Below are 57,671 nucleotides of genomic sequence, written 5' to 3' on the forward strand. Positions count from 1 at the left end.
TTTAATAATAAAAATAACACTCCCTCCTCTGTCTCACGCAAAGTAAAGATATATAACAAGGCAGGTCTTCTGACTTAGCTTCATTGTAATAATTTATCTTCCCATACAATAATAGTACAGTGATCTTAATAATTATTACTCCACTTCACAGCGGCGGGACCGTTTAGGATTTTCACCTAATTCTCTATTATGTAAATATTTTTGTAATATTTACCACCTCAAAAAATATCCATATTTATAATTTTTTTACAAAATCTATTTTAGATTACCACAATTTTTGAAAAAGTTCAACAATTTTCTACATATTATGATAGTATATAACTAATTTTAATTTTTTCAGTATTTGGTTTTGATAATAGTTCAACATATACTTCATATAAATCCTTAATAATCTCTGGATTCAAAATGAATAAAGTTTGAATTGCTACGCTAAAACTCCTACAATAAATTAAAATTTTTTTTATGCTATTTTAAAAAATAAAAAACCTCCCATTAACAAATGAGAAGTTGATATAAACATATATTATGGTTGTATGCCAAAAAACCTTAATACACCTTATCTATCAACCGTAGAGTTATTAGTGTCCATTACAGGTATGTATTCTGACTCTGGTTCTTCAATCTTATAAACCTTCCCTCTAATAAGAAGTGGCATATCTTATAAAATCTCCCCAATACAGCGGCGGGACCGTACAGGATTTTCACCTGTTTCCATATTAAGCCTAATGAGGCACCTGAAATTTACAATATTAAATATTTACACACCTATTATAAGCATGTAAATTTTATTTGTCAATTTATCTATTATAGTATTCTAATCCACATTGCCAAAAAGTAAATTGATTTTCTACAATATAATTCCATAATACTTTTCTATTTTAAAAATTTATATTACTTCTTCATTCGTATAAACCTATAAGCATGTATATTAAACAAAACACGGGGTCCTTAAATTAGACCTCGTGTTTTCTTATTCTCTGCATGATAAAAGATTTATCTCTCAATAAATTTTATCAATTCCTTATTAAATTTTTCATGTTCTTCCCAGAATAATCCATGACCACTGTTTTCAAATGGCACAAGCTTAGAATTTTTGATTTCTTCCTTTTGTACAATAGCCAATGAAAACATACAAACTTTGTCATGAACACCATGAAGAATTAAAGTAGGAACATGTATTTTTCCGAGATCAGAAAACAAGCTCTCATCTCTAAGGGAAATTGCAAGTTTAGCTGTAGACCATCCTGCCGCCTGCAATCCTAATTGGAAAAACCAATCTGAGAAAGGTCCAGTTATATACTTAAAGAAAAACATATCTCCAAATTCCCGTAACATTTTAGGACGGTCATTATATGTTTCCTCAATTAGTTTAGTTACATCTTCCTTTGGTAATCCATAAGGGAAATTTGGACGTCTAGTAAAGCTTGGAGCTGCCGCAGCAAACAAAGCAAGTTTAGATACCCCATGCCCCTTATGACGAGCCATATATCTAATAGCAATTGCTCCTCCTACAGAATGACCAGCAAGTATAATATCTTGTAACTCAAGTGTTTCAATTACACAATGAACATCGTCAGCTAATCGATTGTAGTCATAGCCTTCCCATGGTTTATCTGAATTACCAAATCCTCTAATATCAATTCCAATGCATCTATATCCCATCTCTGGAAGTTTATTAAACTGATATTCAAACAAGTTATGATTTGCAGGCCAACCATGTATAAAGAGGATTATTTTCTCCCCCATTGGGTTAATATCCTCTACATAAATTCTTACCTCTGATTCTACTCTAATATAATATCCCACAGGAATTCCTCCATTAATAAAATTATCTCAGTAACATTTTATTCCTTTAATTTAAATAGGTGAATTATTTATCCATTTTCACCCAACTATCTTGATAACTAGATGAAAAATATACAAGTTCTAGCATTTTTTTCTAAAATCATATAGCTCCTTGAAAATTCTATTATACTAGAAAAAAATAGTAACACTGTATAGTAAAAATTAGAGATATAAAAATTAATTTTAAAGCCTTTATTATATTATACGAAGATTTAAAGTAGAGATTAATATGTCAAAAAATATAACTAGTATAGACATATAGAGGCAATATTTTCTTTTTTTCTACAAGTTTTACAGGTAATTTTTATGAATTTATCCCTATATTTGAATATTAGGTTATATTTTTATGATATAATTAAATCTTGAATGCATTCATTATTTTACCAGAGGGGAGATGATAAGAAATTCTTTAAAATTTTAAATTAAAATAAAAACTTTTAACAAAGTAACTGAAAAACAGGACAAAATTTGATAAGGCCAACTAATTAATTAGAGAGCCTGACATTTATTAGGGGGGATAAGTTGTGAAAAAGATTATATCTATTGTATTAACTTTTACATTAATGTTTTCAGTAACTCCAGTTGCATATGCTACAAATGATATTAAATCATCTACTAATATCATCAGTGAAGAAATGACTGCTATGAATAACCTTGGTCTAATTCAAGGCGATGAAAAAGGATTAACACCTGAATATGCAGCAAAACAACCTACAAGAATACAAGTTGCAACTATACTTTTAAGGTTAAATGGACTTGAAGATGAAGCTAAAAAATTTGAAGGAACAGAAAACTTTTCAGATTATAAATCAGTAAGTTCCATAGAAGAGAGAAATATACTTGCATATATAAAAGCAAATCCTAAAGCTTGCTTAATACAAGCTGATAAAGATAAATTTAACCCAAACAAATCTGTAAGTGAGGAAGAGTTTTATAAGATTGTTCTTCAGCTGTTAGGATATGAGCAAGGAAGCGATTTTACAAATAAAAATATAATAAAATTTTCAAAATCTATTGGTCTTAATCCTTCAGAAAAAAGTAAATTCACAAATGATGAATTTGCAAAAGCACTTAACGATTGTTTAAAAGCAAAGACAAAAAGTGGTCGTGAATATTTTGAAGTATTATTAGAATTTGGTTTTATGATGGATTTTAATAAAAATAAAGATGTACCAGAAATACTTGTATTTGACGGAAAGCCTCAACCTATATTTAAACATGATGAGGCTATTTATGAAAAAGTTTATGTGGAATCACCACAAGATACAGATCTTGATGGAAAGCGTGATTTACTTGAAGTATGGATAAAACGTCCTATTGAAACTGAAAAAGGAATGAAGGTTCCAGCAATATTTGAGGTAAGCCCTTATCGTCCTGGAACAAATGATGATCTTTATATCACTCATAATGTAGATAAAGATTTAACTGTAAGTCCACAAAGTAACATAACTTATGAAGATATAAAGTATAAACCAGTGGAAAAAACAATTCCTGCTCCAAGAAAAGTTTCAGGTAAAGCAGGAAACGGAAGAGTTGCGCCTTTTGAATTTGGTGGATGGTATAATTATTTCTTGCCTCGCGGATATGCAATAGTATTTTCTGGTGGTATAGGGACTTTAGGTTCTGATGGTGTTACAAGTACTGGTTCAGTAGATGAAACAATATCAACTATTGCTGTAATAGACTGGCTAAATGGAAGAACTAAAGCATTCACAAATAAAACTGACAATATAGAAGTATCTGCTGACTGGTGTACAGGAAGTGTAGGGATGTCAGGTACCTCATACTTAGGTACATTGTCTATAGCTGCAGCAACAACAGGAGTAGAAGGATTAAAAACAGTAGTTCCTGTAGCTGCAATAAGCAACTGGTACGATTATTATAGATCAAATGGTGTAACTTCTCCGGCTTTAGGTTGGCAAGGAGATGATGCTGACTTATTAGCAACATATTGTATGAGTAGAATGTTTGATCCTAAAGATTATTCTACAGTAAAAGAATTATTTGAAAAGAATATAAAGCAAATGCAAATTGATCAAGATCGTGACACAGGAGATTACAATACATTTTGGGACGAGCGTAATTATTTAAATAATGCTGACAAAATAAAGGCAAGTGTATTCTTAGTTCATGGTCTTAGCGACTGGAATGTAAAAACTAAACAATTTGATATGTTATGGAAAGAGCTTGAAAAATATGATGTGCCACGTAAAGTTATATTACATCAAGGGGATCATATGAGCATCAATAATTTAGCGGGAATAGATTACAATGATATAATGGGTAGATGGTTTGCTCATTGGCTTTATGATATAGATAACAATGTAATGAAAGATATTCCTACTGCTACAATACAAAACAATACAGACCTTAAATGGGAAACATTCGATACTTGGCCTGTAAAAGGAGAAAATACTAAATTTTATCTTGATAATGATGGTACAAATGGTAAATTAACATTTAGTCCAGTAAAAAAAGATTTGAAAGAAACTTTCTCTGATGACTTATCATTATCACAATTTGATAGAGAAAATCCTGATTTTACTAAATGGTTAGATACAATAGCTAAAGAACCTGAAGTAAAAAGACCTGATCGTTTATCCTATGTAAGTGAACCTGTTACCGAAGATACAAGAATAAGTGGAACTATAAATGTTTCTATAAAAGCCTCTATAGATAAGCCTACTGCCAATATAAGTGCAATGCTTGTAGATTATGGTCCTGAATATAGACCTACAACAAAAACAGAAGTTGTAGTTCCTAATGGTATAATATACGGTGGTAATGCAGGTTCTGATGATATAATAAACTTTGTTATGGATAGTGAAAAAACAGACTATAAAGTTATTTCTCGTGGTTGGATGGATGCACAAAACCGTGTAGCAAATTATCGTGTAGACACTATACAACCTGGACAAGAATATACATTTAATTTGGACATGCAACCAATGGATTATACTGTTAAAAAAGGTCACAAGATAGGCTTAATAATACTATCTACAGATGCCGAATTTACTGTAAGACCTTTAAAAACAACAAACTTTACATTTAACACAAGTGAAAGTTTTGTAGAAATTCCAATAGTAAATAATACTAAAAAATAGTAAGACACTTATAAAAATTAGTATAATGTAATAAATGCCAGATGTAAAAGGTATTAATAATTTAATTACCTTTACACCTGGCATTTTATATTTGTTAATTATAAATGCTTGTCTATACCTTAAACTTAGAAATACTTTCGTTTAATACTTCAGCTTCTCTATTTAAGAATTCAGACATTGCTTTAAATTCTTCTGATGAAGCCATTTGCTCCTCAGTCACTGCTGCTAAATTCATAGCATTTGTATCTATTGTTTTTGATACTTTATCAATTTCATTCATACTTTCGTTTATATTTCCAATGTTTGATACTATTTCGCTAGCTGAATTTTTAATCTCAACTATTTTGCTTTCTATATCTGCATTAGAATCTTTTATTACTTCAAAAGTATCACTTACATTATCAGTATATTTCTTACCTTCTTTTGTCATATTTACACTGACAGAAACTGCTTGCAGTACATTATTTGTTTGTTCATTCATAAATCCAATTATATCTACTACTTCACTAGCTGCTGCGTTTGATTCCACAGCAAGTTTTCTAACTTCATCTGCTACAACAGCAAAACCTTTTCCATCTTCACCTGCTCTTGCTGCTTCAATTGCTGCATTCAATGCAAGAAGATTGGTTTGATCAGCAATACTTGATATTGTTGTTAATATACCTTGTATTTTATTAATACTTTGTGCTAATTCTGTAATAACCGAATTTACATTATTGATACTACCTTCAATATTATCAATTTGATTCTTGGTATTTTTAATTACTACTGTTCCATTATTAGTATCTTCTAATGTTTTGTACGCAATTTTATTAGTATGATTTATTTGAGTAAAAATATTTTGAATGTCAGAATCTAATTTATCTAAAACATCCTTTATATTTTGTGTTTTCGTAGCTTGCTCAGTTGATATTGAAGAAATCTCATTTGTAGATATAGTCAGTTCCTCAGAAGCACTTGATGAATCTGATGAACTTTCTAGAATTCCTTGGGCTGCTTCTGTAACCTTTTTAGAAGATACTTGAACTTTTTCTATCATATCTCTTAATGAGTCAACAGTCTTACTTAATGCAATGTTAATTTTACCTATTTCATCCTTTCTAGAAGTGTCAATAGGTAAAGTTAAATCTCCTTCTGCAATAGTATTTATTGATTTCACTAGTGCTCCCATCGGTTTAAGCATAATTTTTGAAGCAATATAGTTAATAATTATAGAAATTCCAATTAAAACAATGGTAACTAAGATTATTATTACAGTTAATTGATGTGTCCTTTCTGAAAGGTCTGATCCCCTATAATCATATTCTACTACTCCAACTACTTTATTAGCAGAATTTAATATTGGAACAAAGGCTGATATATAATGATTCTTAAGTGATTCAACATAATACATTTCACTTACCTGTGCTTCACCTGTATCAAAGGCTTTTTTTGCCTCTTTTGAAAAATCAGCTTTTGGTTGCTTATATCCTATTTCTGTATTTGCATCACTTCCATCAATTACATATGTATAATTGTCTGAGTCATTTGATACAAAGGTATATAACATACCTTTCCCGATACTATTATTTAATGCTTGTAGCTTTTTTCTTGTATCAATATAAAATTTATCACTTCCATTTAAAGATTTTGAAAGTTTTTCAAATTCATCTCCATCAATTACTGTAACAGCTGACTTTGCAATATTTAAAGCATCTCCTTGTAGTTGAGTTACAGTGTGAGAATACATATTACTATAAAATATGTAACCCATAGAAAAACTCGACAACACTATTATCAGTGATGTTATTAATATAATTTTAGATTTCATAGATAAAGAAACATTTGATATTTTTTTAAATTTCAAAATACCCACACCCTTTCATAAATATAGCTTTATAACCTTGAAATACTTTAAGATATCTAAAATAAAATAACTATTGGAAGATTGGCTAAATATTTTGTACAGCACATGCCAATAGATTCCACTGATAATGGCAATATCAATAGTCTTTGCGAAGCAACATAGCACAAAACAAATTACCATACTTACAGCTATTTTTTAAGATATCTAAATAAATACTCCTATTACTACCTAAGAAGTTAATGCATAGCTAATATAGCTGCACCCTTGAGTATTTCAATTTATAATGCAAAATTCTTAATTATATTTGAAATTAACTCTTTATGAATTAATTTTTCACTAAGAAATCATATATATAATGCATATTAATATTATCGATAATAATATATAAAACATAAATGGTATTTTTATAATCTGCCTTAAACATAATAAAGACTTTCCTTATCCATATTTTGGATAAGAAAAGTGTTCTTAATACAATATCAAATGTGATGAACTTTATTATTCTATTTCCTCTTTTTATTCATTCTTACAGGATTCTCCACATTATGTATATTTTAATATACTAATTGTCTATTGTCAATCTTTTCTGTCAATTTTTTGTGTTTAATGTATTATAATGTCATCTTATAAATATAAGAAAATATATAAATTATCTAATATATCGAAAATAATTACCTAAATTTAATATAATTTTAAATTTCATAAAAAATATTTTTAAAAAAGGATGCGAGACTCATCTCGCATCCTTTCCTTATTTTTATTCATTTGTGAGAATTCATTTTGTTAAAGTAAAATTTCTCATCATGAAAAAATCTATATTAAGGATTTTTCTTTTTTAAGTTTAACTTGTCTATTTAAATTTTTTTAATGATTAGCATCAAGGTTAAGATAATCCAGTGTTTTCTGTTGCATGTCTCCTAGTCTCCATAATGCAATTTTGTTATATCCTAACTGTTTTGAAATGCTAAACCATTCGTCTAATGTTCTGTTATCTGCATACCAAACAGTATGGTTAATATTATTATCATCAAAATAATTAAAATAAACACTTTCACTTGATTCATCTCGTTTAGGATTATCAACTGCTTTTTCTGATAGTTTAACTGCTTCACTTTCTGTTAAAGCAGTAACTTTCCCATCGTCACTCCAATCAAATCCTCCTGTGGCAAAGGCTATAATTTTATCACCTGGAATTTTTCCCATCTTTAAACCTAAATCACGTATAAAGGATTCATCTGCTTTAGGCCCAGGACCGCTGTGATATCCATAAAGATTATAAGCCATCATCACATAATCAGGTCCTTCTGGCAATGTTAGCTTTTCTATAGGACTTTTGGGTTCTAAAACAATTCTAAGAGATTTATCGATACTGCTAAGCCTTTGGTAGAGTTTGGAGCAAAAATCAATATAATTTTCCCATATATCATCATCTATATTTTCATAATCAATTTCTACTCCACTAAATCCCTTTTGTGTAACCATATTGATAATTTCATCTACATGATTATTCCTACTCTCCTCTGTTGCCATCAACCTTTTTAATAACTCTGGATCCTTCTGAACAGCTTTACCCTCTTCATTAAATCTATCATTTACAATTGTGATATATAAATTAACTAGCCTATTATCATTATTAATTTCTATAATTTCAGGTAGAACCTCATCAAATTCATTTGTAAAATACAAATTATCATGATAATCAAAATATGCTGCAAAGACCTGCAAACTAGACAAACTTTTTCTGACCTCTTTAAAATCCTTAATCCCAGCTTCCCATTGCCAGTCAACAATCCATGCTGATATCTTTTCATGAGGTTCTTTAGGTATATCTTCATTATTGCTTGAAGCAGGTCCTATTCCGCGATATAGGATTAAAATACAAATTATAATGGTGATTATAATTACAAAAAATATCTTTTTATTAGCTTTCTTCCCAAGAAACATCTCTTTATCTCCATTCACATTAGACATCTTCAAGAAATAATAAAACCAAAATGTTGTCCTATTATTTCTTAAAGACACCTTGTCTTTAAAAGGTTTCTATTGCCCAGTCAACTAATGAATTGAAAAAGTCTTGTACATCTTTAGCTATTTTTTGAGATTTGGTGTAGCCATTATAAAACAGAATAGGCATTTCACTATCTTCTTCCTTTATAATCTGTTGAATCTTTAAATCATCAAATACCCCATCGTATATTGTGTCTTTTTTATTGATTTCACTGTATTTGGATTCTAATGCTACCCCACCCTTTACTATGGTACTGTCTATTTCTATATCTTTTGTTACTAAAATGTTATCTACCCAAATTTCTAATTTATTCCCATTCGTAATAATCTCAACATCTCTGCTTCTTTGAATATTAATGGAATATTCCTTTGTTTCTACCATACTATTATTTGGTGTTTCAACTTTAGTAGAGGATTCCTTTATATCTTGAGGCGATATTTCCTCCCCATCCAATTTTATATCTTCAAATTTATAAGAAAATAATTTTTTAAGCTCTTTCATAGGTGCTTTTTCTTCAATAATAATTTGATTATCCTGAAATGCAATGTTTGCAAAAGAGTCCTTTTCTCTATCATAACGAAGAAGTATACTCTGCCTACCTACTACATTTCCTTCAATCCTAGTACTTAACTTAATATTATTATAATCATCACTATCTTTTAAATATAATACCCCACTATCTTCTGCTGGAGATGTAAGAACAATCCTGTTTCCTATAAATTCTGCAGCACCATTAATAAGCTTCCATTGTTTTCCTCGGTTTTCGTCACCCATTACAAAGGCTAGATTCTGTCCTGTGTCCTTATTAATCTTCATCAAAAGATGATTTGTATACCAATATGGGTTAGGTTGTAATCTTTTAAGATTATATAGCTCTTCAGCACCGTTATTGTAACTAACTCCCTCTTGGTTAAAATGAATTTTAAATTTTTGTTGTATATTCTGTGAATTTACATCTTCAACTAATCTATTCATACCATTGTAAAGAGAATTAGCATGCATAATCATATATACTTGAGGCATAAAACCAAGTTTCTGATTATAAACTTCTTCCATCTTCATATAATCTTGATTTATCCGTGCCTCCATCTCAGTTCGGTTTTCTATCGGAATCATATCCTTGTCGCGGATAAAATCCATAAGATAATGGTCATAGTATGTTGCATTTTTTTTATCTTTGAATTCAGTTTCACTTTTCATTCCTATATAATTATTGTATCTATCAAATATATTTATATATGACAATCTGTATCCATTAGTTCCAAGTTCCCAAAACCCATTTTTCATTAATTTTAACAAATCTTTTGATTGAAGAAACTTAGAATCTTTTCCCTCTAACTTGTCAGCATAAGAAAGCATTGTTGCTTTGTAATTATACTTTTCAAGTATTGGTTGTGAAAACAAACTAGAGTCATTTCGTCCATCCTCAAAAGTTAAGAAAAGTGCTTTTTCGGGTAATGGCTTTCCTTCATTGTAAAAATCTAATATATCCTGCTGAGATATAGTTCTATAACCTAAATTATAAAGAGTCTCTAGTTGTTTATCTAATTGACTTTTAGATATTAATTTAGGTGTACCGGAACGTCCCACCCCAAAATATGACAATGCAATAAAGCCATTTTTATTTTCCCACTGTCTTTTATCTGGCTCTTCATATTTTTTAATACCAAATAGTGCTTTAATTAGTAGCACTGAGAAAATCAATAAAATAAGTACTTGTATTACTGTTCTAATCACTTTAATACGGTTTTTCTTACGATAATTCAGTTCATTACTGCGGGTGTTTTTATTCATGTTTATTCATCCCTCACATATTACTTTACAATCTTTCTATAGATAAGACATATTAAAAATAACTGTTCAGTATGCTTACCTATCTTATAGGGATACAATGCGAAAACTTAATATATACTCTGGAAAATAAATTTCCTATAAAAACATATTAACCCCTTAAAAATTAAGGATTAATAATTTAGGATGAAAAATTTAGGATGAAATTCACCCTTAGTGAATTTCTTAAAATAAAATTTATTCTCAAAAAACTTCAAAGGTCTTAACCGTGAAGTTTTAACCATAATTCTTCATCTTTCATTCTTAATTTTTCATTCATAGAAAAAAATTTTTATTATGGAAATTAAAATCATGTATAAGTTAAATTTTCATTAAGGAACCCTATATTCATACTCCTTCATCAGAACTCCACGATAACCTAAACTATCATGAATATCTACTTATTTATCTAACGCAAAATATACTTTTAAAAAAGAAATCTTAAAAGTCTAATGCTTCAATAGTACTTTAGAATTAAATGCTTGTTTTAATTTTATCATTCTTTTTATTATTCTTTTTCCTTGCTTTTTTATTTTTTGCTTTTATATCCTCTGGTGTTTCTCGCGTTCCCCAAGTAGATTTCCAAAATGTTACCCAAGCAACTGGCATCTGCCATAAAAGTACTACTTCATAAAAAAGACAAAATACTATTCCAAAAATCCATAACTTGCTCTTTCGGAATAATAAATGTGCAAAGCTCATAAGTAATGCCATAAGTAAAATTCCTAAAATAAAAGTAGTTGGAAGTACGTTATGAACAATAGGAACATAAATAAAGTTGTACAGCACTACTATTGGCGCAGCAATAGGTACTATAAGACCTATGTAAAAAAACAATGCCATAAAAGGTTCCTTCCTCCATATAAAAGAACCAGCTCTTAAAGATTCACGTAACCATGATCGTTTCCATCGCATCTGTTGTTTCAAGAAAACCTTTGTATCTGAGGGAACAATAGTGGAACATATTGCACTATCTTGATACCCAGTACGATGATTTTTCATAATAAAATTAGTCATACTACGGTCATCTCCAAAAGTAGCAGGTTGTCCAAGAAATTTCTGATTCAGCCAAGCATCCCTATGCTCAACTACCAATTCCTTACGATAACAAGATAGTGGACCGGAAAGGCAAGTTACACTGTCAAAGTATGATTCCGCTGCTTTCATAATACGAAAGGCAATATAATAACGAACGGTCTGCATCTTTGTAACCGAGTTAGTATATTTATTTTCGACATCTGTACGTCCAGTAACACCACCCATTTTAGGATCTTGAAAAGGTTGAACAAGATTTTTTATTGCCTCAGGCTCTAAAAAACTATCAGAATCCACAAAGACAACTAAATCATGTTTTGCCTTTTCAACACCTTTACTCAGTGCTACACGCTTACCTCCATTTTGAGATAATTTTAATACTTTTAAACGTTCCTTGAGTTTATAACGTTCTGCCTCATTATAAAGTTTTTCTGCCATCTCTTCTATTTTTTCCACAGATCTATCTGTGGAACAGTCATCAACAATAATCACTTCTAATTTATCTATAGGATAATCCTGATTAATGCAACTTAAAATAGTTCTTTGAATCCATTGTTCTTCATTGAAACAAGGCACAATTATTGATACTCCTGGAGTGTAGTTAGGATTTATAGGCACATTTCTATATAACGCTCCGAAAAAATATCGGGATAGTAAGAATGCTGCTGCAATGATGCTATAAAAGTATAAGAATATATTGTATTTGAAATATATAACACTTTCAACACGCATAAGCATGATGATTGATACTACTACAAATAGAATAGTACTTGCAGTATATACAGAATAACCCCATCGTTTTTTTTGAAAATAGTCAAAAAGGTTTTTCTCAAATTCAAAAGCCACATGAAGTTTATCCACATCTCCATTTTGCTTAGTAAAATGCCTCACCACCTTGCCATTAGTATTAACTTTAGACTCAAATCCCTCTGGCATAGTGCCCGGTGGAAGATCAAATTTAATCTTGAATTTATCTCCTACATTAAATTCAACATCTGTAGCTTCCAATTCAACTAGAATGCCCGTTGAAGAAATATCAAGAGCTTTAGCTTTTATTTTGCTTCTATTTTTTTCATTATGATTAACTAACATAACATCAAAATTTGCTATATACCTCAGACTTAACATATGTAGTTTTTGTATGTCATCTGCCTCATGCCCTCTATCTTCTAATTCAACATTTTTTAACCCTCTACGATCTTTTAATTTTCGTATATTTTCTGGATCTGGTGCATTTGAAATGATACGTCTGTCTGGTTTTGGAGCAGGCAGCACCTCAATTACGTTTTTTTTCTTTTTATTATTTTTTCTAAACAAGAATATATCTCCAATCTACATTATAAATTTAATTACTTGTACAACATTAAAAATACCTTATATATAGATAAACTACTTTGAAAATTAATCTATAGCTGAATATAGCTACGTTTTTGAGTGTTTCAATCCACAATTCACAATACAAAATTCACAATTAAGGTGGAAATTATTTTTAATTAAAATAATTTATTTAATGGATTTTTTAACTAGCAATACAATGGTTAGTTTTCCCACCTCTGGGGAACAGTAGTGAAGCCCTTTAGGGTTCCCCTGAGGTGCAGCATAATTTGGAACAACATCAATAAATTTAACCAATACTATGGAGAAACTACAGCTACTAGTTTTTATAAGAAATTACCTCGTAACTTCAAAAATAAATCAATTTTAAATTTCTCAGCTTTTGCTGAGAAATATCCACAATTGTGAATTGTGAGCTATGAATTGTGAATTCAATAGTTTCAACTATAATACTAAAAAATATCAATTATTTTCACATATATATTAGTTTTGCAGCTGGTATATATATCAACTTAATCTAATTTTATATCTTATTTATTCATAAGTTCAGATATTGTAGCAAAAGAATATCCCATACTTTTCAAGTTTTCAATTATAACCGGTAATGCTTCCACAGTACTAATCTCATCTTGAAGATGAAGTAAGATGACACTTCCCTTATCTGTGTTTTCAAGAATGAAGTTTACAATATCTTCTGCACTATTCTTTACATCCCAATCATGTGGACTTACATCAAATAGAGAAATTGTTTTATATCCACAATCTGCTATTATTTTAGCTGTTGCCTCATTAATCTCTCCAGTAGGAGGTCTAAAAAACATCTTTGGCTGCTGTTGAATTGCTTCAGTAAGTACTTGATGACACTTTACAACCTCATATTGTAATTTTTCAGGTGTTATATTTGTTATTACTGGATGGCTATAAGTATGATTAGCAACATCATGTCCTGCTTCAGCAATAGCTTTTGCTAAATTCGGGTTCTTCTCAACTCCATTACCTCTTAAGAAAAATGAAGCTTTAATATTATATTTATCTAAAATATCTAATATTTTTGTTATTGTAATATCTCTACCCCAATCATCAAAGGTGAGGGCAATTTCTTTTTTATCTGTATTTACCTTATATACAATGTCGTATTGACTTTCTCCAATCTTTTCATTTATTTTAGCTGCATCATATCCTTTTATAGACTGAAGTGGTTTTCTCTCATAGCTACCTTCAAGTAATTTACTTAAAGGCACTAGTTTATATCCTACATCATCAACGGCTTTTGCAATTAATGGAATTGACTGAATAACCGCCGGATTTTTATCAGCATTTAAAGCTATTATCCCTCCACGAGTAATATATTTTGCTATATAATCACCAATCTCTTTTGCACTTTTCATATCCCAGTCCTTAGGATTAACACTGTAGGTAATAATAGCTTCCAATCCACTCTGTGCAGCAGCTAGACATACATCATCATTGTAGCTTCCAGACTTAGTTCTCAGATACTTTGGACTTACTCCTGTTTCTTTTTTAATTATTTCATTAGTTTTCTGTATTTCCTTATATATATTTTGATAACTCAACCCAGTTAAATCCACTCTATTTAGGGTATTATTTTCAATCTCATGTCCTCTTTTTAATATGTCTTTTGCAATTTCTGGTTCTTCTGCTACTCTCATTCCTGGAAGAAAAAATACTGCCTTTATTTGAAACTTGTCCAGTTCATCAAGAAGTTGCTTCATCATATTTTCATCCCCCATACCACTAAAAGTAAGAGTTAACTCTCTCTTTGTAGTATATACATAAGAAATAGCCTTACTTTTTTCTCCGTCATATTTAGGTATACTTTCATTTGTCTCTATCTTAGGTGGAGAAGTGTCTTTCTCTTTTAAGTCCTTTTTCCATAAACCACTTCTACATCCAGTTATATATACTAAAAATAATATAATTATGGCACTAAGACTGATTAATTTCACTTTGCTTTTTTTACCTTTTATATCTTCCATTATCATCTCACCTTTTATAAAGAGTTTTAGTTAATAGTAATAATTATTACTATATATAAATCTATCCCTTTCATTTAAATTCATTACTTTATATATAATTATTTTTTCTCACTTAAATAATTACATAAAAATGATATGTACTAGAGCAGAACTAGATTTAACGACTATAATTACAGTCAATGTTTCTAATTGGATAAATACTTTTTAATCTTCTATTATTAAACCTAGAAAATTATCTTAAAGAACTTTTACTAAGTTAAACTAAATGTTTATATATGTAATAATCTATTTTGTTAGTCAATTTAATTCACATTATTTACAATTAAAAAAACTCTAACATAATATAGTAACCTTTCATTGAGAATAGCTAAATAATCAATGCAGATAACATATATGCTAAAGCTTTCCAAAACAAATACTACCATAATAATTAACAATTTTAAAGACTTTTTTCCTGTAAATTTCACTATAATTTATATTTTTTTCAAATAAATGGTATAAAACTATTTAAGAACCTTATTATATCAATGGTTCTATAATGTCTTATAGTAAAATAATTAATATTAATAAAGAATTAGAATCTATGATTAAAACTCCACCGTCAAAGCCTCTGGAGTTCTTTAGAATAAATTTTATTTTAAGAAATTCGCACTTAGTGAATTTCATCCTAAATTCTTCACTCTTAATTATTAATCCTTAATTTCTTATGAAAAAGGATATATCTTAAATTAAGATATATCCTTTAAATTGTAAAGATAATTAGTCCTTTTTCTTTTTCATGTATGTGACAATATAATTAATTGTAAATAATTCTCTTAATACAATTAGTTATCTATTTTAGAGCAAAATTGATCAAATTTCCGTTCTGATAAGCTTGTAGAGCTAGTCTTTAGTACTCTTCAAGTTGTTCTTTAAAACAGCTTCTTTATTTTTTACTTCTGTATATGTTAAAAATACTATATGTAAAAAGTATTAGAGTTCATCAAAGCCTATAGTGATATTTAAAATTTTCTTAATGGTTGTCCATTAAGAAAAAGCAAATAACTATCGTTCCCTCTTTTTTTAAATTAGCAAATATAATTTTTAATTTCTAAGTTATCTTCTAATAATTCCTTTATTTTTTGCTTCAGATAACCAACTTGGAAACTCCTTTAACAGGCGATCATACAACTCACTATCTGAAACTTTGTTAAAGTCATCTAGAGCAAAGAAACTAGCATTATCTACAACTCTACCTTTAATTGTATCTAAATGCTTTAATATTCCATACCCAAAACCACTAACTCCAACAAACTGCCAAAATATAGGATATTGTGATGATTCCACCACCAAACTCTCAATTTCTCTTTTAGCTCCTACTCCACCATCAGTAATAAATATAATATAGGCCGGTATAGAACTGTTACGATATTCTTCAATAATTTCTCTCATAACAGCAGGTTCATAATTCCCACCTCCAAGAGATAGCATCAAAGATTTATAATCTACTGGAACTGCATTATAATAGTTGAACATAGTAACGTTGTCCATCCTCTTTGGCTTGGTTCCATAATACCAAAAATCCAATTCTTCATTATCATCAAATTGTATGGCTAAAGGCAATATTTTATTAACAATTGATTGAACCGTTCTATTTTTATATATCCTAGTCATTGATCCAGATATATCAAGTATAAGCGCTACCTTTGCAACTATATCCGGAACTTTATTTTTTTCTAATGCTAATTTTAGTGGTTTAGCTAAATTTACAAGTTGTGGAGCATTTTTCTCTAACTTTTTCTCTAATGAAATTTTTGAAGTTTGGATAACTGGTACTGGTTGCGATACTATAGGCTGTGTAGGCTCATCATCTTCCTTCTCTACTCCACCATATTCTTTTAATAGTTGAGAAAGACCACCATTAAAACCATTTGCTATAGCATTCATTCTCCATTCATTTTTATTGTATATCTCAATAGCAATAATTGCTTTTTGATCTTTAAAATTACTACCTGTCAAATTTAGCTCCAAATCTTCCTGATGAAGTTGTGATAATTTAATGTTAGCTTGATGGATCATCCCCATAGTTCCATCACCATCAATGCTAATTGTAAACACAAGCTTAACAACCTCAGAAGGTAATTTAGCTAAATTTACATTAAATGTAGTTCCATTCATGCAAATTGCATCATCTGGTGACTTTAATTGATTATAAAAAATCATGTACATATCATCATATAGCTGGTCATTTTTATCCACAGCGAAACAACTAATATCATATTCTGATGGTCCAGCAATATTAAAATCAACCTTGATAGGTATGTGAATATCTCCTAATTTTGTACGATAACCTCTTTGTATAAACATTGTAATCAAATCCTTCCACTCTAGTTAGTTTTACTTATGTATCTTTTCTTATTAATAATATTAGTTAATGTATAAGCAATACAGATAGCACCGTCATTTATATGATAAATTCTTTCATCCTCTTGATTCATAACTTCATCATTGGAAAAGTGATTGTATTTTTCATCTAAATTTTTAATAATATCATTAGATTTTTTTTGGGCTTTCTTTAACCACTTTTTAGCTACTCTTTTATCTATATTATCTGTATCTTTAAGAAAATTCACAAAATAATCCATCATTTTTTTATGGCCATCATTATGAATGAATATCCATTTGTTATTTAATTCCTCTTCTTTCAATTTGTCACTTTCTTCTTGATGTATAACCTCTAGCCTTCTACATTGTTCAATTATAAAGTTCTTATTCAAGGTATCACCGTCTTTTCCATTAAATTTACCCTAGCTCTTTGTATTATTAAATAACTGAAGGAAATAATCCATATCATTCTCTAATTCTACTTGCAATTGCTCATAATACATAAAGACATTCTTATCATATTCTTATAAAATAATATAATTATGAACCGTCCTTTATGATATATTTCTATATATCGTTTATATTTCCTTTTAAATTTTGACAAAATAAAGCATCAGATACTAATATATCTAGTGCCTTATTGGATTTATAAATCCATATAATTAAGTGCCCTTTGAAGTCTATTTAATTCTTCTATATATAGAGTATATGTTTCCATCATGGATTCTAAAAAATTCCAAAGAGATTCGTTATTCAATTTTAATTCTCCCTTAGCCCTTTTAGTAAAAAACTGATAATCTCAATCTTCAATCATAAGGCAACTTATTATTGAAGGTTTCAAAACATAAAAGACCATGAAATTCATTTGCTTAAATGATATTCATGGTCTTTTTCTATTTTAATTATACTTTTTACTATAAACAAACTAACTTAGAATTTTATCTAATTCTTCAAAATTAGTATATCCTTGTGAGATTATTCTCCCATTGTCTCCTTCTACTGCAATAACTGTTGGAAAACTTGCTACACCCATTTCGGAAACCATATTAAAGTATTTAAATGTTTCCTCTGCTAAATTTTCTGATAGAAATTCTTTTTCAAATTCCTCTTTAGAAATTCCAAAGCTCTCAGCTATTTCAGTATATGTCTCTAAATTATTAGTATCCTTTCCTTCTATAAAAAGTGCTTCTTGGATTTTTTCAAGGAAATTAAAAGCTATATCTTTTTTTAATCTTTGGATTAAAACCACTGCTTTAGCTCCTGGAAAACTGTCTAAAACTATATTATTATTTTCTAATATATTTTTATTAAACCCTTCTCCAAATTTTCTACCAGTTAATTCTTCTATTCTCCTATTATGACCTTTTATATAATCACCTAAGCTATGATTCATAGTTTTAACATTATCACCTATCCACATACCTCCGGGTAAAATGTTAAAATCATAAACTTCTTTGTACTTTTCATGTATCTTAGTTATAACATCGCTAAAACCATAGCACCATCCACACATAATATCCATAACGTAATATATTTTTATTTTCATATATTTCTCCCTCACAATTAAATTAATATCCTACTGTAAATCTTCTGTGTGAGAACTTAGGTTCTTCAACTTCATCCAGCATAGCAAAAGCAAAGTCCTCAAATGAAATACGACTAACACCTTTTTCATCTACTACTAAGTAATCTTCACTAGTACGATAAGCTCCTGTTCTTTTTCCTGGTTCTATAAATGCAGCAGGACTTAAATTTGTCCAATTAAGATTCTTTTCTTGTTTGTACTGTTCTAATGCCTCACCATGAGCTAATGCAATTGGCTTCCAGTCTGAAGGAAAATCTTTTGTTTCAACCAGCTTAATGCCCCCTTCTACAAGAAGACTTCCAGCGCCACCCATTGATAAAAGACGAGGTACACCTGCTTTCTTTACTGAATTTATTAAACTCTTAGTAGCATCTACTAAACTTTTTTCTTCTCCATGTTTTGGTCCAAAAGCACTAATAACTATATCATTTCCTTCGATAGCCTTTGATAACCTTTCTTCATCAAATATATCTCCTTCAATAAACTTTAAGTTATCCTGTGTACTTTCGACTTTTGATATATTATGGACTATTCCTGTAACTTGATGTCCTCTTAATAATGCTTCTTTTAAAATAACTTTTCCCACATTCCCGTTTGCTCCAATTAATGCTATTTTCATAAATAATCATCCTTTCAATATAATTTTATTATTCTCTAGTTGTAACCAAAACAGTTACAACTAGCATAAAAAAATAGTAGTATATTCGATGTAACTATAGTAGTTACATCGATGTTAAAAATCTTTAGCTGAATTCTACTTAATCTTTTCCAACAATCCTTCAACAATATCTTTCATTGTAACGTTTCTTAATACATCTTCCATTGCCCCTTGAGCTTTAAGTAATATAATTTCTAGCACAAGTTGAATATTAGCACCTATAGGGCATTTTGGATTGGGATTTTCATGTATTTGAAAAAGCTGCCCTTCCTCAACTACCTCTACTGCCTTATATATATCGAGCAAAGTAATGCTTTCTATAGGTCTTAAAAGATATGCTCCTCCGCTACCTGGATTTACGTTAACAATACCAGCTTTTTTTAACATTCCAGTAACTCTTCTAATAATTACTGGATTTGTATTTACACTGCCAGCAATCCATTCTGAGGTACATAAATTATCTTTTTCCATAGATAACATGGATAGTATATGGACTGCTACAGAGAATCTACTACTAATTTTCATGCTTAACTCCTCCTGTTGTAACCATTATAGTTACAACTAAAAGAGTTGTCAATAGAATGTTAAAAACTTTTTTTAAAAATCTGTTTTTAATATTCTATCTCTTATTTAAAACAAATATACAAAATAATATATTTATTTAAGCTCTCAATATCTTATTTTGTAAAAGGTCTAATCTGCTCTTTTTTTCTGTGTCGACAACACACTAATGCAATACTTAATATTTATAATTCCATAGGTGCAACTTAATATAAGAGAAATTATATCTTAATAATATTCTTTATTAATTCCAATTTAGAGTTTACTTTTAAAAATGGTATATCTTCTTTAAAGATTATTCCATACAATTATTAATAAAATAGCTAGTCAAAATTAGTGATTCTAACTTCGACCAGCCATAACTATCATTTATAAAAATTCTTATCAATTATATATCTAAGCTCAATTTCATCAATTAAACTTATATTTATTGTTTTTCTTAGCCTAAAAATTTACTATGCTGGTTAATTTATTCGCTTGCTACTTCATCCATTGGTGTACTTTTCTCAAAATTCCAAGAGTTTTTTATTAAATATCTATTTCCAAAAGGAGTGAATATTGATAGAATCGCAAACACAGCCAATATCATACAATACCATATATAAGGCACTATTTGAACAGGGCTTATCAAGCCATTAGTAAAGCTTGCTGCTATCAATAATTGAGCGCCATAAGGTATTAAGCCTTGCATTATGCACGAAAAAGTATCTAGAAGAGATGCTGTTTTTCTTGGGTCTACTTCATACTCTTTAGATATTTCCTTTGCTAATTGGCCATTAACAATTATAGAAACTGTATTATTGGCTGTAGCTATATCTGTAAGAGCCACTAACGCACTTATACCTAATTGAGCGGATTTTTTGCCCTTTATTTTTCTTTTTACTTTATATAATAACCAATCAAGTCCTCCAGCATTTGATACCATATTAGCTAAGCCACCAGTTAATAAAGATAATAAGAAAATATCAAACATTCCTGTAAAACCTGAGTATATCTCTTGAGATAATCCTAGTAATGTAAAGCTTCCATAATAGATTCCAATTAATCCTGATAGTACAATTCCACCAGTTAGTACTACTAATACATTCATTCCTGTTAAAGCTGTAACCAATACAAATGCATATGGAACTATTTTAATTATGTTGAAAGAGTATTCTTGAATTTCTGGGGTGTTAACTGGTTTTCCAAATATCAACAAAAGCACTATCGTAACTAAAGCTGCTGGTAATGCAAAGCCCATGTTAGCTTTAAATTTATCCTTCATAGATATCCCTTGAGTTTTAGTTGCAGCTATAGTTGTATCAGATATTATAGATAAATTATCCCCAAATATAGCTCCTCCTACTAATGCACCTAATGCTAGAGGTAAACTTAATCCTGCCTTTTCCACTAACTCAACAGCTATAGGAGCTACAGCTACAACAGTACCAACAGAAGTCCCAGTTGAAATGGAAATAAATGCAGATACTATAAATATTCCCACAGTAATAAAATTAGCTGGTATTAAAGTAAGCCCTAGATTTACTGTAGATTCAACACCACCCATGGTGCTAGAAACTGTAGAAAAAGCTCCTGCTAATAAGTATATAATACACATGGTAATTATATTTTCATCACCACATCCTTTAATGAATATGTTAAATTTATCATCTAAAGAGCCTTTTGTTAAAATAAAAGCAAATATTATTCCTATAAGTGCTGCTATTGGAGCTGGAAATTGATAAAATGCCATTTCAACCCCTTGAGCTTGTAATATAATACCCGAAGATAAATATACAAATATAAAAATACCAAAAGGTAATAAAGCTAATCCATTACCTTTTTTTTCATTAAGATTCTTCATTTTAATATCCCCCTTGTTTTTTTAATCTTTCATCAATAAATTCAAATCTATTGGATATTTACCATAGGTTTTAGCTGCTTCCATGAACATTTCAATTTTTTCAATTGGAGTATTCATAGGAATTTGACAGCCTGTACTTAAAATATAACCTTTCTTAGAATCATATCCCTTTTTAATACACTCTTTTACCGATTTAAAAATATCTTCTCTAGTCCCTTTATGAATTACATCAACCGGTGGAACATTTCCTGTGATTATAACTCTATCTCCCATTACTTCCTTAGCCTCTTCTAAATCCTCTATATTATCTATACTGAAATTAGAAATTCCTGTGGAAACAACATCTTCCCAAATTTCCTTACTCTTTCCACATATATGTATACTAGGGGCACTACCAGTCTTCTCCTTTATCTTGTTTACATTTTTTTGAAGATAAGGTAAAGAGAACTCCCTAAATTGTTTTGGACTTATAAGACTATTAGATGAAACTGGATCAGCAAACCCAATGGATAAACCTAATTTAGCTACTTCTTCTATATATCTGTTGTTAGATTCTGATACTATTTCCATTAAAGTATGAACTTTTTCAGGACATCTGATCATCCATTTTAACAGATTTTCTGTTCCTACTACAGAAGCTGCTACACTAAAAGGACCAGACATTGCCGCACCAACATCTACTTCTTTTATAAGTGCATCTCTAGTAAGCCTTAATGCCTCAATTAAAATTGGTAATTTTCCGTCCTTTAGCGGGTTGACAACTTTAAGAGATTCTATTTGGTCTACAGATTTAATAGCTGGTTCCAATAAATATGAAATACCATAATCAGGATAGCCTACCTTAGAACCCATAGCCTCAGCAACTCCTCTAAGACTAGTGGAAATTCCCACACTATCATGACCAAGCCTTCTAAATAAAGCTATTTCTAAATTTGCCATAAGTTCAGCTGAATGATAATACTCTCTAGCTGTGACTCCAATAAAAGGTGCCATAGTAACTCCCATATCAGGAATACAAATTACACGATCTATCTCTTCCCCTTTAGCAAAAGCATCCATCCTTTCCCTAGGAGTCATTTCTTCCTTTCTCAATTAAAGCACTTCCCTTCTAAATATAAAGAATAAACCTGATATTTAGGCATCTGAAACAAAATTATAAACCAAAGATGTTAGTATATTTTACATCAGACAAGGCGTCAGGTCCTGTTCATAGTGGTGCTATGAGTAGGTTCTGACAACGCAGTATGATGAAAAATAGGATAACATACTGGTCTATTATTTTTTGAAGATGCCTTACTAACATATCTAACACTAACTGATTATATACAATTTAATGGAATAAGTATAATAGATTTATTTTATAGACGGCACACCTTTAATTGAATTATTAAATGATTAAACTTCATTGTAAAACATACTACTTAAAAACTTAGCGTGTATCTTCTTTATATTTTTAAGATTAATATAGAAAATATTTTTGTATATAACTTTAATTTTAAATACAAATATATAAACTTACTACATTATTCGTTCTTTTTATGCATATATTTTATTATAATAAGTTGCTAATTGCAAAGATTTTAAATAACATTAAATTTATTTGTATAATAATTGCAATTTTATGTGTGAAACTAATTAGCTATAAAAACCTTATAATTATCTTCACTCTAAGTAGCTTATAATATAAAAGGACTAAATGTAAGTATATATTTCGTTGATTCCTATAGTTGATAGTATCATGATACTAATGAAGTTAATAATTGATTTTTCAACTATAATTTAAGAAGAAGTTATAGCTAAGAAAATATTTTAAATGATAAATCACAAAAATATCTTGAATATGAGACATAGTTATAAGATTTTAATGAAAAACAAGCTAAGTGTACACTTAGCTTGACAGTTTCTCTTTTATAAAATATATGCTCATTAAGTATTATGATTCTCACATTTATTATTCAAAATATAATTTTGTATTAATAGGTAAATATTCACTTATAAAAAAGGCATAAAATATCCCCTATAGAAAATGGCGCTTTTTGCTGCATGCTAATAATCACCTAATATAAATTATATTGCCCAGTTTTTAGCTTTTTCCATTTCATTATACATATTATAATATCTTTTTTTATTTTCCATTAACTGTTTGTGATTCCCTCTTTCCTCTAAAGAACCTTCATTTAAAACTATAATCTGATCAGCATCCTTTATAGTATTTAATCTATGAGCTATTACTATAACTGTTTTATTCATTGTAAGTTTCTTTATGGCTTTTCTTATTTCTAATTCATTATCTGCATCTAAAGATGCTGTAGCTTCATCTAATAATATTATAGGTGCATCCTTTAGTATAGCTCTAGCTATTGATATTCTCTGTTTTTCTCCTCCTGATAGAGTAGATCCACCTTCTCCAACTAAGCTATCATATTTATTATCCAGTTTTTCTATAAACTCATGACAATTTGCAATTTTAGCTGCTCTTATTACATCTTCTTTAGTAGCTTTTGGATTCCCTAATTTTATATTATTGTATATTGTATCATTTAAAAGATAGACCTCTTGAAAAACCATGCTTATATGCTTTAATAATAAATCTGGTTTTATATCTTTTATATCTCTTCCGCCAATTCTTATACTTCCATTATTAACATCCCAAAACCTAGCTATAAGGCTTATAACTGTAGTTTTTCCTGAGCCAGAAGGGCCAATTAAAGCTGTCATAGTCCCTTCCTTCGCTTTAAAACTTAAATTGTCTATAGTATTTTCTCCTTTTTCATATTTAAAGTCTACATTTTCAAATTCAATATCATAATTATCAAAATCTAAATTTTCATATTTATAGCTCATTTCAGGTTGATTATATGTATCTATCAACTTTTGTGATGCTAATTTAAAATATCTAAATACTCCATATTGTGCTCCAAACCCTCGTAATACGTTTGTAAGCGCTATATTTATTATAATAAATGTTAAAAATTCTATTTTTCCAATACTTCCTGCTCCAAATTTTGTTGTTGCCATAAGTAGTAATATTGGAAAGCTTAAATCAACTATGATTTGAAAGATTAGTACAAAAGGTACAATTGCGACCTCTGTTCTTATACTTTCTTTCTTAAAGTCACTAAAAGATTTCTCTAATCTCTGAAATTTTTCTCCTACTAAATTATAGGATTTAAATACTTGTATCCCATTAATATATTCGACTAATCTTGATATAACTTCATTCATTACCTTTTTCTTTTGATTTCCTATAGTTGTAACTTTCTTTCCTCCCACATAAATAATCGGCATAGCAATAAATACTACTATTAATTGAATAAGCCCTAATTGTAAATCGATAAAGAAAGTCATTATAAGAAGATATACACTAAGAAATACTGTTTTTATTAGGTCACTAGTACTGTGGGTTATTACATTCTCAAAGTCTTGTAAATCATTGGTCATTATATTAGATACGCTTCCTATACTATTTTTATTAAAAAATCCTAAATTTATATTTCTAATATGATCCCCCAGTGAAATACGCATATTTTCTATAGCACGAGCTCCTTTAGCTTGTATGCCAGTATATCCTTTTGCATTAACTAAAGCTCTAGTAATAAAAGCAACCACCATCATTATTGAATATTTTTTAATTTTTAAGAAGTTTAAATCCTCTTTGATTAAATCAAGCAATACAAAATATAACATTGAATAAAAAAACATATGAAATAAAGTATCTATAGTCAATAGAATTATAGGCTTTCTAAGTTTTTTACTCTCTTCACCTAATAATTTCTTTATATCAGTAAGCATATCAAGCTCCCCTTTCTGATTCTATAGCTTCATAGTCATACATATCCCAGAGATGCCTGTATAGTCCATTTTTCTTCATAAGAGAACTATGAGTTCCTTGCTCTAAAATTTTCCCCTCTTCTAAAACTATAATTTTATCTGCATTCTTTATTGTATATAATCTATGAGCTATTATTATAGCTGTTTTATCTTTTAATAATGTTCTAAGAGCTTCTTGTATTTTCCCCTCATTCTCTACATCTGAATATGAAGTTACTTCATCAAGAACTACAATAGGGCTATCTTTTAATATTGCCCTAGCAATAGATATTCTTTGTTTTTCGCCTCCGCTAAGCTTAACTCCATCTTCTCCAAGAGACGTATTATATCCTTTAGGTAATGTCATTATAAAATCATGAATTTGTGCCTTTTTAGCAGCTTCAACAACTTCTTCATCACTTTTATTTAGCCCCATCTTAATATTTTCTAATATAGTATCTTGTAACATAAAGACATTTTGAAATACAAAAGATATTTTATCCATCAGCTCTTCCATCTTAACTTCTCTTATGTCTATACCATCAATTGTAATACTCCCTTTTTGTATATCCCAAAATCTTCCTAATAATTGAGCTAATGTAGTCTTTCCTGAACCGGAAGGTCCGACCAGTGCAACTACATTTTTAGATTCTATAGTTAAGGATAAGTTCTTTATAATCTCTTTTTTATCATATTTAAATGTAACATTATTAAATTCTATCTTTCCCTTAGAATTTTTATCTATAATCTTACTTCCTGACATCTGAGGTTCTTGTTCAATAATACTTCTTACCCTTCCTGCTCCCTCTAAAAGCATTGAAAAAGTTCCTCCAAATTCTAGCAACTGCTTAAAAGAAGCAAGAAAGTTTGCACTTAAAATTAAGAATAATATATAGGTAGAAGCATTTATACTTCCATTTAAGAACATAATTCCACCTATAGGTATCATAAATAAGAGTCCTGAATCTATAAGAACTAAAAATATTCCGTAGAGTGGAGCACTTTTCATGGTTACATCAATCCAATAATCTGCATATTCCTCTGTAACATCTTTATAATTTTTAAAAGACTTTGCAGATAGATTAAATGCTTTCATTACATTTATTCCATTTATATATTGTATTATGGTTGAATTGAGTCTTTGAAGTAAATGATGATACTTCACCATTCTTTTCTTCATACCTTTAAACATAGCCATTTGACTTATAAAAGCTAGAATAATTGGAATAAATAAAACCAATGCTAATCTCCAATTTAAATACATAAGATAAGAGATGACTATAATTGGCGTAACAATTGCTGAAGCTAAATCTGGAATTTGATGTGCTATGAAATTTTCTAGCTTCTCTATATCTTCATTTATAATTTTTTTTACTTCTCCAATAGTATGTTCTGTAAAGAATCCCATGTTTAATTTTGATATATGATTTACAGCTTTCATTCTAAGCTCGTAAAGTATTGTAAATGCTGCTACATGAGAAAATACTCCTGATGCTAAAAATATTATCATTCTAACCACTACAACAATTCCCACAACTATAGCTAAATATCTAATTTTTTCATAATTCATTTCTACTTTAAAAAATTCTAGTATTATATTGTACATTAGAATATACGGTGCTATTGCAAGAAGAGAACTTATTACACTAAATATAGCAGATATATATAATTTATTTTTTTCTTTGCCAGATACCTCAAGAAGAAATGCAAAGTTTGATTTCTTTCTCATTTTTTCTCCTCCTAAAATATAATTTTATTTTAAATCTTATTTTAAACTTAGCTAAATAATCCCATATATATCCCTTCTTTCTATAAAGTTTTAAAACATATCCAACATATTTACAATATAATTATAATTGATAATCATTATCAATATCTGCTCCAAAAAAATAAAAAATGCTCCAAAAACAAAAATCAAACATATGATTTTTGTTAAACTTGAAACATTTCTAGTATATTATTTAAGAAAATGCTAGAACTACTTATCTAACTTTTTTATTATAATTTTCTGTATTTCAATGGAGTTATATTATTATAGCGTTTAAATAGATTTGCAAATTTACTTGGATTTTCATATCCTACTTCGTTTGCAATTTCTATAATGGACATATTGGTATTCTTTAATAAATGTTTTGCTTTTTCAATTTTTAATTTTTGTATATATTCATAAACAGTATACCCTGTAGCATTTTTAAATCCTTCTTGCAATTTATATAAGCTTATGTTTAAACTATCAGCTAATTCTTTAACAGATGGTGAATTTTGAAGGTTTTTATTTATTATATCTTTAGCCATAGTTACAATCTCTGTTCTTCGATCTTTTGAATTCTCTAAAACTCTTTTATTAGATTTCTCTTCAAGAACAGTAGCTAAAAACTCTATTGTTTTCAATTTAAGATTCATATAGCTCATTATATCTTTAATTGAAATAAATTCTATTTGTTCTGCTATTTTTTTTATATCATAGCTAGCTTCTTCAATTACTAATATATTTTCTTTAAATATATTATTTATATTCTCTTCCCAATCTATTATTACTTTATCTTCCCATATTGGATTTATAGCACTTTTAATGGTGTTAAAATTCATTTGAATAGATATAATCTTGCACTTATTATGTCTAAACTTAAAATAGTCCACATCATTTAATGCCTTATAAATAAACATATTTCCCGCTTCCAGTGTATACTTTTTATTATCAGGCATTGAAAAAATTTTCATGTTACCATTATAACAATATCCCAATTCTAAAATATCTCCATCAAATTCCCTGTTATTAAAAGCCATCTCCATTTTATAGTCAATGTCAATTTTTGATATTTCCAATCCATCTTCTATTCTCATCCTTGAAAAATTTCCTACACCAAATTGTTTTCCTATAACATATTTCTTTCCTAATAATTCATCTGAAGTTTTACAACAATATTTTGCTTCAACATGTTTGTAATATATGTCTACTATATCTTTTTTAATCTCCAAAATTATCACCTCCTATTCTCCTGAACCTCTTACGACTAAAGTCGTAAGGTTCTTAGGTACTACCCAAACTTCTTTTGGATAGCCGATAATTGCTAAAGCAATATCGGTTGACACCAAATACTGGCTTGGTTTCCCTAAGACTTTATCGGGCAAAGTTTCCGTTGAAACTATTATCACCCTACGGGGTTTATCATATTGGCTCGGTTCAAAACTATATGCCCCAAAGTAGCATGGACTTTTATAGTCCTATGCTACTTATTTGTTTTTTATCTAATTTTCTAATTCTTTCTATTTCTTTATTATGCAGCTTGAAGAAGTTTTCAAAAGTTGCATTTGCTCTATCTATATCTACTTCTTTTAAGTTATCCTTTGTATTCATTATTAGAAATGCAGAATACATATCTCTTTGGATATTTCCTTTCTCAAATTTGTTCCAACGTTTTGATAATGGCTTTTTAACATAAGTTTCTGTAAAGTGTTCAAATTGACTTGCTTTAACTTTGTAAGTATCTATTTTCTTAATTGAAAGACTGTAGTATTGAAGTTTGTTATCTATAAGAGCTATAAGCATACTCGGTGCTTTGTTACTAAGAGGTTTTCCAAATCTTTTCTTGCGATTAATCTTTCCAGTTTTCTCATTTACAGTAGTTTCTTTTGCTCTTTTTTGAAGTCCTTTAAAATTCATAGTTTCAACTCTTACATCAAGGCCAAGAGAAAGTATGTGATTAGCAAGTTTATTATGAGATTGTTTTCTCTTATCTGCTATTTTCCTTTGAATTTCTGCAAGTGCAAGTTTAGTTTTGATATAACTTTTACTTTGAACCCATTTCTCACGATTTCCTACTTTAATTGTGCCATCTTCACTGTATTTATTGGGATTATTTGCTCTACGTTGTCTATCGAGTTTTCTTTGAAGAACTCTTTTAAGTTTTTCGTCTATATTTATATCTTCTGCAAGTTCTAATATTTTAACTTCTTTCTCACTTGCGATAGCAAGAGTAGAAGTACCAATATCTAAACCCACACGAGCATTTTCATTAGTAGAGACCTTACGGTTTTTCTTTTGTAGTGGAACACCCTCAAAAGTCATTTGAACAAAATATATATTTTTACCACGGATAACTTTTTTGACAAGTTTGCAAAACTTTAATTTATCTAAAAAACATTGATGTGCATACTCGTCATTTCTTTTTATGATTACTGGCATTGTTAACCCAAGCCATTCCATTACATTTCTATCTTCGAAATATCTAAAGCCTGTGATATTTCCTTTTTCACGTACAGAATAGAACTCGCCATAGGCTTTAAATCTAACTTTCTTTGCTTCTCCAAACATTAATTTTTCAAAAGAAGTAAAAGAACGTTCTGCGATTTCTTGAACCATTTGAGAACCTAAGTTTTGTTTAAACTTTTGCCCCATAGGCTTTACAAACTTGTTTAGGTCAAACTTAGTTACACCAAAGTCTTTTCTAAGTTTATTGAATATTGCATTACGTTCTTTACCTTTTTCCATTTTCATTGTAAGATCATATTCTTTTTGTCTTTTCATTAATCTATATCTTGAAAGAATTTCTCCAAGACAAGCATTGTAGATTTGACGAGCAATATTTAATCTTTTTTCTAATATATCTTCTTGCCACTTTTCCGTTTTCAATGGAAGTGTCAAAACGTAGTTTGCCACTAAAGAAATTCCTCCTTTATTTTTTCTGTTGATTTTGAATATATTTTCTTATTTGTTCTTCTGTATTTTCTGATGCAGTCGCTACGAAGTAGCTTGGGTTCCACATATGTCCACCCCATAGCCTATTCTTAAGTTCTGGGTGTAACTGAAACATTCTTCTTGCAGATACACCTTTTAATGATTTTAGAATATTAGGTATATAATGTTGTGGAGTACACTCTATTAGCAAATGTATATGATCTTTGTCGGTTTCCATTTCTACAATGGTTATTCCATTATCATTTGCAAGTTGATTTATTATATTCTTTAAGTCTTTCTCTATATTTCCAACGAGAAATTTATGGCACATTCATCTTGGCACTGAAGTACCGAGTATTCTGTGTTGTGTGATAAAATTAAGATTTTTTAATAATGATATTGCAATTCACTTTCATTTATTTAAATTATATTTCTTTTTATTTTTAGAATCAATTCATTTTAATGAATTCTTTATCTAAAACAATATATTATTTAGTTTAATGTAAACTTAATAATATATATCAAGCTCCTGTTTTTAAATAATTTATTAAGAAATCCATAGAAAAATTAAGATTGGAACAAATAAAAACCTAAAAATCTATATAGACTTTTAGGTTTTTATTTGTTTATTTTTCAGAATCAATTATAAATAAGCATTACATGCTTTTTGCCTATATCATTATTTTACATATATTATTTGTAAATTCTACAGGATCAGCTATAGTTAATCCTTCTATAAGTAATGCTTGATTATATAATAAATCTGTATATAATTTAAGCTTGTCTTTATCACTCTCATAAGCTTCTTTTAATGACTTAAACACATCATGATTTGTATTTATTTCTAAAATTTTATCTGCTTTTATATTTTCATTGTTAGGCATAGCATTTAAAATTTTCTCCATTTCAATTGAAAGCTCACCATCGTTTGATAGACATACTGGATGATTCTTTAATCTTTTTGATTCTCTAACATCTTTTACTTTATCTGATAAAATATCTTTCATATGTTCAAAAAGTTCTTTATTGTCCTTATCATCTGAACTAGCTGATTTTTCGTTTTCTTCCATTTCTATACCTAAATCACCACTTGATACAGATTTGAATTCTTTATCATTATATTTCATCAGCATTCTTATAGCAAACTCGTCTACATCCTCTGTAAAGTATAATATTTCATATCCTTTATCTAATACAATTTCTGTTTGTGGTAGTTTCTCAATTCTTTCATTTGATTCACCAGCAGCATAGTAAATATATTTCTGATCTTCTGGCATTCTAGAAACATATTCAGCTAAAGTTACCATCTTTTTCTCTTTTGAAGAATAAAACATTAATAAATCTTGCAGCACATCTTTATTGCTTCCAAAATCACTATAAACGCCATATTTTAATTGTGTTCCAAAAGATTTGTAGAATTCTTCATATTTATCTCTCTCATTTTTTAGTATGTTTTCTAACTCATTTTTTATTTTAGTTTTTATATTTTTAGCAATAAGTTTTAATTGTCTATCATGTTGTAATATCTCTCTAGATATGTTAAGAGATAAATCTTCTGAATCTACTATACCTTTAACAAATCCAAAATAATCAGGTAATAAATCTCCACACTTATTCATGATTAGAACACCATTTGAATATAGCTCTAAACCTTTTTCATATTCTTTTGTATAGAAATCATATGGTGTTTTTTCTGGAATAAACAAAATTGCATTATAGCTTACAGCACCATCAACACTGGTATGAATATGTTTTATTGGTTTATCAAATCCGTAGTGCTTTTCAGAATAAAAGTTATCATAATCTTCCTTGGTAAGCTCGTTTTTATTCTTTCTCCATATAGGAACCATACTATTTACAATCTGTTCCTCTAGATACTCTTCATATTCATTCTCAGTACCTTCTTTAAGTTTCTCTCTAGTTATGTCCATTTTTATTGGATATCTAATAAAATCAGAATACTTCTTAATTATAGACTGTAGTTTATATTCCTCTAAATACTCATCAAAGTTCTCATCTTCTGTGTTTTCTTTTATCTTAAGTATTATTTCTGTACCAATAGAATCTTTTTCACATGGTTCAACGGTATATCCATCGATACCTTTAGATTCCCACTTGTAAGCTTCATCACTACCAAAAGCTTTACTTATAACAGTAACAGTATCAGCTACTAAAAATGCAGAATAGAATCCTACTCCAAACTGCCCGATTATGTCATATCCATCTTTTAATTCATTTTCTTTTTTAAATTGTAAAGACCCACTTTTTGCTATAACCCCAAGATTATCATCAAGTTCTTCTTTTGTCATTCCAATACCAGTATCAGAAATTCTTACTGTTCTAGTTGTTTTATCAGAAGCTACCTTAATATAATAATCATCTTTTTCAAAAGTCAAAGACTCGTCCATTAATGCCTTATAATAAATTTTATCAATTGCATCGCTGGCGTTAGAAATAAGTTCTCTTAAAAAAATTTCCCTATGAGTATAAATTGAGTTAATCATAAGATCTAGAAGTCTCTTAGACTCTGCCTTAAATTGTTTTGTTTCCAAATTTAATCTCTCCCTTCACAATAAAAAATATATACAAATAAAAGTCTTTCATCCTGTTTTTAATGAATGTGACCTTTCAGCTAATTATTATAAAATTTTGAAAACAAGTTATATTATCAGTTAAATTACTTTTTAAAAATTAATTTAACTATTATTAAGCACTCTGCTGTTTTCATATAGCATGATTATTAGCACTCTTTTCCCTTGAGTGCTAACAGCTATTATTTTTATAACATATTTTACATGTTATGTCAATATTACTTATAGAACTAATAAATACTTTTCATATAACTAACATCAAATTAATTTATCTAGCCTATCACTACTTATTTAAGTTTTAAAAATCTATATTACATATTCATTTATTTTAAACTAATAGCTATCGCTATGCCCCATGCCAGCAATACTAAAAAAAGCGTCACTAATTTGTGACGCTTTTAAATTTATTTTTGTTAATGATATTTATATTTAATAGCTATAAAAGTTTTGCTTTATTATTTTATATCAGTTCCTTTTATAGGCAATTTACCATGCTCTGTGTCTACAATAACATTTAATATATCTCCTTCAACAGAACCTTTTGCTATATATGGTATTTTTTAATAAGTTTTTTGATTTTTCCTGAGAATTCAAATTCATTTCCATTTAATTTTCCATTGGAAAAATCATTTTTTTCACCCATAATATTTAATAAGCCGCTTAATACGTCACCATCAACTACAAAAGTAATTGTATCTTTTTCTACTCCCATTGGAGTTTGTATTGTAATGTTATAATTTTCATTCATAAAATAATATAAACATATCTTCTTCAGTTTTTATTTGGTAACAAGTGTTAGCTATGATGACTAAATGAAAAACATAAAGTCATTATCTTCTCTTTGTTTTTCATATTCATTTGCTAATTCATATAATGTAATTTTTTTTAAACTTGTTTCAATTGCATTATCAAGTGGTTCAAAGACGAATGACTGCATAGCAGATTCTAGTGCTGATACTTTGTTCTCAACAGTTTCTTCTGTTTTTTCAAATAAAGAAGTTTCGATCGCTGACAAAACCTCAAATACGGTTATATATCTAGGCATTCGTGTCAATCTATATCCTCCTTGTGCACCCTTGATAGATGTAACTATTTCTGCTCTTTTTAATAATGAAAATGTCTGCTCTAAATAAATTTTTGATAAACCAAGTGCTTCCGATATTTTCACAATTGTAATGTACTCTCCATTTTGATGAAGTTGTGCCATATAAATCACTGCTGCCAAACCATAACGTCCTTTTGCTGATATTCTCACTATATTCACCCATTTCATAGTTGTTTAATATTATTTATATGTTACCTATAAATAATATTAAAGTCAATATCATACTAATCATATATGTATTATAAAAATGAATTTTGAAAACCTATTGACTTTTCATCTTTACAGAGCTACAATCTTATTCATACTAAACATATATGTATTATACATTTTAACCTTAGGAGGTGAGTTATATGGACATTGATTTTATTTTAAAAAATATTCCCCTTTACATAAAAGCTACACAGCTAACCCTTACTCTAGCTTTCTGGGGTGTTGTGTTGTCAGTACTTATCGGATTTATCTGTAGTTTAATCATTTATTACAAAGTGAAAGTTTTAAGGCATATTGTTAGCGGTTATATTGAACTTTCACGAAATACCCCTCTTTTAATCCAACTCTTCTTCCTTTATTATGGATTACCTAAGATGGGTATAAAGCTTGAAGCCTATACTTGTGCTGTCATTAGCCTTGCCTTTCTAGGGGGAAGCTATATGGCTGAGGCATTTCGCAGTGGATTTGAAGCAGTAAACAAAATTCAAATTGAATCTGGTCTTAGCATTGGACTTACTAAGGCACAACTGATTAGATATGTAATATTACCACAAGCTTTTACAGTTGCAATACCTGCCCTAGGTGCTAATGCAATCTTTATATTAAAAGAAACATCAATTGTCAGTGCTATTGCCCTTGCTGATTTAATGTTTGTAACTAAAGATTTAATTGGAATGTATTATAAAACAACAGAAGCCCTAGTTATGCTTGTAGGAGCTTATTTAATTATTTTATTGCCATTATCACTCCTACTTACCCTAATTGAAAGGAGAGTACGTTATGCAGAGCTTGGGAATTAATGTTTTCTTTCAGGGAACTAATTTATCTAGACTTTTTGGAGGACTATGGGTAACTGCACGAATTGCACTTATTTCTATTTCTATTTCCTTAATACTTGGTGTCATTTTGGGTATTCTTATGACATCTAATAATAAACTTATAAGATTTATACTAAGAATTTATCTAGAAGCAGTAAGAATTATTCCTGTACTAGTATGGTTGTTTCTTTTTTACTTTGGACTTACTAAGATATTGAACATACATTTAGATGGTGAGCTTGTTTCTATACTTGTGTTCACCCTATGGGGAAGTGCTGAGATGGGCGATATTGTACGTGGGGCCATTACCTCACTTCCAAAACATCAAAAAGAAAGTGGTAAAGCAATTGGGCTTACTGATGCTCAAATTTACTTTTATATTATTATTCCACAAGCATTACGTCGTCTAATTCCTGCGGCTATCAATCTTGCTACTCGTATGATAAAGACAACATCTTTAGTGGTGCTTATTGGAGTTGTTGAAGTCCTAAAAGTAGGTCAGCAAATAATAGAAGCATCAATTATTAAAAATCCATCAGCATCATTTTGGGTTTATGGATTTATATTTTTTCTATATTTTATAATTTGCTATCCTATATCTCTTTTCTCAAAAACATTAGAAAAAAAGTGGCAGAACTAAGGAGGTGATGTTATGACATTCCAAAATAAGTTATTGGAAATCCAAAATTTAAATAAACAATATGATGGTACAAAGGCATTATCTGACATTTCTTTTGATGTTTATAAAGGAGAAGTTGTTGTTATTTTAGGCCCATCTGGCTGTGGTAAAAGTACCCTATTACGATGCATTAATGGACTAGAAGAAATTCAATCAGGTCAAATCAAATTAGATGGTCAAGTAATTAATAAAGATAGTACAAAATGGCATTCAATTAGAGAGAGAATTGGAATGGTCTTTCAAAACTACGACCTATTCCCTCATATGACTATAATGGAGAACATTTTGCTTGGACCCTTAAAGGTGCAAAAAAGGGACAAGTCCGAGGTAACTAATCAAGCATTAAAATTATTAGAGAGAGTTGGATTGCTAGATAAAAAAGATGCATACCCAAGGCAGCTTTCAGGTGGACAAAAACAAAGAATAGCTATTGTAAGATCTCTTTGTATGAATCCAGAAATCATGCTATTTGATGAAGTAACTGCATCATTAGATCCAGAAATGGTCCGCGAGATACTTGATGTCATGCTAGAACTTGCTGAAGAAGGCATGACAATGATTATCGTTACTCATGAAATGGAGTTTGCAAAAGCTGTAGCTAATCGGATTATATTTATCGATAAAGGAAAAATTACAGAAGAATCCACTGCAGAAGAATTCTTTAATAATCCTAAAACAGAACGTGCAAAAGGATTCTTAAATATATTTAATTTTGAAAGAGGTGCTTTATAATGAAAAAATCTAATAAAATATTATACATATTATCTACTCTTATTCTTGTAATGGGTATATTAGCTGGCTGCTCAAACTCTAATACTACAACTGGAATTGAACAAATTAAGAAAAATGACAAAGTCAGAATTGGTGTATTTAGTGACAAACCACCCTTTGGTTATGTAGATTCTAATGGGAAAAATCAAGGTTTTGATGTGTACATTGCAAAACAATTTGCAAAGGATTTACTTGGTGATGAAAATAAAGTTGAATTTGTATTAGTTGAAGCTGCAAGCAGAGTTGAATATCTTGAATCTAATAAGGTTGATATTCTTCTTGCTAACTTTACTGTAACTGATGAAAGAAAAGAAAAAGTTGATTTTGCTAATCCTTACATGAAAGTATCACTAGGTGTTGTTTCTCCTGATGGAGCACCTATAACTAATGTAGATCAATTAAAAGGTAAAAAACTTATTGTAAATAAAGGTACAACTGCTGAAGCATATTTCACAAAAAATTACCCAGATATTGAATTATTAAAATACGAACAAAATACAGAAGCATTCCAAGCTTTAAAAGATGGTCGTGGCGCTGCACTTGCTCATGACAACACACTACTATTTTCTTGGGCAAAAGAAAATAAAGGCTATACAACAAGCATTACTAGCCTTGGAAATCAAGATACAATTGCACCTGCTGTAAAAAAAGGTAATACAGAACTTCTTAATTGGATTAATGATGAATTAACAAAGCTTGGTAAAGAAAACTTTATTCAAAAAGCTTATGACGAAACTTTACTTCCTGCCTACGGAAAAGATGTTGATTCTAAAGAAGTTATCATTGAAGGCGGTAAACTTCAATAATTTACTTAATAAAAAATAAGATGCTCCACATTCTAAGGAGCATCTTATGCAATTGAGAATTGAGAATGGATAATTGACAATTATGGTTGAAATTAATTCTTTATAAATTAATTTCTTTAAATAGATTTTTCAATAAAAGTGACTCTGTCACTTTTAAAATAAATGAATTTAAAACTTCTCTTGTGAAAGAGAAATATCCATAATTTTCCATTGTCAATAGCCAATTTTCAATTGTATAAAGTTTATCTATATTATGCCTCCCACGAAATCCCTTTTCGAATATTCCATGTATCATTTTCATATAAGATTATACTATTATTGTATCCAATTGCCCCTTTGGGACCATGCCATCTAGTAATAGAATATTTAAATCCCTTACCACTTGGTTCATTGCTCACTTTATCAATTTTAATTAAAACTCCATCTTTAAATCCTTTTTCGTTTATATATCCCTCTTCTTTTAATTGTTTTTTGTTTTTTAGCTTTATTTCACTTGAATAATCTTTTGAAAGCTGTTCCAATAATATCTTCTTATCTTCTTCACTAAAGTTTGTAGCTTGCTCTAAATCTAAGGCAATTACTTTCAAGACATCATCTTTCGGTGGATAAATATCATGAATAATTGTAATATATCCTTCTACAATACCTCCTTCTATAACATCATTCTCTGACTGTTTTGAGGTACATGAAACTAAAAATAATATGGAAAATATACAAAGTAGCAGTAAAAAAGAAGTCCCTCTTCTTTGACATTTTTTATTTTTACTCATAGCATTTCTTAACCATTCTTTCATCATCTACACCTCTTTCATATCTTCTATAAGGAACGGTTCATAATTATATTTTATAAGATTATATTGTTTAATGAAAATAAAAATGAACCGTCCCTTAGCTTTAAATGAAATAAATAGATAAATTATTTGTCGAATTTTTTTCAAGATTTATTCATTAAAATTGTACCATCCTCCTTACAAACGAATACTATGATATTAGAAAGGAGTTGGTAAAAAATGGTACCAGAAAACAATAATTATTACAGAGACATGCAAAGTTTACGCGATAGATGTAACATGTATTTAGGCTTTCACGTTATTATAACAATGACAGATGGAAGTATGTTTGACGGAATTATTGACGATGTAGATATGGATGGCGTTACTATGTTGGTTGGCGAAGATATGATGGAAGACGGTCCAGATCCAGATCTAGATCAATATCGACAATTCAGACCTCGCCGTCGTAGAAGAATGTTCAGACGATTTAGACGTAGAAGATTTCCATTTGCTTCTATAGTTGCATTATCTTTATTACCATTTCCATTCATTTTTTAATTAGTGAGGAATACTTAAACAAATGGAAATATCAGAAAACTTAAAAACTGTTCCTTAAAATTTAAGATACATTCTAAAAAATAAGATTGATTTACATATCCGTAAGTCAATCTTATCTTAAAAGCTTCTACATTCTATTTTATATAGGTAATAGTATTTTCCCTTCTTGCAGGTGCATTAGTTAAAGTATCTCTCTTATAGCCAAATGATACTGCATGTATCTGCCTAAATCCTTCTGGTATTTTAAGTTCATTAATAAAATCTTTTCCTTCATCACTATTTAATAAGTATTCAATGAATCCAATCCAACATGAACCAATTCCTAAAGACTCTCCTGCTATTAACATATTCTCTACTGCTGCTGCAGAGTCAATTGAAGCATATTTATTACCTATTTCTCCAGAAACTAATATTACCGTTGGCGAGTTATAAAACACATGAAACTTCTCATTTTTTCCGAAATTTCTCATATAATCGTTATCAGATTTTTTAGCAAATTCTTTAAAGCTATAATTTAATCTATCTATTAGATCTTTATTCTGAACTACTGTAAAATGCCAAGGCTGCTTATTTGTAGCACTAGGTGCATAAATCCCAGCTTCTAATATAGCATTTAGTTCTGATTCTTTGATTTGTTCTGGTAAAAAGATTCTAGTACTTCTCCTATTTCTTATAGTTCTTAAAATTTCGTTCATAATTAAGCCTCCCTACTTAATATACTTTTATTTAATTCCACTTTTTAACATATATTATACTATATATTTATTATAATTGATATGACATAAGCTTTAAAGTATGCACTTTTGAGTAAGATACTATACAAAAGGAGAGAAATAGAATCTATGCCTGTTCAAGATAAAAATAATCATATATGTCCAATAGAATATACCCTAAGTGCCATTGGAGGTAAGTGGAAAATACTTATACTATATCACATAAGTATAGGTAAGATTATGAGATATGGAGAGTTTTAAAAAAGACTTAATAGAATTACTCATAAGATGTTAAGTCAGCAATTAAAAGAATTAGAAAAAGATGGTTCAATTAATCGTAAAGAATATCATGAAATTCCTCCTAAAGTTGAATATTCCTTAACAAAGAAGTGTGAAACCTTATTCCTTGTTTTAGAAGTTATGAATAAATGGGGAGAGGAAAACTTATAGATAATTATAAAATCCTTTAACTTAATATTATATTATAATTTCTATACCCTTTAATGCTTCCCTAATAGACCTTTAATAACCAAATATCTCAACAGTTAACATATGCATATGTTTAAGGGACAGTTCATAATTATATTTATATATTTATAAGATTATATTATTTAATGAGAATAAAAATGAACCTTCCCAAATAAAGTTAAATTTGACGTAAAGTAATATTTTTAATAAAATGTAAAATATATGTATAAACTACTTATATTTTAAGCAAAATATTTTATTATTGGTGGGGGAGAATTATGAGAAAATTAGAAGGTAAAGTTGCACTTATAACTGGTGCTTCTAAAGGAATTGGTGAAGGAATTGCAAAGGTATATGCAAAACATGGTGCAAAAGTTGTTTTAATTGCAAGGTCTTCTTCAGTAGAAACCTTAGCAGAAACATTAAATAAAGAAGGCTTTGAAGCGTTAGCCATAAAAGCTGACGTATCTGATATGGACAGCATTAATAAGGCAGTAAAAGAAGCTACTGATAAGTTTGGAAAAATAGATATACTTGTAAATAATGCTGGTGTATGTAAACTCGGTAAATTTTTAGATATGTCAGATGAAGATAGGGATTTTCATATAGACATAAATATTAAAGGAGTGTGGAATGTTACAAAAGCTGTTCTACCACTAATGATAAAGGAAAAATACGGCAAGATAGTCATAATGTCCTCTGTTACAGGAGACATAGTAGCTGACCCTTTAGAAACTGCTTATGCTACTACCAAAGCTGCCTTAATTGGATTCACTAAATCTTTAGCAAGAGAAGTAGCAGAGCATAATATAACTGTTAATGCTATTTGTCCAGGATACGTTAGCACTCCAATGGCTCAAAGTATCGCAGTTCAATCTAATTCTGAAAATCCTGATGCTGTTATTAATGGAATTGCAGATGCTGTTCCATTAAAAAGATTAGCAGAGCCTGAAGAAGTAGGAGAACTTGCTGCCTTTTTAGGATGTGATGAATCTTCTTACATTACAGGAACACAGATAGTTATAGATGGTGGAAGCACTCTTCCTGAGACGATTAGTGTTGGAGTATAAAAATTTTAATTTCATTATAGAAAGTTTTGGAAGAAAAATTTAAGATTTAATAGTTTAAAACTAAATTCCTATATTTTTATATAATATTAAATATCGAACACTAAAATATGTGCTTGACCTTTATAAGCATGTTATTAAAATTAGCATTTAAGTAGTACTTAATTTTAATGTATTGTAGCTTTTTACGTCAAGCACATATTTTTATAGCATTTGTAATTTATATAAAAGTTAGTTTTAAAAATATCTCCAAAATGGATCATTTAACTTTAAAATCTCCATACCAGTTTCAAATTATGAATTATAGCTTTACCATCATCCATATTAACTAATAAATATTTTTACTGAAATACCGATCTCCTCTATCAGGGAGAACAGTAATTATATTACCTCTATCAATTTGATTAGCCAGTTTTAAGGAAGCAGCAACAGCAGCCCCAGAAGAACTTCCAACAATAAGCCCTTCTTTTAGAGCTAGAACCTTAACCATTTCATAAGCTTCCTCATCAGTAACTTTTATAACCTGATCCACTAAACTCATATCCATAGTGTTAGGTATGAAGTTATTACCAATACCTTCAATATCGTAGCAACCTTCCCTTCCACCACCCATAGTAGATCCCTGAGGGTCAGCTAAAATTCCTTTAATATTTAAATTTTTTCCCTTAAGAAATTTAGTAACTCCTGTAAAAGTTCCTCCACTACCAGCTCCACAGACAAAATAATCTATTTTCCCGTCCATGGCTTCATACATTTCTGGACCAGTGGTTTCATAATGAGCAAATGGATTCGATTTATTTTCAAATTGCCTTAAACTTATTGAATTTTCTATAGTCTTTAGCAATTCCTCGGCTTTTTCAACGGCACCTAGCATACCAACTTTTCTAGGTGTATTTATTATGGTAGCTCCTAATGCTCTCATCAATGCTTGTTTTTCAACTGAAAATTTTTCTGGAACTACAAAGATTATATTATAACCACTATTTATTGCAGCGAGAGCCACACCGATTCCAGTATTGCCAGCAGTAGCTTCAACTATTGTATATCCTGGTCTTAGCCTTCCTTCTTTTTCAGCCTGCTTAATCATGTACACTCCTATTCTGTCCTTAACACTTCCACCTGGATTATAATTTTCAAGTTTTGCAAAGATATTAACTCTAGGCTTAATGTCTAAATTGTTAAGTTTTATAATAGGGGTATTACCTATAAGCTCTTTAACACTATCTAAATATTTCACTGCTAATGCCCTTCTTTAAAACATGTTTTGCATACTCTTTTGCTGAAAATAGAGAGTGATCTCTGTAATTTCCACATTGTACTGCATTAGTTGCAGGAACTTCTTCTGTTTCTATAACTTTATTTAATGCATAATTTAATGCTTCAATAACAGTATTAACTTCAACTTCTCCCCAAGCTATCATATAAAATCCTGTCCTGCAGCCCATTGGAGAGATGTCAATGATATTACCCATCTTTTCTCTCATATATCCTGCTAGTAGATGCTCTAAGGTATGGACTGCTGCTGTTGGCAGTTCTTCCTCATTAGGTTGTAAAAATCTTAAATCAAACTTAGAGATTGTATCTCCCTTTTGTCCTTGTTGAGTTCCACATTTTCTTACAAAAGGTGCCTTAACTTTTGTGTGATCTAATAAAAAGCTTTCTACTTTAACCATTTTATCTACTCTCCTTTAATGCATTTTCTAAATCTTTTATTAAATCTTCAGGATTTTCTATTCCTATAGATAATCTTATTAAATTATCTACAATACCAATCTTTTGTCTTAGTTCATAAGGTATGGAACCATGAGTCATAGAAGCAGGGTGGCAAACTAAAGACTCAACCCCTCCTAGACTTTCTCCAAAGGTTATCATTTCAAGACTTTCAAGGAATTTTTTATAATCATAACCTTCTTTAAGAACAAAGGATAACATTCCGCCATAACCTTTAGCCTGTCTTGATTGAATTTCATAACCTGGATGATCCTCAAAACCAGGATAATATATCTTTTCTATTTCTTCTCTATTTCTTAGGAATTCAGCAACAAACTTTGCATTTAAGTTATGCCTATCCATTCTTACTGCCAAGGTTTTAATTCCTCTTATTAAAAGGAAAGAATCAAAAGGAGCTAGAACTCCGCCAGTAGAATTCTGAACGAAATGAAGCCTTTCTGCTAGTTCCTTGCTATTTACAACAACAACACCTGAGACTATGTCGCTGTGACCTCCAAGATATTTAGTTGCACTGTGAATAACTATATCTGTTCCAAGAGTTATTGGCTTTTGCAGATACGGAGTCATGAAAGTGTTATCAACGATTGTATATATACCCTTTTCCTTAGCTATCTTTGAAACTGCTTCGATATCTGTTACATCCATAAGAGGATTTGTAGGACTTTCTATATATATGGCCTTTACCTTTTCATCAATGCTGTTTCTTACCTCATCTAAATCTGAAGTATTAACTATAGAGTATTCAATACCAAAGTTGTTAAATACCTTATCTAAAACTCTGAAGGTTCCACCGTATACATTATTCGAAATTGCTATCTTATCTCCTGATTTAAATAGTGAAAGTACTGCAGTTGTAGCAGCCATTCCTGAAGCAAAGGCAAAACCTGCATATCCTTCTTCAAGGTCTGCAACAAGCTTTTCTAATGCTTCTCTTGTTGGATTGCCTGTTCTAGAATATTCATATCCTTTATTTACACCAAATTGAGGTTGTTTATAAGTTGAAGTCTGATAAATAGGCACATTTACCGCTCCTGTATGCTCATCTCCATCTATTCCACCGTGAATTAATAATGATTCAAATTTCATTTTTTATTCCTCCTAAATTAAATATAATTATAATTTTGCTGCGCTAGCTAAGAAAATTCCTGTTTCAGTATATTCTCCTTTGCTTGAATAGCCTTTGCAGCTTAAATCTGTATTTTCTATTTTTATATTCTTAAAGCCAGCATCTTCTAGCCATTTTGTCATTAGCTCATTTGAAAAGCCAAGCCATTCATCGAACATTTCTTCTCTTGCCCATTCTCCTTTATGCTCCATGACATCTGAAATAACAACTACTCCATCTTTTTTTAGAACCCTGTACATCTCCTCAATTGCCTTTTTAGCATCTTTTATATGATGAAGTGCCATATTTATAAACACTGTGTTTAGTGACTCATCAAATAGCGCTAAATTATCAAGTGAGGATTTTATAGGGTAGACATTTTTATAACCTTTTTTTGAAATAGTAGTTGATAATTCCTTAAGCATGTTTCTAGAACTATCAACAGAAAATATCATGCCTGCTTCATTAGCCAATGCTAGAGAAACAAACCCTGTACCGCAACCTAAGTCAGCCACAACTTTGTCTTTTACATTTGTTATTGATAAAATTTTATACTTTAATCTTTCTTCAAAGTATTCGCTTCGTATAACGTTCCAACTTTCAGCTATGGAATCAAAGTATTGTAAAGAATTCATAATAATCCTCCTATATATTATTTTTTTAAAAATAAAAAAACCCCTGCCTCTAAAAACTTAGAGGCAGAAGTTATCTTCCGCGGTTCCACTCTAATTATCATGTGTATAACAAAAATATACAATGACATCTCATTTTTGGTACAATCATACCTCAACGCTGTAACGGGCGTACACGCTGTCGTCTACTATATTTCGAGACAGTGCTCAAAGATGCATTCACACAAGTTACACTTAAAATCCCTTTCAGCTAGGAGGACTTCTCTCTGTTAGTTTACCTTATGCTACTATTTCTTATCATAGCATTTATTAATTCGTAGTATTTTACTCTGAATAATAATTTAGTATCATGATATGTCATTATAATAATTTTGTCAACCCAAATATTATAAAATTTTTAATATTATTTTTAGTATCAATAAATGATTTGTTGAAATTATATTATGTCTATTTAAGGAATATGGTGCTTATAAAGCTATAATTAGTATCTATAGGCATCCAATATGAAAACTTAAAATATACTCTGGAAAATAATTTTTCTAAAAAATAGCTTAAATCCTTAGAAATTAAGGATTAACAATTAATAATGAAGAATTCAGGAAAAAATTCACTAGAGATGAATTTCTTAAAATAGAATTTATTTTTAGAAAACTCCAAAGGCTTTAGCAGTGGAGTTTTAACCATAATTCTTCATTTTTTATTCTTAATTTTTCATTCATAGAAAAGAATTTTTGTTATGGAAATTAAAATCATGTATAAATTAATTTTTTATTGTGGAACCCTATATCAAGTGCTATTATGAAAAACATAAAAACTCAAAACAAAAAGTATAAAAATAAACTCATTATAATTAACTTATGCTAAAATATAACCACTATAGAAACATTAAATAATGATAAAACAGCAGAAAGGGATGAATATATTGAAAAAGCATCGTTTTATTTTAGTTTATCTACTGCTAATTTTTTCTCTTTTATTTACCAGTTGTCGTTCTACCCCTCAACATCCAGCTTTCGAAAGAGGCCTGTCAGCCACATTTTATCCAGTAGGCAAAGGTGACTGTATTCTCTTGCAATGTGAAGGCGAGGCTATGTTAATTGATGCAGGCTATTCTAAAAATACTGATGATATACTTTCTTATCTTTCCGAGCAAAATATAAGAAGCCTTTCTGCCATTATCGCAACTCATCCTGATAAAGATCATATCGGTGGGATATCAGGGATTATTTCCAGTGGAATGGATATAGGCACTCTATATAAAACGGACGTAGTAAAAAATAATTCCGATGACTATTCTGCAATGCTTTCAGCTATAGAAAATTACAATATTCATGTGGAAAATCCTAAACCAGGAAGCCATTTTTTACTGGGCAGCGCCACAGTTACCTTTCTTGCACCTTTATCAAATGATTATAATGATGTAAACAATACGTCAATTGTAGTAAAGGTAGACTATGCCGGAAAATCAATGCTGTTTACCGGTGATATTTTAAATGATGCAGAGAATGATTTATTAGATACAGCAACAGATTTATCCTCCGACATACTAAAAGTAGCGTATCATGGCCGTTCCGGTTCTTCATCTAAAAAGTTTCTTGAAATGGTACATCCTAAGTATGCTGTTATCACCTGTGATGAAAATAATGGCAATGCTCCTTCAACAAAAGTTCTAGATAGGCTAAAAAAATTAAATGCAACTATCTTACGAACCGATAAGGATGGCATCATTATTATTACTGTTAATCCTAAGGGTGAAATTGTTCTAGCAAATGATATATAAAAGATACTATAGATATACCGGTGCTAATATTAACATATAAGTAAAAATAATTGCTATTTTTTAGTAGCTATTTAAAATTTTAAATTCACAATTCACAATTGTTGATAGTTGTTTAATTGTATCCATTATACTGTAATTAATGCTATAATTAGTATATTAGTAGACTATAATTTAGATATAATTATAATAAAGAATGATGTAAAAATTATTTATATTAGTTTTACGGAGGAATTTCTCATGGAGAAAGAATATAGAGCCAAATCATATAAACTTTTAATAATGTGGACAATTGGAGCTTTAGTATTGATGATATCAACAAGTATTGTAGTGACAAAATATTTTTCAGAATTTTCAACATTAGTTATAGCGAAAATACTCCTGCTACTAACCCTCATTGTTCTTCTTATCTTATTTTATATCATATATAAAACAGAGAATATTTACTGGATTAATGGAACAAGCTATGAGGCTGCAAAATCTGCAACAAGTGAAAGGCGTAAAAAATTTGCTATAATCCACTTAAGAATTTTTTTCAAGGCAACAGCTATTTATAGTGTTTATTGCATAATAGGTATTCTAATTAATACTTCTGTAATTATAGATACTATCATTTTTTTGATTCTCACTATTACAGCAGCTGTAAGGACAATACCTATCAGATTATGAGCATAATTATAATGTACAATTGAATACAAATTTAAATTAATAAATAAAAATATATTTTGTGTAAGGTCGAACAATGTTCTCCCCTAAAGTATCAATGATAATAATCATATGAAAAATATTAAAATAGTACTAGCATTAATATTATTTACAAAATAAAAGGCATAAAATTAAGATATAAATCTAAATTTCACGCCTTTTTTATTTTCTATTTATTTATCATCTAGCAGGAATATCCTCTTTTAGTGTGAAGTTCTGCACTTAATATTTCTTCTTTTCTATCAAGAATCTCATTCTCTAATATAGCCTTTGAAACTTCTTTAAAGCCAATTCTATCTACCATGTCTCCAAATCTTTCTCCAGTTTTACCCTTTTCTCTATAATATAAAACTGCTTTTTCTATTATGTTCATAGCTTCATCATAGGAATAAATTTCTTCAATCATTTGTCCTCTTTTCGGAACTTTTCCCCATTTTCCACCTATAAATAATTTAACTCCTTCTTTTCCACATTCTATTGAATCAAAGTGGCATTTATCTATACATAATCCACAGTTATTACATTTTTCTATGTCTATATGAAGCTTTCCATCAATAACTTTAGCTGCACCTTTTCTACAGGCTTCTTCCACTGAACATTTTTTGCATCCTGAGCATAAATCTTCATCATATGCTGGAACTCTTTGTCCCATTATACCAAAGTCATTTAAGTCAGGTTTTATACAATTATTTGGACATCCTCCTATACCTATTTTAAACTTATGTGGTAAAAGTACATTATAATATCCTTTGTAGAATCTCTCATGTATCTTTCTTGCTAACTCTTGCGTATCTAAAAGTCCAAATACACATACGGTCCCTTTACAAGAAACTACCGGTCTAACTCTTGGTCCTGTGCCTCCTGCTTCAAGCCCAGCATCTTTCAATTCATCTTTTATCTTTGGAATATCTTCATAGTTTAACCATGGTATCTCCACTGTAAGTCTTGTAGTATAGCTCATATATCCTCTTCCATATTTTTCAGCTATATCAGAAAGAACCCTTGTTTCATTAGAATTTAAATTCCCATCTTCTGTGATTACTCTACAAGCAAAATGTTTTCCATCCCTTTGAGGAATAAATCCCTGTCCCTTTAATTTTGATTTTTCTTCTGCCGAAACTTTTATTGCCATTCTCTTCACTACCCTTCCCTATATTTGTGGTATTGTCATTCCACCTTCTAATATTTTTATATCTTTATATCCTAAAGCCTTAAGCTTTTTATAAGCTATATACGCTATTTTACCGACCCTACAAACTAAAATTAAATTTTCATTCTTTTCAATATCGTTTATGTGCTCATTAATATTATCAAAAGGAATATTGATTGCACCTTCAATATGTTTTTCTTCAAACTCATCTTCACTTCTCAAATCAATTACCCTATACTTATCTTTATCTCGCCAGAATTCTACAGGAGTTACTGTATCAACTTTTCCATTCATTTTATTTAAAAGCACATTTGCAGCCACTATAGTTGATGCCATTGCCATGGAAAATGGTGGCGCATATGCAAGGTCTAAATTTTCTATATCTTCAACTTTTGCTTTAAAGGTTATGGCAGTAGCCAATATATCAATAGGTTTATCTATCACTCCTGGACCTATAATTTGTGCTCCTAATATCCTTCTAGAATCTTTATCTGCAATAAGCTTTGTAACAATATTTTTAGCTCCTGGATAATAATGAGCTCTATCATTAGTTGGAACTAATATACTTATGGGATTGAATCCTGAAGATTTTGCATCCTGTTCTGATAATCCAGTTTTGCCTGTATTTATATCAAATATTTTTACTACAGTAGTACCTAAAACCCCATCCAAGCCTTTTCTCTCTCCTGATATATTAAGAGCTGCAATACGTCCCATCTTATTTGAGGTTGAACCCATTGGATACCATACTTTGCTTTCTGTAATAATATTTATATTCTCTGCACAGTCTCCTACTGCATATATATCCTTCTCACTGGTTTCCATATATTCATTGACCCTTATGGCATTTCTTTCTCCAAGGGTTATTCCTGCTCTTTGTGCAATCTCCGTATTAGCCCTTACTCCTATTGCCATAACTACCATATCTGCCTTTATTTTTCTTTTATCTGTTATTACTTTCTCTACTCTATTTGCTCCTTCAATGGAAATTACTTGTTCTTCCATAAGAGGCATCATTCCTTTATCTAAAAGATGTTCCTGTGCAATATGAGATATCTCCATATCAAATCCTGGTAATATTTGTGATGCCATTTCTATTAATGTAACTTTTACTCCTTGTTCTATAAGATTTTCTGCTACCTCTATTCCAATAAAGCCTCCACCTATTACAACTACTCTTTTCACATCACCTTGTTCTACAGCTTCTCTTATCTCCACTGCATCTTCAGGAGTCCTAATAGTAAAAACTCCCTCTAAATCTTTTCCTTCTATTGCTGGCACAAAGGGAGATGCTCCAGTAGCAATAACTAATTTATCATAGTTTAACTTTTTTATTTCTCCACTTCTTAAATCCTGTACTTCTACCTCTTTTGAATTCTTTAATATTTCCTTTGCTTCCAATTGTGTAAATACCTGAACTCCGGTAAATTTCTCAAATTCTTCAGGTGTTTTAACTATAAGATCTTTTTTATCTTCAATAACTCCACCAATATAATAAGGAAGTCCACATCCTGCATAGGATATATGCTTGTCTCTTGTTATTAAAGTTATATCGTAATTTTCATCTTCTCTCTTAAGCTTTGCAGCAGTCTTGGTTCCTGCGGCAACTCCTCCTATAACAAGTATTTTCACATTACCCCCACCTTTAACTTAATTTGTTAATTTATAAACATAATAGGTTAAATTGAAATTTTTGTAACATCATCATATTTATTATATCTCTGCTATGGTATAAACTGAACTTAAGAATAGTTATAGTAGAATAAAAATTATTTATATTAAAATTAATTAAAACAGCATAAAATCTCTATAAGAAAAGGCTGAACTAGAGGGTCTCTTTCCCTAGTTCAGCCTTATTACATTCCTTTTTACAAAAATCAATAAAATTATTTATGAATTCCATATTTGAATTCTTTAAATATATAAAATTAAATTCTCTTTTTATTGTTAAATTTTTAATTGGTAATATCTTAATCTTTCTACTTATCACTGAAGGCTTTAAGGCTTCACAAGATACTACCGTAGCCCCTAATCCCGATTCTACAAGAGATATGATTGCAGTTATATCCCCAATTTCCATGTAGGGAATAATTTTCTTAGGATCATATCCCTGCTCAGCTATATAATCTTCGAAAACCTTTCTCGTACCTGATCCTCTTTCTCTTAATATAAGCTTTTCCATAAGAACCTCTTCAATAGTTATACTTCTTCTTTTAGCCAATTGATGTTTTCTTGAAATTGCAAATACAAGTTCATCATCTTTGAGCTTTTCATAAATAACTTTATTCTTATCAAAAGGTCCTTCGATAACTCCTAGAATAATCTCTCCACTAAAAAGCTTTTGAATTATAGTTTCCGTATTTTCCACCTGAAGTATTATATCTATATTTTTATTACTCATTTTATAATTGCCTATAATAGGAGGTAGTACATATCCTCCAATGGTAAGAGTAGCACCTACATCATATCTTTTTATACTACAAGCCTCATTAGTTATTTGATTTTTAACCAGCTTACTTATTTTATCTACCTCTAACGCATATTTATACAATATATTCCCTGCCCTAGTAAGTTCCATAGTCTTATGCTTTTTTTCTATTAACTTTACATTGTAATATTCCTCTAAAAGCTTTATATGGTGAGAAATTGCAGGCTGAGTCATATTTAATATATTAGCAGCCCTTGTAAAGTTTTTTGTATTAGCCACAGTTATAAATGTTTCAAGCTTTATATCAATCACAACTTACATTCATTCCTTCCTATTTGACATAAGTAAGCATTAAAAACCTCTAATTTTTCTAATTTCATATTTCTTCTTTGCCATTATCTTTAAAGTATATAAAAATAATATTGTTTTCTAATTTTAGGTGCATGAAACTAAATAATAAGTCAAAGATGCAAAATAAACTAGTACACTGACTTATTTATTTTTTCATGTACCTTATATCTACTATAACGTTAATCAATTCTCCTGCTTTCTTTGGAATTTATATAAAAATAATCATACTTTCCATTACTTATTTAACATAAAAATCATTATATAAGAGTAAAACTTATAGTAGAATTATTTTTCATTCTCTCCCTTCATTATGGTGTATGCACCACTAAATGCTCCGAAAAGCACACAAGTAATAGGATATACAATCCAGCAAATTCTCCATGCACCAAACGCTAAACCCCAAATAAAGAATATTGCAGTAGCGAGTGGCCATACAACTGCTGCAACAGCACCAATTACTCTATTATTCTCTTTACTTTTCTTAGAATATTCTTCAATTTGTAAAAGTATGCTATAACTACCGTTTATATTTCCAACCCTTACAAACATAAATACAGCAATTGCTACCATTACTAATAATATAACTACTCCATAACTGGATAATTTATCTTCATTTCCTGTTATTGAAGATAAAATAATTAATGACACAGGCGATAACACGCAAAGAATAACACCAGCAATGATGTTCGTAGTGAAAGTTGATGAGAATTCTTCTTTTTTCTGTTGAACTCTATTTTTTACATGGTATGGAATACTAAAATCCCCTTCTAAATACTTGTACTTTTCAAGCTTAGTACCAGAATAGATAAACAAACCAACAGCAATGGCAATTAAAAGAAGTAGTGGTATAATACTAATTGCATTGAAAATTCCCTCATAAATTCTTATTCCAGATATATTATTTGTTACAAGCTGTTCAATAAATATTAATGTTGCTGGTGCTAAAATACATAAAAATACTCCAATAGCAATCATATTTCCATACTTCTCTTTGTCAACCATATATCTTTCTGCTTCTTCCATAGAAATTGTTCTAATATTATTTGCTTCCTTTGTAGTATCAATGCCAAATTCCTCAATCAGTTCATCGATATTACCGAATTCTGAGATAACAATACCAATGGCTTCATTTTCTGTCTTTCCACTTTTTTTGAGCTCATTATATTTATCTTCCATATTGTATAACAGCTCTTTTTTTAGCTTCATAGTTTCAGCATTCTTCGGCAAACTTGCAAAGATGTTATCTAAATAATTTTTAATTGTCTCCACTTTCATTCATCTCCTTAATAAATTTACTCATTACTTCTTTTATAACTTTCCACTCTTCACATTTATCCTTATAATACTCACGACCTTTTGAAGTGATTCTGTAATAGGTTCTCCTCTTTCCAAAAGTCTCATCTCCATAAAAAGACTCTATATATCCATTGTTTTCTAATCTAGTAAATGCAGAGTATAATGTTGTCTCCTTGATGATATACTTTTCTTCTGAAAGTTTTTTTATGGTTTTAGATATCTCATATCCATAGGATTCTTTATCTAAGAGTGTAAAAAGAATAATTGTATCATTATAACCTCTGATGACATCACTACTTATCAAATGTTATTCTCCCTTCTATTCAATAACTATACTAATCTATTTTATTAGATAGCTATTATCCATACTATATTAAGGCACATTCAATAAAATAACCAACTAGTATAGGTCATATATTTTCTTCATATGCTTTGTGCAATTACTACGTCTAACGTACTTCACCTGTCGTAGTAATTATACTATATCATAATTACTACGACAGATAAAGTACTTTTTTCATATTTTCTTAATTTATTTGTTTTATAATATCCTTTGTATACTTTTAGTTTAAAAATAAAAAAACTAAGAGTTTTCCTCTTAGTCATATTATGATTTAAATATTATTTGATTTACTGAATTATTCCATATTTACCTGTTATACCATCTCTAAAAAGCGGTAAATGAGGTGGATAAAATGTAAATATCATAAAAATTAAAATTAAAAATATAAAAATATACATAGAAATATGTGAATTTATACCTTTAGAATATTTATAAAAATGAAATGCTAGTAATTGACCAAATAAAATACTTACAAATAATATAATAATATCTACAATTAATATCTCAACTCCAAATGCCTGAGTGTAAAAATAATATAGCATTGGAGTTGTTATAATGGATGTTACTAAAGCTATCAAAGCACTAGTAAACCATTTGTTTTTATCAATATTATATTTTTTACCCTTTATTAGATAATAATTTCCCCACCAACAGATTACAGGTAAAAGTATCATTTTCAAGTGTTCCCAAATACTTTCATTTATAGGAGAAATGAGACCAATTATTATATTTTTTCCACTAAAATCATAAAAAAAGTGCATAAAGCTACCAATTAAGAAAAGAATAGGGATACCTTTTAGAATCCATTTTTGTGCTGCCGATAATGACTTATATACCATAAAATACCTCTATATACACAATAATCTTTTATTAATTTATATGATAGAAGTATTTTATTTATTCCTTTATTTCCTTAAAATTCATATAATATTTGCTTACATCCATTTAAAATAATTACATAAATAGTGAAAATAGATATAAAACAATAATATTGAGATTTAATATAATATTTATTTATAATTTGAATATTTTATAGACTTAAAGAGAACCCAAAGGATGTCTAATATAGCTATTATTATTATAATGATAATACATACATTTAACAGATTACCCCAGTTCATTATAGGAAATTTGTGTATATTTGATAATATTGATATTTCAGTTATAAAATTTGAGTTCCAAATCTTTGGATTTAATAAGAATATAATTAATATTGCTGTAGATAATCCACTTAGAATTGAATAAATTACAGCTGATTTTATGGTCCATTTACCAGCAATAAGTTTTACTAACTCCTTAGATATTCCTAATATAAATAGGATAATTATAATAAAACCTAAACTTTTTATTGCATCTAAATTAAAAATAGGAATCATTCTTATCTCATCATTAACAGTTATATATGCTCCTAAATGTTGTGGCATAAAATAAACTACAATAAAAAATATAGTTGTAAATATAATGCCCACTATAGATTCCGATGTCTTAATTCTAATTTTTTCATTTGGTACTTCTGGTAAGCTGGACGGATCCCAAGTTTTTTTATCTTTACCATTCCCATCTATACCTACACCTTTATATTCAATAATTGCAAAAATTCCTGTTACCCAAACTGCACCTTGAATAGCTCCGGAGAAAAGTGAGGTAATATACACTGTAATTACGTTAGCTATTTGAGATACATTTGCAGGTACATTAAATATTCGACCAACTATGGTCGCTACTGTTATTCCTAAAAATACCGCTAAAAATACTATTTTTAAAACATAAATATACCTATCAAAATATTTTGGCCCAATTAAATATCGTTTCTCTCCTCTATAATTATCTGCAAGTACTTCAGGATCTCCTAATTCTTTAAGAGCTTTATATGACTTTTCTTCATAGGTTAAATTTTCGTCATAACCGTTGATTATATCATCGATAAGCCCCCTAATTTCTTCCTCTACTTCTTTTCTTTCCTTTTCTGGTAGTTTGCAAACTACAGCATATACATATCTATCAATAACATTCATAAAACCCCTCCTACTATTCAATAAAACTATTGGTTGTTTTCACGATATCTTTCCATACATCACAAAGTCTTTTAAAAACAATTTCACCTATTTTACTCATCACATAATATTTTCTAGGCTTCGTTCCATCAGTATCCCATGAACTTTCCAAAATTCCCTGCCTTTCTAATCTTCTAAGTAAAGGATAAAGTGTACTTGCATCTATTATCATTCCTTTATCTTGAAGACTTGTCACAAGAGAATAGCCATATTGTGGTGTCTTTAATTGACTTAATACACTTAAGACCAACGTTCCCCTTCTAAGCTCTAGAGTTAAACCTTCTATTAACTCATCTTCCGTAACTTTATCCACAATATCACCTCCTATTATAATTATACTGTATGTCATACACTATTGTAAATAATATATTATATGTTATTTTATAATATTTTGTTCATACAAAAAAAAGCCCTGATTAATCAAGGCTTTAAAAATTTATTTGTTCTCTTCATAAAAAATATAAACTTATCATAAGGCTCACCTTTTCTAATGTATTCAATCTATTTTCCTTGTTGTGCAGTCACCTTAAATGGTTGCGTAAAGCTTACTCCGCCTTCTCCTACTATTACTGCACGAACATATGGAGTAGGTGATGTAACTTCCTTTAAATTTAGAGAATTTCCTCTTCCTAGATGTCTACTATTTGAACCTATCCATTCAATATATTGGATATTCTCCCCTTCTATTGTTATGGTATCCTTATCATTATCAACTATAATATTAGTAATAGTTGGAGCTGGAATGTTAGGATTATTTTTTCTATTATTCTCTGCACTTATATTAGCTGTAAAATAAAACTCTCCATTTTCCATAGCTCTTTTAAGTTTTTCTGCAGTATACTCTCCATCTATTAACATTTTATTATAACTTGTATTAATCTGATTAAGACGATGTGAATCAGCATTTGCGAATCCCCATACATTTCTCTCCCCTATTATATCTGTTAATATATTGTCCCATAACTTCCTATCATTGGGATATCTATCATCTCTATTTATAACTTCTAATCCAACTAAACTTGGAAATTGTTTATATAAATTCACATACCACATATGTGACTTATCATACCTTCCTGGATGATTTAAATGTGATATTGCACCTTGCCCTTCTATATACTTTAGTACTTCTTCTTCAGTTGATAACTTCTCAAATTCCTTTAAGAAAAACCCATTTATATGATGATGTTTAGATGAAAACTCAGCGCCTGGTATACCATTTAATCCTTTTGGTATAATTACATTTTTATCACCTTTTTTAGGATCATTCCAAGGATATGTTAAGCGATCATGGTCAGTTATTGCTAATACATCATATCCAAGCTCTGAGTGCTTATTTAATACTTCTTGTATTGTATCTCTTCCATCACTTTTGTTTGTATGAGCATGGAAATTAGCTTTTAATTGATTTGCTGTATGCCAATCTATATTCTTATAAGGATTGTCTATTGTATAATCTACATTCTCTACAGCTTTAACTTTTATAGAAGATTGAAGTTCTCCACCCTTAGATGTAGGTATTGCTATGTTTTTATCAATACCCTTAGCAGTTATAAATCTACTGCCTTTTGAAGGTAATACTTCTATTGCTTTTCCTTCTTTTAAATCTATTAATTTATCCTCATAATTTATAGTTTCTATGGTTTCATTCGGCATTGAGCATAATCTAGATATACTTGTATCTTGTTCATCTGCTATTCCTAAAGCCTTTGACCCAATAGTTGACGCTACTATAGTTGTCATTAAAATACACTCTATTATTTTCTTATGCTTCATATTATATCACCTATACTTTCACATGAATTTAATATTTTATTGTAAAGATCAAACTTATTATAAAACTTCAAGCAGATATCTTATAAAAGTATTTTAAAATTCTTAAAGTTATAAAATCTATATATAATTATTTTGTCCAAAAAATTAAAATATATTTTTTAGTTTTAAAAATAAAAGTAGCCACCTAAAAATAAAATTTTAAGATAGCCACTTTTAAAAATTACTTAATTTTATAAAAACTATAACATATAAATTTATATTAGTTATTCAACTTTTCTTAAGTACAAACTAACTTGTATAATACCACTTTAATATTAGTTTTCTATGCCGCTGTTTTTTGCCTAGATAAGACAATAGATGCTCCAACAATGAGTATTCCGCCTATAATAGAATACATAGATAAGGATTCTCCAAATAAAATAAATCCCCAAGCCGTATTGAAAAATATTCCTATATATCTTACTACTTCCACAATTACAGCATTGGCATTTCCAAAAGCACCTGTTAAGAATATTTGTGCTAACAATGATACAGCTCCTAAAATAAATAACAAAATAAATTCTCTTACTGTTGGTACTACAAAATTATTTCTCATTAGTATAGCAGCTACTATAGTAGATGCTGATAAGAAATAAAACACAATTTCATAATGATGATGTTTCTTAGATTTGGCCAATTTTCTTATAGTAATTGAAGCACTTGCTGATAAAATTGCACTTAATAATCCAAAGATAGCATAAAAAGAATAAGTAGAATATCTAAAAGGATTTATAATGACTGCCGCGCCAAATAGAATAATAATTATAAATATCCATGCATTTTTCGGTAATTTTTCTTTTAGAAAAATAGATGCAAATATCATTACAAAAAATCCAGATAAGTGGGCAAGTATTGCTGCATCTCCTAACTTCATTGTGGAAATAGCAAAGAAGTAAGTTACCATATAAAGTCCTCCAAGCATACCTCTAAGTAACAATAATGGTTTTTGCTCTTTAGAAAACTTTACATTAGAAATTTTCATTAAAATTAATATTAATATTGTTCCAATTATACCTCTAAAAAATGCTATTTCATTAGATGGTATTCTAGAACTTACAGACTTCACCAAAACATTCATTATACTAAATGTAAAAGAAGACAGTATTGCTAACATAACACCTTTATTTACTTTCATTAAATCGCTCCTCAACTATAATTTTTGCATTATTTAAGATATCATCTTTAAATATATGATTATTCATATTTTCTTTTCCTTTATCATTAATAAA

48 protein-coding genes, 1 pseudogene, 2 riboswitches and 1 other annotated feature (1 of these 52 running past the window's edge) are annotated in these 57,671 nt (G+C 29.3%); of the genes and pseudogenes, 11 read left to right on the forward strand and 38 right to left on the reverse strand.

The window, feature by feature from the left end; translation table 11 throughout:
* Positions 1-42: 42 nt before the first annotated feature.
* A riboswitch (cobalamin riboswitch) is annotated at positions 43-236 on the reverse strand.
* A 340-nt stretch (positions 237-576) separates the two neighbouring features.
* Positions 577-753, reverse strand: a riboswitch (cobalamin riboswitch).
* Between the two features lie 240 nt (positions 754-993).
* Positions 994-1,806: an alpha/beta fold hydrolase gene (locus ACWPW7_RS18845; protein ID WP_454054759.1), complete on the reverse strand. Its 813-nt coding sequence runs from the start codon at positions 1,804-1,806 to the stop codon at positions 994-996.
* A 563-nt stretch (positions 1,807-2,369) separates the two neighbouring features.
* On the opposite strand from ACWPW7_RS18845, the gene ACWPW7_RS18850 reads away from it, so the two are divergent.
* Positions 2,370-4,949 (forward strand): Xaa-Pro dipeptidyl-peptidase, encoded by a 2,580-nt coding sequence (locus ACWPW7_RS18850; RefSeq protein ID WP_454054760.1) that lies wholly within the window; start codon positions 2,370-2,372, stop codon positions 4,947-4,949.
* 112 nt (positions 4,950-5,061) lie between these two features.
* On the opposite strand, the gene ACWPW7_RS18855 is transcribed toward ACWPW7_RS18850, so the two are convergent.
* The 20 genes and pseudogenes from ACWPW7_RS18855 to ACWPW7_RS18950 form a co-directional block, all read right to left on the reverse strand.
* Complete coding sequence (locus ACWPW7_RS18855) at positions 5,062-6,795, reverse strand: methyl-accepting chemotaxis protein (RefSeq protein WP_039633662.1); 1,734 nt, start codon at positions 6,793-6,795, stop codon at positions 5,062-5,064.
* Positions 6,796-7,659: 864 nt separating this feature from the next.
* Positions 7,660-8,739 carry a glycosyl hydrolase family 18 protein gene (locus ACWPW7_RS18860; RefSeq protein ID WP_454054761.1) on the reverse strand — a complete coding sequence of 360 codons (1,080 nt, stop codon included), beginning with the start codon at positions 8,737-8,739 and terminating at the stop codon, positions 7,660-7,662.
* A gap of 85 nt (positions 8,740-8,824) precedes the next feature.
* Positions 8,825-10,597: a glycoside hydrolase gene (locus ACWPW7_RS18865; protein WP_454054762.1), complete on the reverse strand. Its 1,773-nt coding sequence runs from the start codon at positions 10,595-10,597 to the stop codon at positions 8,825-8,827.
* 510 nt (positions 10,598-11,107) lie between these two features.
* Positions 11,108-12,943, reverse strand: coding sequence for a glycosyltransferase (locus ACWPW7_RS18870; RefSeq protein WP_454054763.1), 1,836 nt, complete (start codon positions 12,941-12,943; stop codon positions 11,108-11,110).
* A 590-nt stretch (positions 12,944-13,533) separates the two neighbouring features.
* The gene (locus ACWPW7_RS18875; protein WP_454054764.1) at positions 13,534-15,000 is read right to left on the reverse strand and encodes a polysaccharide deacetylase family protein; all 1,467 of its coding nucleotides are present in this window, start codon (positions 14,998-15,000) and stop codon (positions 13,534-13,536) included.
* A gap of 1,095 nt (positions 15,001-16,095) precedes the next feature.
* A complete protein-coding gene (locus ACWPW7_RS18880) occupies positions 16,096-17,346 on the reverse strand; it encodes a VWA domain-containing protein (RefSeq protein WP_454054765.1) in 1,251 nt (416 codons plus the stop codon).
* A 20-nt stretch (positions 17,347-17,366) separates the two neighbouring features.
* Positions 17,367-17,756: a transporter gene (locus ACWPW7_RS18885; protein WP_454054766.1), complete on the reverse strand. Its 390-nt coding sequence runs from the start codon at positions 17,754-17,756 to the stop codon at positions 17,367-17,369.
* Positions 17,757-18,289: 533 nt separating this feature from the next.
* Positions 18,290-18,910: a DsbA family protein gene (locus tag ACWPW7_RS18890; RefSeq protein ID WP_454054767.1), complete on the reverse strand. Its 621-nt coding sequence runs from the start codon at positions 18,908-18,910 to the stop codon at positions 18,290-18,292.
* Positions 18,911-18,932: 22 nt separating this feature from the next.
* Positions 18,933-19,568: an NAD(P)-dependent oxidoreductase gene (locus ACWPW7_RS18895; RefSeq protein WP_454054768.1), complete on the reverse strand. Its 636-nt coding sequence runs from the start codon at positions 19,566-19,568 to the stop codon at positions 18,933-18,935.
* 135 nt (positions 19,569-19,703) lie between these two features.
* Entirely contained in the window at positions 19,704-20,132 is a 429-nt protein-coding gene (locus ACWPW7_RS18900) for an Rrf2 family transcriptional regulator (protein ID WP_039633649.1), read from the reverse strand.
* A gap of 505 nt (positions 20,133-20,637) precedes the next feature.
* Positions 20,638-22,011 carry a Na+/H+ antiporter NhaC family protein gene (locus ACWPW7_RS18905; protein ID WP_454054769.1) on the reverse strand — a complete coding sequence of 458 codons (1,374 nt, stop codon included), beginning with the start codon at positions 22,009-22,011 and terminating at the stop codon, positions 20,638-20,640.
* A gap of 21 nt (positions 22,012-22,032) precedes the next feature.
* Positions 22,033-23,103, reverse strand: coding sequence for a uroporphyrinogen decarboxylase family protein (locus ACWPW7_RS18910; RefSeq protein WP_454054770.1), 1,071 nt, complete (start codon positions 23,101-23,103; stop codon positions 22,033-22,035).
* A gap of 975 nt (positions 23,104-24,078) precedes the next feature.
* Positions 24,079-25,803: an ABC transporter ATP-binding protein gene (locus ACWPW7_RS18915; protein ID WP_454054771.1), complete on the reverse strand. Its 1,725-nt coding sequence runs from the start codon at positions 25,801-25,803 to the stop codon at positions 24,079-24,081.
* A gap of 1 nt (position 25,804) precedes the next feature.
* The gene (locus ACWPW7_RS18920; protein WP_454054772.1) at positions 25,805-27,550 is read right to left on the reverse strand and encodes an ABC transporter ATP-binding protein; all 1,746 of its coding nucleotides are present in this window, start codon (positions 27,548-27,550) and stop codon (positions 25,805-25,807) included.
* Positions 27,551-27,819: 269 nt separating this feature from the next.
* A complete protein-coding gene (locus tag ACWPW7_RS18925) occupies positions 27,820-28,800 on the reverse strand; it encodes a helix-turn-helix domain-containing protein (RefSeq protein WP_454054773.1) in 981 nt (326 codons plus the stop codon).
* A gap of 238 nt (positions 28,801-29,038) precedes the next feature.
* On the reverse strand, positions 29,039-30,481 hold the full coding sequence (locus ACWPW7_RS18930) for an RNA-guided endonuclease TnpB family protein (protein ID WP_454054774.1): 1,443 nt from the start codon (positions 30,479-30,481) through the stop codon (positions 29,039-29,041).
* 16 nt (positions 30,482-30,497) lie between these two features.
* A pseudogene (gene tnpA, locus ACWPW7_RS18935) lies at positions 30,498-30,821 on the reverse strand (IS200/IS605 family transposase); the annotation flags it as partial.
* 349 nt (positions 30,822-31,170) lie between these two features.
* On the reverse strand, positions 31,171-33,051 hold the full coding sequence (htpG, locus tag ACWPW7_RS18940; protein WP_454054775.1) for a molecular chaperone HtpG: 1,881 nt from the start codon (positions 33,049-33,051) through the stop codon (positions 31,171-31,173).
* 583 nt (positions 33,052-33,634) lie between these two features.
* Positions 33,635-33,838: a hypothetical protein gene (locus ACWPW7_RS18945; protein ID WP_454054776.1), complete on the reverse strand. Its 204-nt coding sequence runs from the start codon at positions 33,836-33,838 to the stop codon at positions 33,635-33,637.
* A gap of 60 nt (positions 33,839-33,898) precedes the next feature.
* Positions 33,899-34,345 (reverse strand): RrF2 family transcriptional regulator, encoded by a 447-nt coding sequence (locus ACWPW7_RS18950; protein WP_039633635.1) that lies wholly within the window; start codon positions 34,343-34,345, stop codon positions 33,899-33,901.
* Positions 34,346-34,545: 200 nt separating this feature from the next.
* On the opposite strand from ACWPW7_RS18950, the gene ACWPW7_RS18955 reads away from it, so the two are divergent.
* The 4 genes from ACWPW7_RS18955 to ACWPW7_RS18970 are packed head-to-tail and all read left to right on the forward strand — an operon-like array spanning position 34,546 to position 37,479.
* Entirely contained in the window at positions 34,546-35,205 is a 660-nt protein-coding gene (locus ACWPW7_RS18955) for an amino acid ABC transporter permease (RefSeq protein ID WP_454054777.1), read from the forward strand.
* Positions 35,186-35,863 carry an amino acid ABC transporter permease gene (locus tag ACWPW7_RS18960; RefSeq protein WP_454054778.1) on the forward strand — a complete coding sequence of 226 codons (678 nt, stop codon included), beginning with the start codon at positions 35,186-35,188 and terminating at the stop codon, positions 35,861-35,863. Before ACWPW7_RS18955 ends, ACWPW7_RS18960 begins: the two co-directional genes overlap by 20 nt.
* 12 nt (positions 35,864-35,875) lie before the next feature.
* Positions 35,876-36,634: an amino acid ABC transporter ATP-binding protein gene (locus ACWPW7_RS18965; RefSeq protein WP_454054779.1), complete on the forward strand. Its 759-nt coding sequence runs from the start codon at positions 35,876-35,878 to the stop codon at positions 36,632-36,634.
* Positions 36,634-37,479, forward strand: a complete 846-nt coding sequence (locus ACWPW7_RS18970; protein ID WP_454054780.1) for a cysteine ABC transporter substrate-binding protein — start codon at positions 36,634-36,636, stop codon at positions 37,477-37,479. Before ACWPW7_RS18965 ends, ACWPW7_RS18970 begins: the two co-directional genes overlap by 1 nt.
* Before the next feature lie 251 nt (positions 37,480-37,730).
* Here the strand turns inward: ACWPW7_RS18970 and ACWPW7_RS18975 are convergent, their stop codons facing one another.
* Positions 37,731-38,273, reverse strand: coding sequence for a hypothetical protein (locus ACWPW7_RS18975; protein ID WP_454054781.1), 543 nt, complete (start codon positions 38,271-38,273; stop codon positions 37,731-37,733).
* A gap of 249 nt (positions 38,274-38,522) precedes the next feature.
* Between ACWPW7_RS18975 and ACWPW7_RS18980 the strand changes: the two genes are divergently transcribed.
* Positions 38,523-38,810 carry a hypothetical protein gene (locus tag ACWPW7_RS18980; protein ID WP_454054782.1) on the forward strand — a complete coding sequence of 96 codons (288 nt, stop codon included), beginning with the start codon at positions 38,523-38,525 and terminating at the stop codon, positions 38,808-38,810.
* 134 nt (positions 38,811-38,944) lie between these two features.
* On the opposite strand, the gene ACWPW7_RS18985 is transcribed toward ACWPW7_RS18980, so the two are convergent.
* On the reverse strand, positions 38,945-39,505 hold the full coding sequence (locus tag ACWPW7_RS18985; RefSeq protein WP_454054783.1) for a nitroreductase family protein: 561 nt from the start codon (positions 39,503-39,505) through the stop codon (positions 38,945-38,947).
* Positions 39,506-39,613: 108 nt separating this feature from the next.
* Here ACWPW7_RS18985 and ACWPW7_RS18990 point away from each other — a divergent pair, with 108 nt between their 5' ends.
* From ACWPW7_RS18990 to ucpA, 3 genes are all read left to right on the forward strand, one after another.
* Positions 39,614-39,784, forward strand: coding sequence for a winged helix-turn-helix transcriptional regulator (locus ACWPW7_RS18990; protein WP_454054784.1), 171 nt, complete (start codon positions 39,614-39,616; stop codon positions 39,782-39,784).
* A 27-nt stretch (positions 39,785-39,811) separates the two neighbouring features.
* On the forward strand, positions 39,812-39,973 hold the full coding sequence (locus tag ACWPW7_RS18995; RefSeq protein WP_454054785.1) for a winged helix-turn-helix transcriptional regulator: 162 nt from the start codon (positions 39,812-39,814) through the stop codon (positions 39,971-39,973).
* A gap of 296 nt (positions 39,974-40,269) precedes the next feature.
* Positions 40,270-41,061 (forward strand): SDR family oxidoreductase UcpA, encoded by a 792-nt coding sequence (gene ucpA / locus ACWPW7_RS19000; RefSeq protein ID WP_454054786.1) that lies wholly within the window; start codon positions 40,270-40,272, stop codon positions 41,059-41,061.
* A gap of 325 nt (positions 41,062-41,386) precedes the next feature.
* On the opposite strand, the gene ACWPW7_RS19005 is transcribed toward ucpA, so the two are convergent.
* Genes ACWPW7_RS19005 through ACWPW7_RS19020 form a run of 4 tightly spaced genes read right to left on the reverse strand, consistent with a single transcriptional unit; the run spans position 41,387 to position 44,529 of the window.
* Positions 41,387-42,295, reverse strand: coding sequence for a PLP-dependent cysteine synthase family protein (locus ACWPW7_RS19005; RefSeq protein ID WP_454054787.1), 909 nt, complete (start codon positions 42,293-42,295; stop codon positions 41,387-41,389).
* Complete coding sequence (locus tag ACWPW7_RS19010; protein WP_454054788.1) at positions 42,279-42,731, reverse strand: S-ribosylhomocysteine lyase; 453 nt, start codon at positions 42,729-42,731, stop codon at positions 42,279-42,281. The genes ACWPW7_RS19005 and ACWPW7_RS19010 overlap by 17 nt, the downstream gene beginning before the upstream one ends.
* Before the next feature lies 1 nt (position 42,732).
* On the reverse strand, positions 42,733-43,875 hold the full coding sequence (locus tag ACWPW7_RS19015) for a trans-sulfuration enzyme family protein (protein WP_454054789.1): 1,143 nt from the start codon (positions 43,873-43,875) through the stop codon (positions 42,733-42,735).
* A gap of 27 nt (positions 43,876-43,902) precedes the next feature.
* Positions 43,903-44,529, reverse strand: a complete 627-nt coding sequence (locus ACWPW7_RS19020; protein ID WP_454054790.1) for a class I SAM-dependent methyltransferase — start codon at positions 44,527-44,529, stop codon at positions 43,903-43,905.
* Positions 44,530-44,585: 56 nt separating this feature from the next.
* Positions 44,586-44,836: a binding site (T-box leader), on the reverse strand.
* Positions 44,837-45,448: 612 nt separating this feature from the next.
* On the opposite strand from ACWPW7_RS19020, the gene ACWPW7_RS19025 reads away from it, so the two are divergent.
* Positions 45,449-46,306 (forward strand): ComEC/Rec2 family competence protein, encoded by an 858-nt coding sequence (locus ACWPW7_RS19025; protein ID WP_454054791.1) that lies wholly within the window; start codon positions 45,449-45,451, stop codon positions 46,304-46,306.
* A gap of 237 nt (positions 46,307-46,543) precedes the next feature.
* The gene (locus ACWPW7_RS19030; RefSeq protein ID WP_454054792.1) at positions 46,544-46,972 is read left to right on the forward strand and encodes a hypothetical protein; all 429 of its coding nucleotides are present in this window, start codon (positions 46,544-46,546) and stop codon (positions 46,970-46,972) included.
* Between the two features lie 220 nt (positions 46,973-47,192).
* On the opposite strand, the gene ACWPW7_RS19035 is transcribed toward ACWPW7_RS19030, so the two are convergent.
* The 11 genes from ACWPW7_RS19035 to ACWPW7_RS19085 all read right to left on the reverse strand — a co-directional run.
* Positions 47,193-48,140 carry a (4Fe-4S)-binding protein gene (locus ACWPW7_RS19035; protein ID WP_454054793.1) on the reverse strand — a complete coding sequence of 316 codons (948 nt, stop codon included), beginning with the start codon at positions 48,138-48,140 and terminating at the stop codon, positions 47,193-47,195.
* 18 nt (positions 48,141-48,158) lie between these two features.
* A complete protein-coding gene (locus tag ACWPW7_RS19040) occupies positions 48,159-49,790 on the reverse strand; it encodes an FAD-dependent oxidoreductase (protein WP_454054794.1) in 1,632 nt (543 codons plus the stop codon).
* A gap of 193 nt (positions 49,791-49,983) precedes the next feature.
* Positions 49,984-50,898: a LysR family transcriptional regulator gene (locus ACWPW7_RS19045; RefSeq protein ID WP_454054795.1), complete on the reverse strand. Its 915-nt coding sequence runs from the start codon at positions 50,896-50,898 to the stop codon at positions 49,984-49,986.
* 324 nt (positions 50,899-51,222) lie between these two features.
* The gene (locus ACWPW7_RS19050; RefSeq protein ID WP_454054796.1) at positions 51,223-52,206 is read right to left on the reverse strand and encodes a permease prefix domain 1-containing protein; all 984 of its coding nucleotides are present in this window, start codon (positions 52,204-52,206) and stop codon (positions 51,223-51,225) included.
* Positions 52,193-52,537 (reverse strand): PadR family transcriptional regulator, encoded by a 345-nt coding sequence (locus ACWPW7_RS19055; RefSeq protein WP_039633605.1) that lies wholly within the window; start codon positions 52,535-52,537, stop codon positions 52,193-52,195. The genes ACWPW7_RS19050 and ACWPW7_RS19055 overlap by 14 nt, the downstream gene beginning before the upstream one ends.
* Before the next feature lie 326 nt (positions 52,538-52,863).
* The gene (locus ACWPW7_RS19060; protein WP_454054797.1) at positions 52,864-53,415 is read right to left on the reverse strand and encodes a DUF6512 family protein; all 552 of its coding nucleotides are present in this window, start codon (positions 53,413-53,415) and stop codon (positions 52,864-52,866) included.
* Between the two features lie 171 nt (positions 53,416-53,586).
* Positions 53,587-54,591, reverse strand: coding sequence for a hypothetical protein (locus ACWPW7_RS19065; RefSeq protein ID WP_454054798.1), 1,005 nt, complete (start codon positions 54,589-54,591; stop codon positions 53,587-53,589).
* Between the two features lie 13 nt (positions 54,592-54,604).
* Positions 54,605-54,943 (reverse strand): PadR family transcriptional regulator, encoded by a 339-nt coding sequence (locus ACWPW7_RS19070; RefSeq protein WP_454054799.1) that lies wholly within the window; start codon positions 54,941-54,943, stop codon positions 54,605-54,607.
* A gap of 188 nt (positions 54,944-55,131) precedes the next feature.
* Entirely contained in the window at positions 55,132-56,403 is a 1,272-nt protein-coding gene (locus tag ACWPW7_RS19075) for a PHP domain-containing protein (RefSeq protein ID WP_454054800.1), read from the reverse strand.
* Between the two features lie 322 nt (positions 56,404-56,725).
* Complete coding sequence (locus tag ACWPW7_RS19080; protein ID WP_454054801.1) at positions 56,726-57,577, reverse strand: DMT family transporter; 852 nt, start codon at positions 57,575-57,577, stop codon at positions 56,726-56,728.
* On the reverse strand, positions 57,564-57,671 hold the final stretch of the coding sequence (locus ACWPW7_RS19085; protein WP_454054802.1) for an opine metallophore biosynthesis dehydrogenase. The gene runs 1,212 nt beyond the window's last position; 108 of the gene's 1,320 nt are visible here — the last part of the coding sequence; its start codon lies off the right edge, out of view; the stop codon is at positions 57,564-57,566. Before ACWPW7_RS19085 ends, ACWPW7_RS19080 begins: the two co-directional genes overlap by 14 nt.

It is taken from the genome of Clostridium sp. Marseille-Q7071 (genome assembly GCF_965112025.1).

Bases quoted from the DNA above. Each gene is read 5' to 3' on its own strand.
- ACWPW7_RS19030 (WP_454054792.1), top strand. From the start codon at position 46,544: ATGGAGAAAGAATATAGAGCCAAATCATATAAACTTTTAATAATGTGG.
- ACWPW7_RS18970 (WP_454054780.1), top strand. From the start codon at position 36,634: ATGAAAAAATCTAATAAAATATTATACATATTATCTACTCTTATTCTT.
- ACWPW7_RS18945 (WP_454054776.1), bottom strand. From the start codon at position 33,838: ATGAATGAAAATTATAACATTACAATACAAACTCCAATGGGAGTAGAA.
- ACWPW7_RS18890 (WP_454054767.1), bottom strand. From the start codon at position 18,910: ATGAAAATAAAAATATATTACGTTATGGATATTATGTGTGGATGGTGC.
- ACWPW7_RS19075 (WP_454054800.1), bottom strand. From the start codon at position 56,403: ATGAAGCATAAGAAAATAATAGAGTGTATTTTAATGACAACTATAGTA.
- ACWPW7_RS19015 (WP_454054789.1), bottom strand. From the start codon at position 43,875: ATGAAATTTGAATCATTATTAATTCACGGTGGAATAGATGGAGATGAG.
- ACWPW7_RS18905 (WP_454054769.1), bottom strand. From the start codon at position 22,011: ATGAAGAATCTTAATGAAAAAAAAGGTAATGGATTAGCTTTATTACCT.
- ACWPW7_RS19035 (WP_454054793.1), bottom strand. From the start codon at position 48,140: ATGGCAATAAAAGTTTCGGCAGAAGAAAAATCAAAATTAAAGGGACAG.
- ACWPW7_RS18920 (WP_454054772.1), bottom strand. From the start codon at position 27,550: ATGAGAAAGAAATCAAACTTTGCATTTCTTCTTGAGGTATCTGGCAAA.
- ACWPW7_RS18860 (WP_454054761.1), bottom strand. From the start codon at position 8,739: ATGTTTCTTGGGAAGAAAGCTAATAAAAAGATATTTTTTGTAATTATA.
- ACWPW7_RS18955 (WP_454054777.1), top strand. From the start codon at position 34,546: ATGGACATTGATTTTATTTTAAAAAATATTCCCCTTTACATAAAAGCT.
- ACWPW7_RS19010 (WP_454054788.1), bottom strand. From the start codon at position 42,731: ATGGTTAAAGTAGAAAGCTTTTTATTAGATCACACAAAAGTTAAGGCA.
- ACWPW7_RS18880 (WP_454054765.1), bottom strand. From the start codon at position 17,346: ATGTTTATACAAAGAGGTTATCGTACAAAATTAGGAGATATTCACATA.
- ACWPW7_RS18995 (WP_454054785.1), top strand. From the start codon at position 39,812: ATGTTAAGTCAGCAATTAAAAGAATTAGAAAAAGATGGTTCAATTAAT.
- ACWPW7_RS19065 (WP_454054798.1), bottom strand. From the start codon at position 54,591: ATGAATGTTATTGATAGATATGTATATGCTGTAGTTTGCAAACTACCA.
- ACWPW7_RS18985 (WP_454054783.1), bottom strand. From the start codon at position 39,505: ATGAACGAAATTTTAAGAACTATAAGAAATAGGAGAAGTACTAGAATC.
- ACWPW7_RS18960 (WP_454054778.1), top strand. From the start codon at position 35,186: ATGCAGAGCTTGGGAATTAATGTTTTCTTTCAGGGAACTAATTTATCT.
- ucpA (WP_454054786.1), top strand. From the start codon at position 40,270: ATGAGAAAATTAGAAGGTAAAGTTGCACTTATAACTGGTGCTTCTAAA.
- ACWPW7_RS18900 (WP_039633649.1), bottom strand. From the start codon at position 20,132: ATGAAAATTAGTAGTAGATTCTCTGTAGCAGTCCATATACTATCCATG.
- ACWPW7_RS19020 (WP_454054790.1), bottom strand. From the start codon at position 44,529: ATGAATTCTTTACAATACTTTGATTCCATAGCTGAAAGTTGGAACGTT.
- ACWPW7_RS19060 (WP_454054797.1), bottom strand. From the start codon at position 53,415: ATGGTATATAAGTCATTATCGGCAGCACAAAAATGGATTCTAAAAGGT.
- ACWPW7_RS18975 (WP_454054781.1), bottom strand. From the start codon at position 38,273: ATGAAAGAATGGTTAAGAAATGCTATGAGTAAAAATAAAAAATGTCAA.
- ACWPW7_RS18895 (WP_454054768.1), bottom strand. From the start codon at position 19,568: ATGAAAATAGCATTAATTGGAGCAAACGGGAATGTGGGAAAAGTTATT.
- ACWPW7_RS18980 (WP_454054782.1), top strand. From the start codon at position 38,523: ATGCAAAGTTTACGCGATAGATGTAACATGTATTTAGGCTTTCACGTT.
- ACWPW7_RS18865 (WP_454054762.1), bottom strand. From the start codon at position 10,597: ATGAATAAAAACACCCGCAGTAATGAACTGAATTATCGTAAGAAAAAC.
- ACWPW7_RS18915 (WP_454054771.1), bottom strand. From the start codon at position 25,803: ATGCTTACTGATATAAAGAAATTATTAGGTGAAGAGAGTAAAAAACTT.
- ACWPW7_RS19080 (WP_454054801.1), bottom strand. From the start codon at position 57,577: ATGAAAGTAAATAAAGGTGTTATGTTAGCAATACTGTCTTCTTTTACA.
- ACWPW7_RS18965 (WP_454054779.1), top strand. From the start codon at position 35,876: ATGACATTCCAAAATAAGTTATTGGAAATCCAAAATTTAAATAAACAA.
- ACWPW7_RS18875 (WP_454054764.1), bottom strand. From the start codon at position 15,000: ATGGAAGATATAAAAGGTAAAAAAAGCAAAGTGAAATTAATCAGTCTT.